We start from the raw sequence: 57,671 nt of genomic DNA on the forward strand, positions 1-57,671 counted from the left end.
CCATGCCCTGTAGCAGGTAGTAGCGCTGACCGGCGGTGCCGGCCACATAATCCGGGCTGGTGACCTGGGTGATATAGCCCCACTGCGGATGATAGTGGTTCCAGCTGCCCCGGGTGTAGCTGCCATCAACCGCCGCCATTTCATTGGCGGCATCGTAACTGAGCTTGATGCGACCGTAGCGGTCGTATTCCCGCTTTTCCCAATGGTCACCGTCCACACCGGCGTCACCGAGAATGGTGACGGTTTCCGCCAGGCGCGCATAGAAATCGTAATCGAACAATTTCGCGTAACTGTACTGGCCGAAATCCACGCTGCAGTCGCTGGCGATGGGGGCACTGCTTTCCGCCACGAACACCAGCTTGCCGGCGGCATAGGAAACTTTGCTGCAATCCGGGTCGCGATCATAATACCAGCGGGAGGCCTTCTCCAGGCTGCCGTCCGCTGTGCGGTCCTCGCGATAAACGATGCGGCCCAGTGCATCATGGTGCATTTCCTGGATATTGCCGATGGCATCGGTCTGCCGCCACAGTTCACCAAAACCGTTGTACTGGTACTGCCATTGCCCTTTGTCCGGGTCCACCATTGAATTTTTGCGGCCGAGTTTGTCGTACTCTACCTGGATTTTTATTGGGATACCCTGCTGCGTATCCACGGTGGTGGTGTGGGTCAGGTTACCCTGGGTGTCATACCCGTAGGCGACTGTGTTGCCATCGATGTCAGTGACTTTGACCAGTTCTCCCAGCACATTGTGGTCCTGGTGGCTGGTCTGATTACAGCCGCTGCCTCCCGAGGTGGCGCTACTGGTGCGTACCGTGCCGTCTCCCTGCAACTGATCAAAAGTCACGGTGATGTCGCACTGGTTGCCGGGCACATCGGTGTGGGTTGTGCGGCCGAGGATGTCGTAGTCAAACCCGCTCCAGACCGCCGTATCCCCGGAAAAGTAAGGCAGGCTCTGCCGCTCCACGCGGCCCAGCTCGTCGTACTCCTTATCTTCAAACACCCAGCTACCCTCAAAGCCCGTATGGCCACTGCGCAGCTGCCGGCCCAGCTTATCGTAATACTCGACACTGCCACTGCTGTCGAAGGTACTTGTGGTGATCTTGTAGGCCGCTGCCGCCGGGCCGTCACTGCAGCCACCTGCTGGGCAGGGTATGGAGAGTTTTTTAGTGAAAGCACCGGTCTCCGCCCAATTGAAATAGGGCTTGCCAAAGGCTGAATAGGCGGTGCCAGCGCGCACCCCATTGATATCGGTGACTACTTGCGCTTTGCCGTAGTGGTTGAAGTCGGAGGCGTAGGAGGTGATTTGGCCCAGAGCGTTTTCCTGGGCAACCAGGTATCGACCAGCGCTATCATAATGCCACTTGCTGATGCGCTCCTGCTCACCCGGTGCACTGCGGCTAGCTGATACTTTATTACCGAACTTGTCATACCCGTAGCGGGTCATCATCGAAAGGCCGGGGTCATCCGGCTCGACTGCCTCGCTCATGAGCAAACCGGTCTCGGGGTCATAGGTGAAGGCCGCTATGCGGGTTTGCGCGGGTATGCCGCTCAGGGGCCTGGCTGTGGTCACCTCGGTACGCATCAGGCGACCGAGATGCCAGGGGCCGGGATTGTTATTATAGGTATTATCCGTCGTCTGGCTGGATAAGAGCCGGTCCAGGGCATCGTACTTTTGCACCTGCAACAGGGAAACATTCCCGTACTTTCGGTCTGCACCACTATCATAGGTAGTGGTTGTGACTGTCTTTTGCATCTTCTCCAGGCCCAGGGTGTAACCGGTTTCGGTAACAGTGCGGACATAGGGTAAAACGGTTCCCGGTACCGGGGCAAAACTGTCCAACTGGTTTACCGCTGTAGAGATCAGCTTGGAGGAGGGATCATTGATCTCACAGCTCACCAGGTCCGTGGGCTCCAGGCATGTAGCGGTACTGACCGGCATACCCGTATAAGGGTAATCCTGCCGGTACACAGTGGTGGTGACCACCCCGGTTTGCACGTCAATCGTAGAAACCTTTTCAAATCCAAGCGCCCCGCGCCCACCTGCCTGGATACGCGCCGCCTCATATTTATAGTATACGGAGACCTGGTGCGAGGCGTCAGCGGTTGTGGGTGCGGAACTATCCACCCGGGAGACCAAAAAGCTTGGTGTCAGAAGATCCATAACCCCGGAGCCATTACCAAAACTCAACCCAGCTGCACCGGTGCCTGTTATGTAAGTGTGGTCAGTAGATTGCCCCGGCAGTGTCATTCTACGGTAGTGAATATCGGTAACCGAGCCCAGGCCATGGGTAATTTTGGTGATCTGATCCGTGGGCATTAAATTATTGCCTGAATCATGATAAACCACCACGTCACCATGCTCACCGGTATTACTGTAACTTAGCCGCATATGGCTGGCAAAACCGTCCCCCTCCAGATCCAGGAAGAAATGCGCATAGTTGCGGTCCGGGCTTTCAGAAAAATTGTAGCCGGGGGCCCCGAATAGCTCCTCGCGCTCGAAACTATTGCCGTCCCAATAGTGCCGCACCATTTTGGGGGCAGCCAGGGTAGTATCCACGGCCATCATGTCGAGTACGCCATTGCCGTCGTAATCCGTAAAAGCCACCGGCTGGCCGTCGGGAATGGTGAACCCGGCACTGACAAATTCAGAACCGGTATTAATTTTGGCGCGCCAGTCGCCTTGGGTAAGTTTTTTATAGAGATAATCGGTCAATCCGTCGCCATTCAGATCTGCAGGTATAAGCGCCGAGCTGTTAGGCGACCCCGCATAAACGATTTCATAATCGAAATAGCCCGTTTCTATAAAGCTGCTGCCTGAGGTTTCGAAAAGCATCCACAGATAAGTATCGTCGTCGGAATCACAGATCTGGTCCACTTTGCCCACTGGGGTGCACATCCAATGTACCCTGGCGTACAGGTCCACACGGCCATCGCCATTGAAGTCGGCCAGCCGCGTACTTCCAAGACGCATCTTGGGCCAAAAATCCCCTCCCACGATATCGCCAAGCTGCTGCGGCGCATCGGTAAATACCAGTGAAAAATCCTCTTCACTAGGGCTAAATTTGTAACCGCCGCTGCCATTGCGCTGCAAACGATGAATAGTTAATGAGGGCAACGTCTGCCCCGGCAGGCCTGGAGCCAGGCGAACCAGGTCCGGCAGGCCATCCCCGTCTATATCCTGTAATACGGAATTGGTTGTGCCCCGAGCCGGAATCCCCGTATCTAGCGCTGTGCTTGTGAATCCTCCGCCCGAGTAGCGATACACTTGCCAATTTCCATCGGTGGCTACCAGGAGATCCAGAACACCACTGCCGAAGTAGTCCAGCAAATGCCAGGACATGGGTTCCCCGAGACTATCTTTGGGAATTTCAATATCACCCAAATTCTGATAGTGCAGTCGATAACTGCCCTGGTGACTCAGGGATCTGGCCAGGCTGACAAAATAGTCCCCGTCATTGTCTTTACGCAGCCAGAGCAGATCTTCACGTCCATCGCCGTTTACGTCGGCAGGGCGGGGGGCGTAGAAGCTCGCGGTCAAATCCAGGTTGCCGTCTTGATATTCAGGCGACCTGGAGCCAAAACCTACCGGAGGCTGAGTCCAGTCGAAGGTAGTGGGGGCGAGGCAGCTTTCACCGACACACTCCTGCACGGACGCCAGTAGGGATCTTCCCGTACTTGCACTCAAGATATAGCCGAGCTTATAGGTCCTCAGCTCATTGCCTTCAGAATAGGATTTTATAGCGTCCAAACGTTTGGTCTGCGATTGGGGCACCCCAAGCCAATAGCCTGATGAGGTATCGTTCCTACCACTGCTATAATGGAATTCAATATGATTTGTGGCGGCCACGCCGTCATTGCTTGCATAGTCAATACGGTCAATAAGATGTTCGCCGACGACTGTATTTTTCGTATAGTGGTAAGTGATGGTATTTCCGACATTGTCGCTGAAACTCGACTGTGTCCACATCAACTTATGGCTGCTCTTCGAACCCTTGCCATTCAAGTAGCTGTCGCTGGAATTTCCGTAATAGGCAACAGAACCGTCCTTCCGGCGGACCTCAAAATAGTCGGGACCGTATTGATCGCCAAACTGCCTAACCTGTGTGAAGGTATCGATTGCGGTTCGATATTCAGTGCCGTCAGCTCCGTAGTCCCCGGAAGTAGCAATCAAACGCTGTCCGTCCAGGCAAAACCTGTCGTTGGGCCCAAGACCTACGGCGCTGTCCAGGCCGTCCTCCTCTCGCGTCATACGGCAACGGGTGATTATTGAGAGCCCTGAGATATTCCAGCCGACACCGGAGGGGCCATTACCTCCCTCTCCCAGATAACTTAGAGAGATACGGGGAGCTACGCTACCGGAAGCCGGTCCGGTTAGAATCGGAATCGAATAGGCGGCGCTGCCGCCTTCCGTTACCTTGAATTGGCCAGCCGTCTCCCCTACCAAATCGGAAGCCACAACATCTGCATTGGTTGCCGGCGGAATATTGATTTGTGCGGGGGCCTCCCCGGAAGGTAGCGGGCTGGGATCCTGGCCGTTCGCGACTCTTATCGGTAAAGATTCGATGGGTGCGTTGCAGGTTTCAAAGTCACTCTGCTTGTTACATGCCCATACACGAAACTGGTAGTAACCATCGCTCAAGCCGGACAAAGCGGTGGAGTTGTTCTGACCCAGGTAACTGAGAAGTGCCTCATCATCTGTATCCGGATCGACAATCTGGCCGGTGACTACATCGGTGTCAGTCCAGATGACTGTGCCGGAAGACGGATCGTAATTCCCCTTCTCCAGATGAAACTCCACGACCCGGTTGTCGGGATTACTCCAAATAAGATCCAGGCTACCATCATAACTGACCAAGGGTGCGGCGCTGATCGCTGCTATAGGCCCGGGTCTGTTGGCGACATCTAATACCTGAGCACTGGAGTAGCCAGAACATGCCCTGGGGTTGCAAGCTTCTACAATGTAGTTGTAGGTGCCATCGGGCTTTTTGTTAACCGCAAAAGAGGTGACTCCAATACTTTCATCTCCAGCCAGAACAATTTTGTTATTCTCTTTTAGCGTAAATCGACCGTATGGAGGCTCCAGGTACTGTTGCGGCTGATGGTCCCAGTGGATGGTGTAGATCCCGGAAGCGCTATCTGCTAAATCCCGGATTACAGGTGGAGCCGGTACAGGAACCTTCCATACCCGCACCGTCTGTGTATCACTCCAGGTACTAAGATCACAATCGAAAAAGGCATTACAGCCTCTTATCCTGTAATAGTAGGTGCCGTCCGGCTTGCCGGAAAATGCTGTCAGGGTATGGGTTGTGGCGGTCGAAAAATCACCGCTGGTGGATTCCTGGTATTCCCAGTGGTTCACGTAGTCGCCAAGATCGGGCACGACGTCGAAAGCATAGCTGCCGTCCCAGTCGTAACCGCTGAAATCGGTCTCGCCGTGGACGAGGGTTACATCGGGCTTTTGCGGCGAATATATAATCCGGGCGGAAACGGTATTCTCCCCCCAAAATTCCTCCCACCCATCAGGCGTCTGCACTTGCAGGAAAAAGGAGATGTGTCCATCCCGCAGGAATGGCCCCACATTGCAGCCGCCGACGGCACCCTGGCACATCACCGTTGAACCGTTCTTGGCCTGGCTTGAAACAATTCTGACCTGGGCGGCGCCGCCAAAATTCCAGCTTAATCGGAAGGTCCCATCGGTGGAAGTGGCCGGGGAAATGGAAAGTTCGGGGCCTGCCGGAAACGTCACACTTGTCTGCTTTTGACCACTTGTGGCACAGGACCAGCTGTAGGTATTACAGGCCTTTACCCGGTATAAGTAGCTTCCCTCAGGTTTGGCGGTGACTGAAAAACTGCGCGAGGTACCGGTATTATGGCTGGTCCAACTGGAGCCATTGTTGCTGCTCTCCTGTAACAGGTAGTAGGTAACTATACCGGAGGCAGCGGCCCAACTGATGGTATAACTGCCATTGGAGCTGCTTGTGGGATTATTTGGCGTGCCGGGTGCGCCGGGTTTATTTCTGACCGTGAGGCTGTTTCCGCCATAGCGCCAACCACCGCAACCGGAATCGTTGCACCCACGCACCCGGTATTTATAGGATGCATCCGCCCGGCCACTCAGAGACTTGCTGCGTGCGCTGGCATTATGGACTCTGACATAGGAATTTGAATTCTTTTGCTCCCAAAGCTCGTATCTGGAGACAACCCCGCTTGAGGCGCCCCAGCTGATCGAAAATGAACCATTATTGTCTGTCGAAGGAACCGCTATAGAAGAAGGTGTGCCTGGCTTGGGAAGGGTAACCGTGACTGTAACGCTGCCCAGATTAGTGGGCTGGTCAATATATTCCTGAATAATTGGATTCCAAACCGCCGAACCCCAGGCCGTGACTTGATATTTGTAAGTCCCATTTGCAGTCTCCGTGAAAGACCTAGACAGGCTCCCTGTTGTATATGTAGCCGACCTTTCCCCACTAACATAAACAGCATAATAGTCGGCATTGGAGACTGAGGACCAGCTAATGGTATGGGTACCCCTTGAGTTGGTTGTGCTAGCGGAAACAGCTGCCTCTGCGAGACCGGCCCAACAAAGAGAAAAAATCAGGAAAAATATCGAAATAGTTGTTCTTGTATTCATAACCGACAGTAGTGTGACAAAGTAAGATACACCCTCAGACTAACGCGGGAACTTTGCTTGAAAGCACCGTTGTTTAGATAAATCAATACACTTTAAGCTTTTCGATGCGCTGCACGACTTATTACTTATATACCCTATGGGAAGCCGTAGCCTACAGTCTGCCCAGCTGCGCCGAGCGGGTGTTACCAAAGCCGCAGGAAAGTTACTGTATGGCTATCGGATAACAAGGGTAAAACAGGCGTACCATCTGTGAACGGATTTTTACAACATGGGCAAGAAAGTCCTGGCATTTATTATTATGTCGGTCGCGCTTGATTTACCTTCTTTGCTTAGCATAGTCGAAAGTTCGGTTATTCGAAAAGCATTCTGACATTACAGCCCATTACACCGTCACCAAAAATTGATGACTTGCCATAGCCGTAATGCCTGTTGCAGCAATAACATAGAAAAACGTTGGCACAGTCAGCCAGACTATTTCGGAAGTCTTCACTGGAAACGGCAAAGGGTGCTCTTAATCACTTTTCACACTAAAGGCAGCTGTTTCAACCAGCTGTTGCCGAAGCGAATCATCCAGACAGTGGTTGATATCGCAGTCCTGCACGGTGAGATCCAAAATACCCAACTGCCGCAGCCTGGCGCGAACCTGGCCGAGTTCCGCAGCGCTAGTTATCCGCGGGTGGCGGGTAAGCCGCACTTCCATCGGCAGTCCGGCGGCAGCCAGTATACGGGCGCTTTCCCAGGCGCTGTCGCCACTGCCCCGCACGCCGGTGATGGCCACATAATTCTCCGGTAGCGCCTTGATATCCAGCCCGACCCAGTCCAGTTGCGACACTAGCCGGCGCAGGCGCCGGGGATAGATACCGGCAGTGTGCAAACCCACTTTAAAACCGAGATCCCGCACCTGCCCTATGGCGCTCTCCAGGGCCGGCTGGGCGGTGGGTTCACCACCGGAAAAGACCACCGCGTCCAACAGTCCGCGGCGCTGGCGCAGGAAACCGACAATCTCGCCCCATTCATAGCGCGCGGGCGCGCGGGCCGGCAGCAGGTCACCGTTGTGACAGTAACGGCAACGCCAGGGGCACCCCTGGCAAAACACCACTGCGGCCAGGGCGCCGGGATAGTCGGTGGCGGTGAAGGGTGTAAAACCGCCGACCCGCAGTGTTTCACTCATACCGGTATTATCCACTGGCGGTGACGGAAGTTAACCTTCCGTCTTAGCGGGAGCCGGCTTGTTGTCAACAACGAAAAAACGGCGCTCGCGATGCTCGGACTGTTTGCCGGGATTCCAAAAAGAGACCGGGCGATGGTAGCCCATGACACGACTCCAGACTTCACAGCGGGTGCGCTCCTGATCGTTCAACTGGATTGGGTTGGACATGATTTCTCTCCTCGATGATTTGCCGTGGAAGTGCCGCGCGGCTTTGTGTGGGTTTCGTGCAATTGGCGTGCGATCAATACCTCGTCGCAGCGCGGGCAGAATTGGTGCTCGCCGCTGAGGTAGCCGTGGGCGGGGCAGATGGAAAAACTGGGGGTTACGGTGATGTAGGGCAACTGGTAGTTGGTCAGTGCCCGGCGCACCAGGCGGCGACAGCTGTCGGCATCGGGCAGTCGCTCTCCCAGGTAAAGGTGCAGGACTGTGCCGCCGGTATAGCGCCGCTGAAGTGGCTCCTGTCGCGCCAACGCCTCGAAGGGATCAGCGGTAAAGCCGGCGGGCAGCTGGGAGGAGTTGGTGTAGTAGGGAGCTTCCGCGGTGCCCGCCTGGAGGATATCCGCATAGCGCTTGCGATCTTCCCGCGCGAAACGGTAGGTGGTGCCCTCTGCCGGCGTCGCCTCCAGGTTGTAGAGATGGCCGGTCTGCTGCTGGAAATCCGTCATGCGGGCACGAATATGGTCGAGCAGCCGCTCCGCCATCCGCTGTCCCGATGGGGTGACTATGCTGTCCCGGTCGCCGCTGAAATTGCGCAGCATTTCATTGATGCCGTTGACGCCGATGGTGGAGAAATGATTGCGCAGTGTGCCCAGATAGCGGCGCGTATAGGGAAAAAGGCCGGTGTCCATATGCCGCTGGATGACCTTGCGTTTGACTTCCAGCGAACTCCTGGCCAGTTCCAGCAGTTGGTCGAGGCGTGCCATAAGGGTCTGTTCATCGCCCCGGTACAGATAACCCAGGCGCGCGCAGTTGATGGTCACCACCCCCAGGGAACCGGTCTGCTCAGCGGAACCAAAAAGACCGTTGCCGCGCTTGAGCAATTCGCGCAGATCCAGCTGCAGGCGACAGCACATGGAACGCACCATGTGCGGACTGAGATCGGAATTAATGAAATTCTGAAAATAGGGCAGGCCGTAACGGGCGGTCATGGCGAACAGCCGCTCAGCATTTTCACTGTGCCAGGGAAAGTCCTCGGTGATGTTGTAGGTGGGAATGGGAAAAGTAAAAACCCGGCCACGGGCGTCGCCTTCGCTCATGACTTCGATATAGGCGCGGTTGATCAGGTCCATTTCCCCCTGCAGGTCGCCGTAGCAAAAGGGCATTTCCCTGCCGGCGATCACCGGTACCTGCTCCTGTAAATCCCGGGGACAAACCCAGTCGAAGGTGAGATTGGTAAAGGGGGTCTGGGTACCCCAGCGGGACGGCACATTGAGGTTGAAGATCAGCTCCTGCATACACTGGCGCACCTCCCGATAGCCGAGCTGGTCCTTGCGGATATAGGGTGCCAGGTAGGTGTCGAATGAACTGAACGCCTGGGCGCCGGCCCATTCGTTTTGCAGGGTGCCGAGAAAGTTGACGATCTGGGCCACGGCACTGGACAGGTGTGCGGGTGGGGCCGACTCCACCTTGCCGGGCACGCCGTTGAGGCCCTCCTGCAGCAGGGTGCGCAGGGACCAGCCGGCACAGTAGCCGGACAGCATATCCAGGTCGTGGAGATGCAGGTCGCCGTCGCGGTGGGCCGCGCCGATTTCCGCGGTGTAGACGTGATTGAGCCAGTAGTTGGCTATCATCTTGCCGGCGCTGTTTAGGATCAGGCCGCCGAGGGAAAACCCCTGGTTGGCATTGGCGGCCACGCGCCAGTCCTCGCGCCGTAGGTACTCGTCGATGGAGGCACCCACGTCCACCAGGGTGCGGTGATTTTCCCTCAGCTGCCGGTGCCGCTCCCGATAGGCAATATAGGCCCGCGCGGTATCCAGATGGTCGCTGCCCACCAGCACCTGTTCGACAATATTTTGTATTTCCTCGATATCCACGGCGGCGCCTTCCCGGTGGCGAAACTCGACCACATTGGTGACCTGGGCGGCGAGCCGCTGCGCCTCTTCCGTGTCGAATGCTCCGGTGGCGCGGCCGGCGCTTAACAGGGCGCGGTGGATTCGCGCCTGCTGGAAGGCCAGCGTGCGGCCATCGCGCTTACGCACCAGGATATCCACACTGACACCGGCGTTGCCCGGGGACAGGGAACAGGATGGTGACGCCGGTGGCGTACTGCCGGGGTTGGGTTGGGCGGCGATGTTCATGGGCTCTCCCGCTGGCGCCGGCACCGGCCGTGGCACCGGCAAAAATTGATCTAAATCACTATATGTTGTGCTCTATATTTTCTATACAACAACATATAGTTATTTTTCTAATTGAACAAGAAAGTAAAAAACTGTGCTCCCGCACCCCTGTACCACCGGCGGACAGGCCGGCTACTCCTTTTGGGTAATCGCGGGATGGCTGCTGCCTGACGGGAACCGGGGCGTAACCGCGTTGGGAGGGACATACCTCACAACAGGCGAGCCGACCGACGCGGCCGGGTGGGAACCTGCGGCTACCCCTTTTGCCTCAGGAAAAGAACGAAACCTTAGGGCCTGTTGACACTCAGGAGCCGGAGGAAAAGAGCGCAAATACCGCCAGCAGGGTTGCCGCCCACAGGGCGCACAGCAGTTTCCAGAACAGGGGCGCATTGGGGCTCTGCTGCTCGGCGGGATCGTCGCGCAGGTAGTCAGGATTTGGGGTGCCCAGGTCGCCGATAAAGGCCTCCAGACTGCGGTAGCGGTTCCGCAGGTCGATGCTGCAGCCCCGCTCCAGGGTGCGGTCGAACCAGGTGGGCACCACCGGGTTGAACAGGTGGGCGGGCCTGTAGCGCAGTCGCTCATAGTCGGCGGCCGAGCGACATTCGTTGATCTCTTCGCCGTAGGGCAGCTCCCCAGTGAACATCTCGTAGGCGATGGTAGAGAGCGCATAGATATCGCCCTGTATGCCGGTGTTGCGGCCGAGAATATAGTGGGGGTCTGAATAAGTAGCGGTACCCAGTGCCCCCGGGTGTTCCAGGGGGCGGAAAACCTCGGCACTGCCGGCAATATAGACAGAACCGAAGTCGACGATCTTGACCCTACCGCTGCCATCAATCATGACGTTTGCGGGTTTCAAGTCCTGGTGAATGGTCTCCTGGTCGTGGAAAGCCTGCAGACCGGCGGCGATTTCCCGCAGAATGCGATACGCCTGCGCGGGTTTGGGGAAGCGGTTGTCGGCGATCCAGGTCTCCAGCGTCACGCCATCCACATATTCCATCAGGTAGTAGAGCCCGGTGCGGGGGCGCTGCTGCCGGTACAACCGCACCACATGCTCACTCTGGATGCGCAGCCCTATCCACTCCTCCTGGATAAATCGGTCGATATAGTGCAGGTCGTCCTGGTAGTTGACCGAGGGGGTCTTCATCACCAGGGTGCGGCCGCTGTCACTGTCCCGCACCAGGTACAGCTGGCTGCGCTGGGAGGCAAAAATTTCCCGCTCCACCACATAGCCGTCCAGCACCATGCCGGGCTCCAGCGGGGGTGGAAACGGCAGCCGCGTCAACTGCCGGCTGTAGTCGTCCAGGGTTGTCCGCGGCAGGTCCACAACCCGCACCACCAGCGCGGTCAGGTTGTCATCACTGCCGCCCCCGGCGGCGGCATCTACCAGAGCCTCGGCTGTAGCCTGTTCGTCGAGAGCGGAGTTTTCGAGTATTCCCCGTATCACCTGGGGATCGAGAAAATCGTGCACACCGTCGCTGGTGATCAGCAACTGGTCCCCCCGCTGCAGGCCCACCTGGCCGTAGTCCACCTGCACCCCGGTATCCATTCCCAGGGCGCGGGAGAGCATCGTCTGGCGGGACGACAGCGCGACACTGTGATCCCGGGTCAGACAGCGGAAATCCCCATCCCGCAACTGGTAAATACGACTGTCCCCGATGTGGAAAAAATGCGCGTTGCGGGATTTAAACACCAGCGCCGAGAAGGTACACAGGAAGCCCTTCTCCTGTTGCAGAAAGTCGTGACTTTTACGGTAGAGCTTGCTGTTGATAGAGGCGAGGATTTTCTGCCCGGCATGGGCCGCGGACCAGGTGTCCGGCGCCCTGAAGTAGTCGCGCACAAACTGTTGGGTTGCCATGGTGCTGGCCTGGGCGCCGGCCTCCGCCGAGCTGACCCCATCCGCTACTGCCGCCACCGCCCCCAGGTACTGCCGCAGGTGCCGGCTGTCCGGCCAGTGATAGACAGCGGCATCCTCGTTGCGGGGTTTGATGCCGGCGCGACTGCATAGGCCGGCCCTGAGTATCGGTGACAGCGCTTCCTCATCGAGTTCGGTCGTCGCCGGACCGGTTGTGGTCATGTGGGTTTCCTCAGCGATATCGGCCACCTCTAGCAGGTTGTTGAAAAAGGCATCCTGCCTTTTTCAACACACGAAAAGCAAAAAATGTGATTTTCACTTTTCTCGCAAAATCAACGACTTAGGCGTCGCCGATTTTGCCTGAACATCCATATTTCGGTACCAGGCGTCGAAATTCTTCGAATTTCAACAGCCTGCTTGCCCCAGAGCGGGCGCTTACTCCACGCTGATCAATTGTACTGTGCCATCCGGGAGCACTTCGGCAATATTGCCCTTGGGCTCCTCCAGGAACAGGCAGGCGAAGAAGATCACCGCTGCGGCACCACAAATGATCAGGAAAAACTGGCTGTAGCTCACATAAGACAGGGCGGTGAGGAAGGTCACGGCACCCACATTGCCATAGGCGCCCGCCATGCCGGCAATCTGCCCGGTCATACGGCGCTTCACCAGGGGCACTATGGCGAACACAGCGCCTTCACCGGCCTGCACGAAGAAGGAGCAGCACATGGTGGCAATCACCGCGGCGGAAATCCACCAACTGCCGTCAATCTGGCTCAGCACAAAGTAACCCACCGCAAGACCGCCAATCAGGAACATCAGGCTGCGGCGGCGCCCCAGCTTGTCGGAGAAGTAGCCGCCGGTGGGGCGCGCCACCAGATTCATAAAGGCAAAGCCGGAGGCGAGCAGGCCCGCCTTCACCGGGCTGAGCCCCTCAAAGGTTTCCAGGAAGAACAGCGGCAACATGGACACTACCGCCAGCTCGGAGCCGAAGGTAACAAAGTAGGCGACATCGAGAATGGCCACCTGCCTGAAGCTGTACTTCTCGAACTCCGGCACCCCCTCCTCCAGGTGGTCCCGGTTCACCCGCCAGATCATTTTGGTTTGCGCGGCGAAGAGCACCGCCAGAAGTATCCACATGCCGTAGGTGGCGCCCTGGCTGAGCAGGGCCACGCCGCTGGGGGACAGCTTGTAGGCCAGCGCCGCCAGGGCCAGGTACATGGGTACATTCATCAGCAGGTAGAAGTAGAGATCGACCCTGCTGGTGACTTCCAGACCGCCGGTTTTCTTGGGTTTGAAATAGGTGGAACCCTTGGGGGTATTACGCGCTATGCGGTAGTACACCAGGCCGTAGATGCCGGCGATAACACCGATCAGGCCGAGGGCGTAGCGCCAGCCGTCCTCACCGCCAAACAGCAGGGCAATGGTGGGCAGGGTCATGGCGCCGGCGGCAGAACCGAAGTTGCCCCAGCCACCGTAGATACCCTCCGCCAGTCCCACCTGCCGGGCTGGAAACCATTCGCCCACCATGCGGATGCCGATCACGAAGCCGGCCCCCACAAAGCCCAACAGGAAGCGGAACAGGGCCAGCGCCTGGTAGCTGTCGGCAGTGGCGAAACCGAGACAGATCACCGCGGAAGTTACCAACAAACCACTGTAGACCAGCCGCGGACCCAGTTTGTCCACCAGCATACCGATAACGATACGGGCGGGGATGGTGAGTGCCACATTGAGAATCAGCAGTGCCTTGACCTGCTGGCTGGAGAGATCGAAGGCGTCCCGGATAAAAACCAGCAGAGGGGCGTGGGAGAACCACACAAAGAAGGTCAGAAAAAATGCGAACCAGGTACAGTGCAGGGTTTTTATTTTCGGGTCGCTCCAATCGAACAGATCGAAGCTGCTGGATTGACTCATGGTTTTTCTCCGGCTTAACAGAAATCTGGAGGAAAGTAGATTTAAGGAAATACTGAATTAATCAGGGTTTCCTTAACTCCGATGGTATGGATGCCACACCACAGGAAAAGCGCGCAAAGGGGGTAGTTGAGGCGGGGAAAAAACACTGTGTGGGGAAAATAACCCTTTGGGGCTAGGGAGCCCCTGGGACTAATCCCGATTCACCGGCGTATTTTGTGCACCGGCTACCCCAAAAAGGGTAGTTGCCGATAAACCACTGGAACACAAAAACTCTTTGGTGGTAAGCGGAGTCTACAGTATCGGTGGCACACCGCCGCAGGCATATCATTGCGTCCGGGCACAGGGCTGTAAATGTAGCGTTATGGGAAGGGCCAGCCCGACGATATCGCGGACACCCTGAACACGAAGGCGTTCCGGCAACACAAAATTCATGGGACACAGAGGGTCGACAATGCACTATGGTCAGCAAGTCGCGGGGCGGGTTCTCGCCCTGGCGACGGCAATGTTCACCGCGAATTTTTCCATTTGGACCCTCTATGCCGTGCTGGGGGTCCAGTTGCGGGAGCGCTACGCGCTCTCCGCGACCGAGTATGGCATCCTGCTGGCCGCACCGATTTTCAGCGGTGCCCTGTTGCGTTTTCCGGCCGGTCTGCTGGCGGAACACTATTCAACCAAGACACTCATCCTGGTGCAGATGGGTGTGCTGCTGCCCGCCCTGCTTCTGCTGCCCAGCATCGATTCCTACAGTGGGCACCTGCTGGCGGGCTTGTGGCTGGGAATTTCCGGTGTGTCCTTTGTGCTGGGTATTCGCTACATCAGCCCCTGGTTTGAAAAAAAGCACCAGGGCACAGCCATGGGCGTGTTTGGTGCCGGCAATGTCGGTGCCGCCATTACCCTGGCGCTGGCCCCGGCGATCGAAAACTGGTTTGGCCGCGACTGGATAGGGCCTGTGTACGGAGCCGGGCTGCTGTTGCTGATGTTGTCGTTTGCCATCTGGGCGCCGCGGGAAACCCGCTATATGCGCAGCCGGAGCGGGGGCAGTTTATTTGCGGACATGCAGCCCCTGCGCGAGATCAGGGTATGGCGCTACGGGCTCTATTACTATTTTGTCTTCGGCAGCTTTGTCGCGCTGCTGCTGTGGCTGCCGAACTATTACCTGAGTGTCTACGGTGTGAGCACATCCCAGGCCATGGCACTGACACTGGTATTTGTAGCCATATCGAGTTCGGTGCGCGCACTGGGAGGCTGGTTCGCCGACCGCTACGGCGCACGCACGGTGAACTGGAGTGTTTTCTGGACCTGTCTGGTGTGCCTTTTCTTTCTCAGTTACCCGCCCACCAGCATGACCATCCACGGCGTGGAACGGGATGTACATTTGAATATCGAGGTGGGGATAGAGCTGTTTACCCTGTTGTTGCTGGTTATCGGAATCGCCCAGGGGTTCGGCCGCGCCTCGGTTTACAAGGCGCTGCACGACAACTACCCGGCGCATATGGGCAGCGTTGGGGGCACGGTGGCCACCGTTGGTGCACTGGGCGGCTTCACCCTGCCGGTCATGTTTGGCATTGCCCAGGACTTAGTGGGTATTCACAGCGCCGCCTTTATGCTGCTCTACGGAGTGCTCGCCTTTTGCATGCTGGTCATGTATCTGGCGATTCAGCGGGAGCGCCGGCAGCAGCGCCTGGTATTTGCCAGGCAGCATAATTTTCTTCACCAGGGAAGCACGGATGCCGGGGCTTTAACAGATAGGTAGTACCCACTACCAATTTGGTGTTACGCCTGTGTAGAAGCTGAGGGGTAGAAATTTTTATGGGGCGAAAAAAATGGCGGTTTCAACGGCGCCGTAAAAACTGTAATTTGTTGCTGTCCACTCCGACGATGCAATAGGGAAAGCGTAATGACCATGCAAAGATTACCCAAACTTACCGGTGGCTTACTGTTGGGCGCCTGCAGTGTTATCGCATTGCAGGTGAGCGCACAGGACACTGAAACCGGCTCATTCACCGAAGCGCTCAAATCCGGTGAGGTGGGGCTTAACCTGCGCTACCGGGTGGAAACTGTAGACCAGGAGGGTATCGACGAAGATGCGACCGCGTCCACGTTGAGAACCAGGCTCAACTGGCGCAGCGGCAGCTACCGCGGTTTTACCGGTTTTCTGGAGTTGGACGATGTCACCGCCGTTGGCAATGACCACTACAATTCCACTGTAAACGGTGAGTTCGAATACCCGGTAGTCGCCGACCCGGAGGGAACCGAAGTCAACCAGACCTATCTCCGTTACAACGGCGGGAATTCTGTTATTACCGCCGGCCGCCAGAGGATCAACCTGGATTCCCAGCGCTTTGTGGGCGGCGTCGGCTGGCGACAGAACGAACAGACCTATGACGGCCTGCGCTACCAGTATGGCAGTAACGACAGCTTGCAGCTGGATTACAGTTATATCTACCGGGTCAACCGTATTTTTGGCGAAGACAGCTTCAATTCAGATTTCGACGGCGATATTCAGCTGTTGCACGCCACCTATCCGCTGGCAGAGGGGCACAAGCTCAGCGGTTTCGCCTATAACCTGGACCTGGACAACTCTGTCAATAATTCCAGCCGCACCTATGGCCTGGACTACAAGGGGAGTTTCGGGGCGGTCAAGGCGAACCTGAGTTACGCACTCCAGGCCGATACCGGGGACAGCTCCCTCGACTACAGCGCCGATTATTATCTGGCGGAGCTGGGTGCCGACCTGGGTCCGGTGAGTACGAAACTCGGCTATGAGGTGCTGGGTTCCGACAATGGCGTCGGCTTTAAAACCCCTCTGGCCACGCTGCATAAGTTCCAGGGTTTTGCCGACCGCTTCCTGGCGACGCCGGCCGACGGTGTCGAGGACCTGTATATCAGTGGTGCGACAAAAATTGCCGGCGGCAAACTGAGTATGGCCTACCATAACTTCGAGGCCAATGAAGGTTCCGCAACTTACGGCCGGGAGTGGAACCTGAGCTACGGCCGCAAGATCACCGAGGATATTTCCGCGCTGGTCAAGTACGCCAGCTACGACGCCGATGAGTACAGTGTGGACACCGATAAATTCTGGCTGATGGTGACTGCCAATTTCTGACTTGGCGTGATCACCCATGAAAAAACCCGGACAGGACCGGGTTTTTTCATTTGTCTAGCAGTAGCAATTATTGTCTGGGGGCGTGAGATAAGAAAGTCCAGGCTAGCAAAACAATAGCTTTAGGACGTGCTTTAATTCCCCTTCTGATAGAATATGCCTAGAAGCGAAAAATTAGAGTGCCGGACAAAAGGTCCACATCTTCCTCTATTAGTGTGTACTCTGTCTCAAAGGAAACATTTTCACTAAACTTAAAACCGCCACCAAGACCCACTGAACCACCACTATCAGAGGCACTGAAAGAAGCTATATCCACAGTTTCATTGAGATAACCAAGGCGCGCTTTGAAGTAGAGATCGCCTGAAGTCATATAGGTCAGATACAAAGCTTCAGTGGAAATAGAGTAATCAGCCGATGTCGGAGACACCCCAACTCCAAAGACGTCCAGACTTCCATCAGATGCAGAATCAGTATATTCAGCCTCCACTCCCCAGCCTGAGCTCCAGGTATAACCACCGCGAACCCCTACATTGAAAGGGCTGGTTCTTCCAACATCAGTATTCATAAGGCCAAAAACACCACCAATATAAACACCTTCCGCTTGTGATCCGGCCGAGCATAGCAAAGCGACAGCAGCCACCAAGACTTTAAGATTGGAACGCATTCTTCCTCCTTCATCGTTGATTAATATAAAAGCCGGCGGATTCTCACAAATAATGTCCGAAGCTTCAAGTGGCGCCACTGTAAAGAATGAGCAGATTTTTTTCACGTGGAGTAAAAACCCGGCACCGCCCCACATGAATAATTCGCATGTTGATTGACTTTTCCGCTTCCTACTCGGACGACTGTTATGCCTATACATTACAAACTGTCTTTAATCGTCACAAAATCATCAAGCTCGAATCTCTGGGAGGGACAGACTAACGAATAAAGCAGTCTGTATTTTAGTTGACAATACAATACTTCGATGATAAAAAATTTTAATTCAAATATCTGCACTCCTCTCACAACCAGGTTGCTGACAAAGTTTTCCATGGTTTCTCAGGCTCTCGTTTACAACTCATGTCCAGAACCATTCACGATAAATCAAGCAGTCATATGCTGAATTCGCGACCCAAACCTCCCGTTCTGGACAACAGACTGTTGACAAAGCTCTATTCAGAAACTTTCCAATGAGCTCTTGTATCGAAAAATTTCAGATCATTATCGAAGTCGCTAGCTTTTATTGGTCCGGCAATTAAATAAATTTCCAGGTTAATGCGATATAAGGATACACCACCGTCGAGAGAGACAGGCGCAAGTCCTGCCAGGTAATTGTGCGGCCATACTGGCGCGACCGCTTCCTGCGGACTTAAATCCGCTTTCAACAATATTTATTTTTGATGCCTTGCTTCTTCACTCAGCCGTTGGCGGGTCATCAGCATTGCATGCTCTGAACCAAAAAAAGCGCATTGTCAACTATTGCCCCCTATCCCTAGCCGATTGCAATTACTATCCAAATCAGGCCTGAGCATTTTGGCCACGAAGGCCGACACCACCGCAAAAGGGGTACCACCTTTGCCCCAAGCATAAACTGGTCACCCTGATACACTGGAGCCAGTTTAAACACCGAGTCCCACCGCCTACACAGCGCTGATTTTTGATATTGCTGCAGGGTGTCGGGACCGTGGCCGTAACGGCCACCAGGGTCGGGCGGGAAACTGCGCGGCCTCCCTGACTTGGAAAGGCGTTTAATGTTACAGGATAGCTTTGGCCGCAGGTTTTACTACCTGCGCCTGTCCGTCACGGACATCTGCAATTACCGCTGCAACTACTGCCTGCCCGAGGGCATCGGCTGCGGGCGCTCCCTCAAGGGTGAAAATCCCCTGTCGGTATCGGAAGTGGCCACCCTGGTGCGCGCTTTTGCCTCCCTGGGTACGGAAAAGGTGCGCCTCACCGGTGGTGAGCCCTCCCTGCGGAGGGACCTGGTACCTCTGCTGGAAGCGGTGCGGGTCAGTGACCGCATTCGCCGTCTCGCCCTCACCACTAACGGCTACCGGCTGCCCAGCCAGATCGATGCCTGGCACAGCGCCGGCCTGGACCAGATCAATATCAGCATCGACAGCCTCGATCCCGCGCAATTCCGCCAAATCACCGGCCGGGGCCGCCTGGAAACAACCCTGCAGGGCCTGGATCGGGCCCTGGCGCTGGGTATAGACACCAAGGTCAACGCAGTTCTGCTGCGCCAATACAACCTGGACGAACTGGAAAACTTCCTCACCTGGATACGCGTAACCCCGGTAACCCTGCGTTTTATCGAACTGATGCGCACCGGCGATAACCGCGAGTTCTTCGCCAGCAACCATGTCTCCGGTGGCGATATAGAAACCCTGTTGCTGCGGGAAGGATGGGAGCAGGTGATCCGCAGCCGCGATGCCGGTCCGGCGCGGGAGTATTTTCATCCGGATTACGCCGGCCGTATCGGCCTGATTACCCCTTACGGCAAAGACTTCTGTGCAAGCTGCAACCGATTGCGGGTATCTGCCCAGGGCAGGCTGCACCTGTGCCTGTTCGCCGACCAGGGTTTTGATATGCGCGAGATGATCGCCGCCGGCGACAGTGCAGCCCTGGCTGCGCATATCCGCGAGTTGATTGCCGGTAAAACTGCCGGTCACCAACTGCACGAGGGCTTCACCGGTGCCACCCGCAACCTGGCGATGCTGGGGGGCTAGGGGTAATGGCCAGGGCTGTTGTTGGCAAAACGACAATCGGCGTGGTGCTGGCCGGCGGTCGCTCCAGCCGCATGGGCCGCGACAAAGCTCTGCTGGCACACCCCCAATCCGGCAATTTTCTGCAACATGCCGAGACTTTATTGAATGAACTGCCGCTGGAAAAAGTAGTGACCAGCGGCGCGCTCCCTGGAAGTATCCAAGACCTGGTGCCAGAGCGGGGTCCACTGGGAGGCCTTTATTCGGTAGCTCTGGCAACCGTTGCTGACGCCGCTCTGGTAATCCCTGTAGATATGCCCCTGCTGAGGCGGGAGCACCTGGCAGAGTTATTGGCAGAAGGGCAGGCAAGTGGTCGGCCCTGTTATTTTGAAAACTGCTTTTTCCCCCTGTGGCTGCCTTTTACCAGCGAGTGCCTGGATTATTTGCGCCGCGCCGTTGAGGGCAGTGCGCGCAATTCTGTTGGCGCGCTACTGCGTCACCTGGGGGGCGAATCCATACCCATAAAAAGTGCTGGCGATTGGCACCGCAATATCAATACGCCGACGGATTATCTCGGCCTGAGCACGCCGAATAAAACTCCAGAAAACAGTTTTTTTAGAGAGCACTGATGATGTCCGCACACGCTAGCAAAGAATTCGTACCGCTCAATATCGCGGTATTCACTGTATCCGATACCCGCAACGAGCAGACCGATACCTCTGGCCAGTACCTGGTGGAAGCCCTCAAAACTGCCGGCCACCGGCTCGCCGACAAGCGCATTACACCGGACGATATTTACCAGATGCGCGCGGTGGTTTCCGCCTGGATTGCGGACCCCGAAATACAGGTGGTGCTGGTGACCGGTGGCACCGGTTTTACCGAGCGCGACTCCACCCCGGAGGCCTTGAGCCCGCTGTTCGATAAAACCGTCGACGGCTTCGGCGAGCTGTTCCGTCATATCTCCCTGGGGGAGATCGGCGGCTCCACCGTGCAGTCCCGCGCACTCGCCGGCCTCGCTAATCGCACACTGATATGCTGTATGCCCGGCTCCACCGGCGCCTGCCGCACGGCCTGGGAAGGGATATTGCTGGAACAGCTGGATGCCCGCCACAAGCCCTGCAATTTTATTCCGCATCTGCGCTTTGCCAGCGCACCCTGCGAGAGCCGGGGATAATTTATGAGCCAGTTAACCCACCTAAACCAGCGCGGTGAAGCCAGCATGGTGGATGTCACTGGGAAAGACATCACCGACCGCAGCGCCCTGGCCGAGAGCCGTATCTGCATGAGTGCAGAGGCTTTTGCACTGCTGAGCCAGGGGGCGCACAAGAAAGGCGATGTGTTATCGGTGGCCCGCATTGCCGGTATTCAGGCTGCCAAGAAAACCTCGGATTTAATTCCCCTGTGCCATCCACTGGCGCTGACCAAGGTAGCCGTGGATTTCGAATTGCAGCCGGAAAAACACAGTGTGCATATCACGGCTTTCTGCCGCCTGGCCGGGCGCACCGGTGTGGAAATGGAGGCATTAACTGCAGCCTCGGTGGCGGCGCTGACCATTTACGATATGTGCAAGGCGGTAGACCCGTCTATGGCAATCGGTCCGACCCGGTTGCTGCAAAAAACCGGCGGCAAACGCGGCCACCGGCGCGGCGCCGGGTTGGACAAAACGTAAAAATTTCAGAGGTAAAAAGCGATGGTGAAGGTTCTGTTTTTCGCGCGCCTGCGCCAGCAGTTGGGCAGGGACGAAACTATCCTGGCAGATTTTTCCGGCAGCCTCGGTGACCTGCGCGAAACCCTATGTGAGCAACACCCGGATTGGCGCGCACACCTGCAACGGGAGGATATCCGTATGGCGCTGAACCAGGCGCTGGCGGACACCGGGGACCGGGTGCAGGCCGGGGATGAAGTCGCATTTTTCCCGCCGGTCACTGGTGGCTAGTGGTGTCCGTATGAAATCCGTTGATCGTATCGCAGTGTGTGAAACACCGCTCGATGTGGCTGGCGAATATGCGGCCCTGCAGGGCAGCAGCGGCGATGGTGCCTGCGCCCTGTTTGTGGGCAGCGTACGCGATTTCAATGCCGGTAGTGATGTCTGCGGCCTGGCCCTGGAGCACTATCCGGGCATGACCGAAAAAAGCCTGCAAGGCATTATTAGCGATGCGCGCAGCCGCTGGCCTTTGGGTCGTGTGGCCATTGTTCACCGGGTTGGCCCCATGCAGATCAACGATGAGATTGTTTTTGTCGGCGTCACCAGCCCCCACCGCCAGGCCGCCTTTGCCGCCTGCCAGTACATCATGGACCGCCTCAAAACCGAGGCGCCTTTCTGGAAGCACGAAACCATTTCAGATCAGTCCGGTAACACCTCGCAGCGCTGGATCGAGGCCCGTGCCAGCGATGCGGCGGAGATGGGAAAGTGGTCCGCCGGCTGAACCTGCTGCTATCCGCTTTACTGGCGGCTATCGCGCTGCCAGTGAATGCGGATAACTGCACCTTGCGAGTAGCGGTAGCGACCAGCTTTCGCCCGGCGCTGGAGCAGGTGTTGCCGGAATTTGGGCGCCGCCATGCCTGTGTGGTGCAAATCAACAGCGGCAGTTCCGGGGTGCTCTACCAACAGATAGCACACGGCGCCCCCTTCGATTTATTTCTGTCCGCCGATCGCGAGCGTCCCGAACTGCTGGAAAAACAGGGCGGGGCACTGGGCAACAGTCGCCGGACTTACGCCCTGGGTTTACTCGCGCTTTGGCATCCAAAATCGGAATCGCATATCGAGCAGTTACTGCAAACATGGCCCGATAAAATCGTATTAGCTGACCCCAAAGTAGCGCCCTTCGGCAATGCCGCCCGGCAGGTATTGGAAAACCTTGGTTTATGGGAGAAAAAACAAACTCAATTGGCCCGAGCCCACAACGCCGGCCAGGCCTACTTAATGCTGGATTCCGGCAATGCGCAGTTGGGCTTTGTCGCCGCCAGCCAGATGCGCGCAGCCGGGCGCACTAACTTCTGGTTGCTGCCGCAGCATTGGTATCGCCCGATTGAACAGCAGCTGGTGATTCCCATTAAGAGCCGCCACCCCAAAAAAGCACAGGCCCTCACCGATTATTTGCGTTCGCCGGAAGTGCAGTTGCAACTGCGCCGCCTGGGTTACGGTGTTTTACCGGCACAATATTCACGGAATGATGGAGGTAGCGGGGTATGACCATCGCCGCTGCCGACTGGCAGGCCCTGTGGCTGACCTTAAAACTGGCCGGGCTGACGACCCTGCTGCTGTTTATGATTGGCGTGCCCCTGTCCTGGCAGTTGAGCCAGTGGCAGAGCCGCTGGCGTCACGCTATCGAAGTCTTGATTACCCTGCCACTGGTATTGCCGCCTACGGTGCTGGGTTTTTATTTGCTGTTGTTGTTTTCCCCCAATTTCGCCCCCGGTCAGTGGTTGTCACAGCTTTTTGGCGGCCCATTGGTATTTTCTTTCACCGGCCTGGTGTTTGCCTCGGTGATTTATTCCCTGCCGTTTATGGTGCAGCCGCTGCTGGCTGCTTTTCGCACCAACGGCCAGCGCCTGACCCAGGCCGCCGCTGCACTGGGTATTCCACCCTGGGTGGCGCTATGGAAAGTACTCCTGCCCGCAAGCCGTGCGGCAATTGTGAGCGCCTGTGCGCTGACTTTTGCCCACACATTGGGTGAGTTTGGCGTGGTGCTGATGATCGGGGGCGCAATTCCCGGTGAGACCCAAGTGGTTTCCATCGCGCTCTACCAGCATGTGGAAACGATGGAGTATGGTGCGGCGCACCGTCTGGCCCTGATGTTAATGGGGCTGACCACCGTACTCTTACTGGTGGCCCGTTGGCTGGGATATGTCCTGGCGCCGCGCAGCTCGAATACAGCGCCTCCCAGGCCGATGCTGGGGGTATTGGGCTAATGGAAATCTCCCTGCGCCTGTTGAGTACCGCCACCACTATTCCTGACTCTACCGGGCTCAGCGTCGAAGGGCTGGTGACCTCCTTCAATGCTGCTACTCCCTGGCAATTACGCCTACCGGCCAGTGGTGTTTTCGGCCTGACCGGCCCCTCCGGCGGCGGCAAGAGTACATTGCTGGCGGCCCTGGCCGGCCAGCGCCGCTGCCGCGGTAAAATCTCTTTTGCCAATACCGTCTGGCAGCGTGGGCGCCGCACGCTGTCTACCCACAAGCGCGCCCTCTCTCTGGGGTTTCAGGACAGTCGCCTGTTTGCCGGGCAGTCGGTGGCAGACAACCTGGCGCTGGCCCGCCGCTACAGCCGCAGGCCATTGCCCGGGGAGGAGTGTGATCAGCTGCTGACGGCTTTTGGTATGGCACCGCTGTTACATCAGCCGGTGGAGTTATTATCCGGTGGCGAGGCCCAGCGGGTGGCACTGTTGCGCCAGCTGTTCCACAATGCACCTCTGCAGTTGTTCGATGAGCCACTGTCGGCAGTGGACCGGAACCAGGTACTCCGTCACCTTCTGCCGACCCTGAGGGATTTCTGGGCCCGCCATCCGACACTGGTAATCTGGACCAGCCACGACTTCGACGAGATACAATTACTGGCTCAGCAGTGCCTGTGGATGGCGTCTGCGGATTTGTCCGCCCCGCTGTCCCTGGCGGAAGCGGCCCGGCTGCTGGACTTCGGTACACTGGGGGAGAGCTGCCACAGCCGTATCGAAGCGCGGGTGGAATCCCTGCACCATGGCCTGCTGAGTTTGGATTTGGGTGGGGTTCCTCTCTTTGGGGACAGGGTCGCCGGCCACTATCGCAAAGGCGAAACGGCGACTTTTCTGCTGCAGGCCGGGGATATCAGCCTCAGCCTGGAGGAACCGGGCCCGTCCAGTATTTTGAATTGCCTGCCGGTGACTCTGGCTGGAAAACAGAATCTGGCCGATGGCCGCATACGCCTGCAATTAACTGCCGCAGGGCAGATGTTGTACGCGGATATTTCCCGCCTCTCTTATGAGCGGCTGCAGCTGTGCCGGGGGAAAGGCTACTTTGCCCAATTTAAGGCGGGAAGCCTGCTCGGTCTTTAGCGGACTGTTGAAAAAATATTTTCGGCATTCTGCTTTGCCGAGCAGAGATGTACGAACCGCAACTCAAGAGTGCAACTGCTTGATTTGCCGTGGAGGGTTTGCGGACACGCGCCGAAAAGCCGGCTTGAGAAAAGCCAGGAAAGGCTTTCCAACAACCTGTTAAAAGTCGGTTATCCGGGTATCGAGGAATTACGTTGATCAGTCACAAACAGCGCGCCCGCTACGGCCGCCAGATTATGTTGCCGCAGATGGGCGAACAGGCGCAGGAAAAGCTCGCCGCCGCCCGCGTGATGGTGGTGGGGCTGGGGGGCCTGGGCTGCCCGGCGACCCTCTACCTGGCCGCTGCGGGGGTTGGCGAACTGCACCTGGTGGACGGGGACACTGTGGAACTCTCCAACCTGCAGCGTCAGGTGTTGTACAAAACCAACCACCTGCACAAGCCCAAAGCACAGGTGGCGGCGCAGCAATTGCAGGCCGCCAACCCGGACATCCGCATAGTGCCGCACCTGTGTATGGCCACCGAACCCTGGTTGCAGCAGCAGTTGGGGGGCATCGACCTGGTGCTCGACTGCACCGACAATATGGCTTCCCGCTTCAGTATCAACCGCGTCTGCCGCGCCCTGGGGATACCACTCATCCTGGCTTCGGCACAGGGCTTTTCCGCACAACTGGTCACCTTTGATTTCCGCCAGCCGGATTCGCCCTGCTACGCCTGCCTGTTCACCGAAACAGAAACGGAGCCGGGCGGCAATTGCGAAACCCTGGGCGTGCTGGGTCCAGTGCTGGGTGTGATCGGCAGCGCCCAGGCGCTGGAGGCGATCAAACTGATTGCGGGGCTCACCCCCGCCAGCCTTAACAGGTTGCAGCTGTTCGAGGCGGAAACCCTGGAGTGGCGCAGGCTGAACCTGGGCGAGGCGCGCTGTGACGCCTGTAGTGGGAAGGCCGGGACCCCGGGCTAGGGCCCATCGACCCTAGCAGGCTGTTGAAATTCGAAGAATTTCGACGCCTGGTGCCGGAATATGGATGTTCCGGCAAAATCAACGACGCCTAAGTCGTTGATTTTGGGAGAAAAGTGAAAATCACATTTTTCGCTTTTCGTGTTTTGAAACAGGCAGGATGCCTTTTTCAACAACCTGCTAGGGACCCTCTACTGAAGTTTTTCCGAGTGGTAGGCTTTGTACAGCTCCACCGGTCTGGCCTGTTTCTTGCGCAGACGCAAATTGAGTACTTCCACCGCGATGGAAAACGCCATAGCGAAGTAGATATAACCCTTGGGCACATGGACCTCGACCCCTTCGAGGATCAGGGTAAAGCCCACCAGGATCAAAAAGGAGAGAGCCAGCATTTTTACCGTTGGGTGCCGCTCGACAAATTCACCGATGGGCTTGGCCGCCACCAGCATTACCGCCACGGCGAGAATAATTGCAATGGCCATGATGGAGATCTGATCCACCAGCCCCACCGCTGTGATAACCGAATCCAGCGAGAAAACAATATCGAGGATGGCGATCTGCACCAGCACCATGCCGAAACTCGATACTGCCCCGGACCCGGAACCCCCGTCGGCGCCCTCCAGGCTGTGGTGGATCTCGTGGGTGGCCTTGAACAGCAGGAACAGGCCCCCACCAATCAGTATCACGTCGCGACCGGAAATTTCGTGCCCGAAGACGCTGAACCAGGGCTCCACCAGCCCCATGATCCAGACGATGGAAAACAACAGCCCCAGGCGGGTGAGCATGGCCAGGGTCAGACCGATAAAACGAGCCGGCTCGCGCTGCCGGGGCGGCAAACGGCCGACCAGAATCGAAATAAAGATGATGTTGTCGATGCCCAGAACGATTTCCAGGGCCGCCAGGGTGGCCAGTGCTACCCAGGCTTCCGGGCTTGCCATCCATTCGAACATTCGATCGCTCCTATTCGCGGCGTTGCTGTTAATGCGGCAATCAAACCGATGGTCTGCCATCGAGTTGATTCTTGCCCTGGAAATCCTGCACAGCTGGGCGCGACCGGTGGGATTTCAAAAATCTGCGCCGGCACAGTGGGGAAACCCTGCTCCAATTCCCTGCGCTGGCGGTTGGCAATGCTAGCAGGCTGTTGAAATTCGAAGAATTTCGACGCCTGGTACCGGAATATGGATGTTCCGGCAAAATCAACGACGCCTAAGTCGTTGATTTTGGGAGAAAAGTGAAAATCACATTTTTCGCTTTTCGTGTTTTGAAACAGGCAGGATGCCTTTTTCAACAACCTGCTAGGAGTCCTCCGCGAGCCAGGCCATGGCCTGCTCCCGATCCTCGAACAAGCGGGCCTCGCCACCGATGAACCAGGAGGCCGCTTTGGTGGCGACTTCCTGCCAGCGCTCATGTCCCACCACTGCAATTCGTTTGAACTGGCGCCCGTGCTTGAGGCCGAATTTCAGGTCGTCCCAGGCCGCCCGCGCCTCCCACCCTTCCAGTTCGGTGGCATCGACCAGCACGTTGATCTGGGGGTGTTTAACGCCAACCAGGGCCGACTCTACCATGGGCACCATGATCTCGTAATCCCCGTGGGTGAGTTTGCCGCGTGCACTCAGGGACAGGAAAAAGTGCTCGCCCCGGCCCTCGATACCCACGGAAAGTCCATGCCGCTTTACGTCCATATGCATTCTCCATCTGCGATTTAAAAAGGGATTTGCGTACCTGCGCCACCAACCCGGGCCGGGAAAAGCCAGGGCGGGCTTTATCGATCAGCTGTTATCCGTTGTCGGGGTCTTGCGACACTGTGGCCGGCTGCCCACAGTTCCAGCAGTAGTCAAACGCCGCACCGTTTTGCTCGCCGCAGCCGCGGCACACCCATTCCGCCCCGCTTGGGTCGTCATTGTCCCGCAGCAGCTGCTGGGCGCGCTCGTAGTCCCGCTCCCGTTCCAGCCACAGCTCCGGCCAGGCCTGGTGCGGTGCCAGCTCACCGGTGGCCCCCTGGGCGTATTCGTTGCGCAGGAATACGGGGATACCGGCAACTTCGAGCTTGCTCTTGGCAAGCTCGACCAGCAAACGATTTTCGTGGGTAAAAATCAGGCGCGAAGACATAGTGATTCCCCTATGGCTGCACAGTTTAATCAGTAGGTTGTCCCTATCCGAGTTTGGCCCTCTACTTTGGACAAATGTCGCAACAGCACAAGCTTAACAGCATGCGACAGGAAATACAGCTTAGACAGGCTGAAAAATATGACTACTAGTCCTTATATACAGGCTTGCTTGGAAATTTTCTATGAAAGATAATGACTGACCTACAAAAAATATAAACATAAAAGCTCCCTTATGAATAAGAAAATTATATTCGCCTTTCTCTTGCTGGCCGGACTGATCAGTGGTTGCGCTCACAATTTTGGTGGCTTGACCCATTACTCTGTCGCTAATGGAGAAATCGACAAGCAGGTGCTTAATAACGTTATTGTTATACCAGTCGACGCCAGTGCCTACGAATTAGGTATCGCAAACCTGGAAAAAGTCCCCGAGTGGTCCGAGCGGGCCCAAAAGGTATTGCAAACGCAGTTAGACGCGATGTTTGATGGTGAAGTCCAGATCAATTCCGCCGCCATGCCGGAACTCAACGCTGAAGAAAAGCTGACGCTTGACGAACATATTGCGGTGTATCGCGAGGTGGTCAAAGCGCTGCGGGGACAACAGGCTGTCTCCGGGTGGCAACATAAAAAGTCACGGGTTGATGGCACTGTGGGAAGCGGGCTCCAGTTTTTGCAGGAGAAAACCGGCTCCGAAACGGCGTTGGTGGTCTCAGGTCTGGATGTCAAATCCTCTGGCGGACGCATGGTAGCAGCCGGTGTCGCCGCCTTGATGGGGGTGGGAATTCCAATGGGCCACTCGGAAGTCATCGTCGGCTTCGTTAACTTGGGCAGTGGCGATGTGCTTTGGTCAAACCATTCCTTCAGCACTTCGCATGGGCTAACCACCAATCAAGATGCACGCAGTATGTTGCAGGCCGCTTTTTCAGGACACGATAAGTTTTTAGCCGACCTGGAAGAAGATCGGTGAGCACCGTGCACCGCAACTATACAAAACTCTGCAAAAATGGAATTTGTACTGCACTAATGGCAGCGAGCGTGGGATGCGCGAACATTGCGCCCCTGGAGGCGGGCAAGCCGATCAAGGCCGACACTGAGGGGGCGTCACGTTTGTGGCATGCCGCTGACGAGTTCGAACACGGTTTGGTGAAGATGGGACTTGTGTATCAAGACCCCGCGCTTACTCAGTATGTTCAATCAGTATACGATCGACTGTTTCCAGAATTCGCCGGGAACTCTCGGGTTAAAATCCTCAATGACACTGCCTTAAATGCATTTGCACTACCAAATGGTAACATTTATGTGAACAGCGGCCTGATAGCCACTTTGGAAAATGAAGCCCAGCTGGCATCGGTACTTTCACATGAAGGCATTCACTTCATCCACAGGCATTCGGAAAGGCAACGCCAATCCAATAGTGTCGCAGCTGGGGTAGGCCTTTCGGCAGCAATGCTGGGTATTCCGTTTGCGCATTTATTTGTATACGGAAGTATGTCCGGATATTCCCGCTCTCTGGAGCGCGAGGCGGATAAGGAGGGGCTAACCCGCTACCTCAACAGCGGTTATGCGGGCTCAGAGGCCGCCAAGGCATTTGAAGCACTGGATCGAGAGGCACAATTGCAGGAAGAAGAATCCGTCCCCTATTTCTTCTCTTCACACCCGAAACTCAAAGCGCGCATCACCAGCTACCGGGAAATGACCGCAACGCAGCAAGAGGGGGGGGACATTCTTCCTCAAATCTACGCCGATAATATCCGACCTATCTGGCTGTCTGTGCTTGATGGCAAGCTGTCTTCAGGCAATTACAGCTCGTTGATCGGGTTAGCGGAGCAAAATAAATTTGCGCGTGAATTCGGCGCACAGAATGTGTTTTATGCCGCCGAAGCATTTCGACTCCGCAATGAGGAAGGTGATATTGCAAAAGCCACGGAATATTATCAGACAAGTATTGAGAGAAACCCAAACTATGCTCCTCCGTATCGGGCACTCGGCATCATAGCGTACAAAAAGGAGGATTTTGTTGGTGCCGCCGAATATTTTGAGCGCTATCTAGTGTTGGCTCCGAGTGCACCTGAGAGCGCGTTTGTCAAACAATACCTGGAAACAATTAGAACAAAGGCCAAGTCATGAGAAGTTTATTTAAATTTATAACAATGACCATGATCCTCGTGGGACTAACCGCCTGCCAAGTCTGGCGACCTTTGGAGGCAGGATTTATCGAAGGTGAAAAGTCCTTCCGCCTTTCAGTACCAGAAGGCTGGACTCAGCATGTAGCAGACTCGAACCGTGTCATGATCAGTAAGGATTGGCCGACTCTCAATTGGGTTGAATTCGATCGCTACAGCTTCGCTGAAGTCAATAAGGAAATGGACGCCCGCATCGACGAAAACAGCGTAGTGACCGAGGTGGCGGCCTATTATCGGGCTGGTATGGAAAAACAATTGGAAATGCCCACCATCAATGAATTATCCCTTACTCCAGCCACAGTAGCTGGGGAGCCAGCGTTTCGCATGGAACTCAACTTCGCGAACCCCCAGGGAGTCACCTTTAATGTGCTCGCCTACGGCTTTATCAAAGACGGGAACTTTTACGAATTGATGTTTCAGGCACCAAGAGTACACTTTTACAACGAAAGTCTCGCTGAGTTCGAGGCGATGGTTGCATCCTTTGAGCTAATCTGACCTGGTGATACAAGAGCAACAGGGTGATGCTGTACGGCGGCGGTGACGACACATCCTTGTGCGCAACCAGTTTGCTCTAACGATCTTTCTAGCTGTGAGTTAACCGCCAATATCAATCCAAGTAGACTTCAGTTCGCAGTACTTGTCCAGCGCGTGCAGGGATTTGTCACGGCCATTGCCGGACTGTTTGAAGCCGCCAAAGGGAACTGTGATGTCACCGCCAAAGTAATTGTTCACCCACACGGAACCGGCGCGAATATCCCGCGCCAGGCGATGGGCGCGGCCCAGGTTCTGGGTCCAGATCCCGGCGGCCAGGCCGTAGATGGAGTCATTGGCGATCGCCAGGGCCTCCGCCTCGGTTTCGAATTCGATCACCGCCAGCACCGGGCCAAAAATCTCCTCCCGGGCGATGGTCATGGAGCCGTCGACACCGCGAAACACCGTCGGCTGGTAGTAGTGACCGCCCTCCACGGCTTCCGCCGCCGCACCGCCACAAACCAGTTGCGCACCCTCTTCGATACCCTTGGCCACATAGTGTTCGACAGTGTCAAACTGGCCCTTGTCGATCAGGGCCCCCATAACCGTGGCCGGGTCCTGTGGGTGACCCGGTGCGAAGCGCTCACTGGCCCGCTTCACTTTCTCGATAAATTCCCCGGCGATGGATTTTTCCACCAGCAGGCGGGAACCGGCGGTGCAGGTCTCGCCCTGGTTGTAGAAAATCGCCAGGGCCGCCGCTTCCGCCGCCTTGTCCAGGTCCGCATCGGCAAATACGATGTTGGGGCTCTTGCCCCCCAGCTCCAGGAAGGTGCGCTTGAGGTTGGACTGGCCGGAGTATTCGGTGAGGGTTTTACCCACCTCGGTGGAGCCGGTGAAAGTGAGGCAGTCGATGTCCATGTGCAGACCCAGGGCCTTGCCGAGGCTGCTGCCGGGTCCCGGAAGCACGTTCAACACGCCGTCCGGCAGACCGGCCTCCCGCGCGAGGCCCGCCAGTTTGATGGCGGTCAATGGCGTACTGGAGGCGGGCTTGAGAATCACGCTGTTGCCGCTGGCCAGTGCCGGGCCCAGTTTCCAGGCGGTTGTGGACAGGGGGAAGTTCCAGGGCACTATGGCGGCCACCACCCCCAGGGGCATGCGGGTGACCAGACCCAGTTCAGCGGGACCTGTGGGTGCGACTTCGTCGTAGATCTTGTCGATGGCCTCACCGCTCCAGCGGATGGTGGTCGCCGCGCCCGGCACATCGACACTCATGGTGTCGCTGATGGGCTTGCCCGCGTCCAGGCTCTCCAGCAGGGCTATCTCCACCCGGTTTTCTTCAATCAGTTCGGCAAAACGCACCAGAATCTTCTTGCGCGCCATGGGCGGCATATGGGACCAGACACCGGATTCGAAAGTCTCGCGCGCCACTTTCACCGCCACCTCGGCATCCTTGGGGCCACAGCTGGCCACCTGCGCCAGCTCGCGCCCATCGGCGGGGCTATAGGTTGCCCGGGTGCTGCCGGACAGGGCATCGACGTAGGCGCCGTTGATGAAAGCGCGCCCCTCTATCTCCAGGGTGTCCGCGAGGGCCAGCCACTCCTGCAGGGTTGTCGGGGTCTTGTGGTGTTCTGACATGGCTCACCTCGATAGAAACTGAAGATTTATTTGGTTTATACCTAAAATGTGATCACAAATCAAAAGGCGGCCTAGGATTCACTGCCCGGATCGAGGGCCTCGAAAGTGCCCTCGTCACGATTCTTGCGCGCGCCGGGAATGGGGAAGACGCGGTTGTGGAAGGCGATATAGAAGCCGGGCGCCATCAGTCGCGCCGCCAACAGCGCCTCTATCACATTCTGCCGGGCGTCGGAGTCGATAAACCCCATGGGTTTCATGGCCCCGGTAAAAACCACCGGCACCGGCAGGGTACCCAGCTTGCGATAGCAGTATTCAGCGGAGTTGGACATGGTATCGGTACCGTGCAGTACGACGATGGGGTCTCCGTGCCCGGCGGTGGCCTGAATCGCATCGGCGATCAGGGCCCGGTCACTGTCGTCCATCTCCAGGGAATCCTTGTTGAGGATGCTGTCCAGCTCCAGGCGGGTGTAGGGCAGGCGCAGGCCGGCAATCAGGCCCTCGCGAATAATGGAGGCGCGATTCTTGAGGGTACCCTCCTCCTCGCAGTAGCTCTTCTCGATGGTACCGCCGGTGGTGAGGACGCGGACTGTGGTGGTGGGGTTTGGATCGGTCATCGCTTGTCTCCACTGGGCCTGGGGCCTGTCGGCGCACTGTTGCCGCAGGCTGGCGGCATCATAGTGCCGAGCGCCAGTGGCGACAATACGATTGGCCCCGCGTCTTCGCCACCCTGCAGCAACAAGAGTCAGGCAACATGGGTCTGGATTCGCAGCCAGTCCTCCTCCAGTTGCATCGCCAGCCGGTCGCCGCTGTGCAGGGTGCCCACGCCGGCGGGTGTTCCGGTGAGCACAAGGTCCCCGGGCATCAGGGTGAAGTAGCCGCTGATATAGGCCACCAGATCCAGCATCGGCGTAAGCATATGCCCGGTCTTGCCCCGCTGGCGCAGCGCATCGTTCAGCCACAGGGAAAAACTGAGGTTGTCCCAGTCCGGCAGCCAGTCGAGCTTCAGGAAGGGCGACACTGGGCAGGCGCCGTCAAACCCTTTGGCCTTTTCCCAGGGGTGACCGGCCCGCTTCAGCTCTGTCTGCAGATCCCGCAGGGTCAGGTCCAGCGCCAGTCCCAGCCCGGCGATGGCCGCGGGCACGTCGGCGCTGTTGGCACCGCTCAGCTGCCGGCCGATCAGCAGCGCCAGCTCCCCCTCGAAGTGACAGTCCCCGCGACCTACCGGCAGGTGAATGGGCTCCTCTATATCCACCGCGGCGGTGGCGGGCTTGATAAACAGCAGCGGCTCCTCCGGTACCGGGTTGTCCAGCTCGGCGGCGTGGGCGGCGTAGTTGCGGCCGACGCAGACGATCTTGCCCGGTACCGCCGGCTCACAGGCGGTACCGCAGGTGAATCTGTGGCGATACATGGAAACCCCCTTAGGATAGACATTTCGCTTAAAGCTTTTTAGGCCGCATGTGGTATGATCGCGCCCTCGCCGGATTCCCGGTCTTCTCTATCGCATCCCATTACCCATGGTCAAGAGAGTTTATATGGCTGCGCAGATCTCATTGCAAAAAGACAAGATCCGTATTCTGTTGCTGGAGGGCGTACACCAGTCCGCCATCGACCTGTTGGGCTCGCGCGGCTACACCAATGTGACCCATCTGAAAACGTCACTGCCGGAAGACGAGCTGCTGGAGCAGGTGGCGGACGCACACTTTATCGGTATTCGGTCCCGCACGCAGCTGACCCGCAAAATTCTGGAGCGCGCCCCCAAACTGATCGGCGTCGGCTGCTTCTGTATCGGCACCAACCAGGTGGACCTGAAGGCAGCCACGGAGCTGGGAATCGCCGTTTTCAATGCGCCCTATTCCAATACCCGCAGCGTGGCGGAACTGATCATCGCCGAGACCATACTGCTGCTGCGCGGCATACCCTCAAAGAATGCCGTGTGCCATCGCGGCGGCTGGCTCAAGTCCGCCGCCGGCGCCTACGAGGCCCGCGGCAAAACCCTGGGTATCATCGGCTACGGCGCCATCGGCTCGCAGTTGTCAGTGATGGCCGAGGCCATAGGGATGCGGGTGGTGTTTTTCGATGTGATCACCAAGCTGCCTCTGGGCAACGCCCACCAGTTGGCTTCCCTGGACGAGCTGCTGGCACAGGCCGACGTGGTGAGCCTGCACGTGCCGGAACTGCCCTCCACAAAGATGATGATGGGCGAGGCCCAGCTGCAGCGTATGAAACCCGGTGCCATACTGCTGAACGCCTCCCGCGGCACAGTGGTGGATATAGACGCGCTGGCGGCTGCGCTGGAAAGCGGTCATCTCGCCGGCGCCGCCATCGATGTGTTCCCCCTGGAGCCGCGGGGCAACGACGAGGAATTCCGCTCGCCCCTGCGCGGTATCGACAATGCGCTGCTGACGCCGCACATCGGAGGCTCCACCGTGGAGGCACAGGAAAATATTGGTACCGAGGTGGCCGACAAGCTGGCACTGTATTCCGACAATGGCACCACCACCAGCTCGGTGAATTTTCCCGAAGTGGCGCTGCCGGGCCACGCCGGGGTGCACCGGTTGCTGCATATTCATAAAAATGTGCCCGGTGTGCTGGGCGCCATCAACCAGGTGTTCTCGGAGAACAACATCAACATCTCCGCCCAGTATCTGCAAACCAACGAAACCCTCGGCTATGTGGTCATCGACGTGGACGCTGAATATTCCGACCTGGCGCTGGAGAAACTGAAGAATATTCCCGGCACCCTGCGCTGCCGCGTATTGTTCTGACGGTGGGATCCGGCTGACATCACCGCGGTTATTGCGGTAAAATTGGCGACATCAGCACCGGGCTGTTTAACCGACGCCCGGTGCCACCTCCCCCCGCTCCGATCTGCGAGTTACCGTGAACAATAGAGACGATTACGCCACCGGCCTGCTTGCCGGCATTTCCGCCTTTCTTTTCTGGGGGCTGGCGCCGCTGTACTTCAAGCTGTTCGCCGACATCCCCGCTACCGAACTGCTCGCCCACCGCAGTATCTGGGCACTGGCGCTGGCACTGATCATCATGGCGCTGATGGGCAAGTTGCGGGGTTTGCGCAGTGTCCTGGGGGACAGGCACAAGATGCGCACAATGGCACTGTCCGCCCTGCTGATCGGCAGCAACTGGCTGGTATTTATCTGGGCCATCACCAACGACCATTTGCTCGATGCCAGCCTCGGTTATTACATCAACCCGCTGATCAATGTGCTGTTGGGAGTGCTGGTGCTGGGGGAGCGGCTGCGCCGCCTGCAGTGGATCGCCGTGGCGCTGGCGGCCACCGGTATCGGCTGGTATCTGCTGCAGTTCGGCCGACTGCCGGTGGTGGCGCTGTTCCTGGCACTGACGTTCGGCTTTTACGGCCTGGTACGCAAACGCGCACCGGTGGACAGTCTCACCGGCCTCGCGGTGGAGACCATCTATATACTGCCGCTGGCCCTGGCCTACCTGATCTGGAGCGGCAGTCCCAGCAGCAACCCCCTTAACAACAGCTGGCAGCTGAACAGCCTGCTGTTGTTGGCCGGCCCCGTCACCCTGACACCGCTACTGCTGTTTAATATTGCCGCGCGGCGACTGAACCTGTCGACGGTGGGATTTTTGCAATATATCGCCCCCACTCTGCAACTGCTGGTGGCGGTGACACTGTTTCACGAGCCGTTCGACCACAACCTGCTGCTGACCTTCACCTTCGTCTGGCTCGGCCTGGCGCTGTACACAGGGGATGCCCTGATCCTGCGCAGAAAGCAGCGGCAACAGCTTGCCTGAGGGGACCAGCTATTTATTGGGTTGCCTGGTGACTAAAAGGTAAATAGGGGCTAGGGCCCGCCCCGCTTTTCCTCAGCTGGCATCGGCAACGTCTGGTGTCGCCTGTCTCAGGGTTCGATAAACCAGGCGATAGCAAACCCAGGCGAGCGATGTCCCGAATGCACACAGCAGCATGACACCGCCATACCCCGATCCGCTCACCAGAATATAACCGGCAACGGCTGGCGCAACGGATTGCGTCAGCCCCTGTGCGGCCGGAACCAGCGCCGCATAGCGGCCACTGTGATCGATATTGCCAAGCGTGCCCAACTGGAAGATGTCGATAAACAGCCACATAAAATTAAACAGCGTGGCACCAATCACATAAGAAACGGGATTGATATCGAGGGCCAATCCCACCAGCAGTACGGTCATGATCGCCAGTGCCCACAGCAGGGGCTTCGACTGGCCGTAGCGATTGCTAAGCCAGGTGGCAATGGCACAACCACTCAGAGTGAACAAAGTGCCCAGTGCCAGGGTGTTGGCGATAAAATCGTCGCTGAGATTGGCGTCGACACCAGCCCGTTCGATAAATGCCCAAAATGCACCGACGTTGATATACACCGCCGAGACGGCCGCCAGGCACACCCAGGGAACCCAGCGCGGCAGGTACAGTAAGGCGCCGGAGTCGGTAGCCGCGACTTCCTCTCCCCCTGCCGCTGTTTCTATGCCGCGAGCGGGCAACCACTGAACAAAGGCGGCCACCAGAGCAAAGGCCGCACAGAAAAACAGAAAGATTCCATTTACACCCCAGCGGTCGGAAATGGATGGAAAGGTGTAAAGTTCAATAGCGTTCACCGCCACCAGCGCAAACAACAGAATACTGTAGTTGCGACCCGTGTGGTGGGACCCCGCCAGAGTTGCCACACCCAGGGCGTAACAGACTCCACCGCCGATGCCCGACAGAACCCGCACGACTATCAGCGACTCGAAATCCGTAATAGTGGTCGACAGATAATTGTTGGCGATGGCCAGTGCTATTCCAAACAGCGCCATCCACTGTCGATTGATACGGGTCAGCAGCAGCGATGTGGTAATCGAAGCGACAAAAATCCCGAACAGATCCGCCGATGCCAGCCAGCCCAGCTGCTGCTCATCAAACCCCAAAGATTCCGCCATGGCGCCCACCAGCATGGGCATACCGATAAACACGGCGTTCCCCACGATACTGATGACCACCGCCGCGGTGATGGTCCTGGGCCGATCAAAAATGGCCTGGGTGGATAGATCACCCGTGGTTGAGACAGACGCGACATCAGACATAGCGGGCTCTGGGGTTATTGATCTAATTCTTGCGGCGCAGTACCGGCAGTGGCAGCAGACGTTGCTGTTCCGGCCAATATTTTCACTACCAGGGGCTGACAGTGCCAGAAACCGGCAACGAAACCCATCCCCCCAACAGGGGAGTTGGAAGCCTAAGCCCTATGCCTGAAAGTAGTGTTCCAGCGGATCCGTGCCCCTGTGCCCCGCGTTGGTGCGGACAGAGTCGATAAAGAGATAGAACAGCTCCGACTGAGAGCTGATATCCAGTTTTTGGTAAATGTTTTTGCGGTGGTGTTTGATGGTCTCCTGACTGTTGTCGAGCTTTTGCGCAACGGACCTCATTGAATGTCCATGCAGCAGGAGGTAAACAATGTCGCACTCCTTTGGCGTCAGGATGGATTGGCCGAAATTCTGCAGAGCCTGGTCCAGATGTTCCTCAAAATTATTGTTGTCGTGACTCTGGGCCTGCGACCACCGCAACAAAATACTACGAACAACCGGCTCGATAGTTTTCAGGTTTCGCAAATCCGCAGCGGAGAAAACCCGGGTGCTCTGGCGACGGGCCAGTGAAACGCTGACCAGCGTGCCCTGACTGTCTTTAAACAGATAACAAATCTCGTCGATCAGGCCGGTTTGCTGGTAATAGAGACTGAAGTATTCCGATTGTTCAAATCCGGCTGGCGCCACATCGCTGAGACTGAATACCCCTTCAACCCCCCGATCAATGGCCGAACGGTAGTAGGGATCGAGGACATAGGCCGCGTTCTCATAAAGGGCAACATGGTGGGACCTGTTCTCATCCGCCTGTAATCGATCGTGAGTCACCTGGGCGCCCCGACCCTTGGGATAACGCAGCACCATACCGGGACTGCTGTCCAGCAGTTGTTCCAATTCCCTGAGCAGTTCGCCGATGGCTTCGTTATTGAAATCCTTATCGATGATGCCGGCCAGGGTTCGAGACCAGGCTGCGTCGAGGATGGGCAAAAGTCAGCTCCAGGATGTCCCCCCTTTGGGGGATCTACAGAAAGTGGGAAAGCTGTAATAGTCAGCAAAACGAAAAAACCATAGCAATGATTAACCTGGTGAGCAAGAAGCGCCTCCAAGTCTAATTGGATGTCACGGGAAAAAAACAACTTCGACCAGGTGCAATTGACTGATTCCCCAGACCCCTACCGGCTGATTTCCGGTGACAGCAGGGCCTGGGCTTTTCAATTCATCTGCTAGCGTTTTTCCAGCGGGAAAATCGGCCAATAAACAAAAATTCAGGTTTTAAGGAGAAGAATATGAACCCGCGTTACAACCTGGCAGCGGTCAGCACCGCTCTGGCCATCTGTTCCCCATCCGTCCTGGCCGCCCAAATTGAAGAGGTCATGGTCACCGCCCAAAAACGGGCTGAGTCTGTCAATGACATAGGGGTTTCCGCCAGTGCGTTTTCCGGCGATCAGTTGCAACAGGCGGGTATTGATTCTGCTGTGGACCTGGGTGGCCAGACACCGGGCCTGGTTGCAGTAAACTCCACCTCCGGGGGAACACCTATATTCGCAATACGCGGTATAGGGCTCGACGACTTCAGTGCAAACAATTCCAGCGGTGTAGGCGTCTATACGGATGAAGTCTTTGCCAGCAGCCCCGCTTACCTGGGTGGGCAACTGTTTGATATCCAGCGGGTTGAAGTTCTCAAAGGCCCGCAGGGTACCCTCTACGGTAAAAACACCACCGGCGGTGCCATCAACTTTATTACCAATAAACCCACAGATACATTGGAAGCCTACCTGGAAGCGGATTACAGCAGCTTCAATACGCTGGAAGTCACCTCCGCAGTGTCCAACGCTCTGAGCGACAGTGTTCGCGGCCGTCTCAGCATCAACTATGTCAAATCCCAGGACGGCTGGCAGCAGGACGAGGTGACCGGGGAGGAATTTGGCCTGCAGGATCGGTTTGCCATTCGCGGACAGCTGGGTTTCGACTTTGGTGATAACGGCGATGGAAATCTGCGCGTCTACTACAACCAGGACAAATCCAAACCCTTGTCTCCCGACAGCGAAGGTATTGGGGATGCCCTGCTGCTGCCGGATTTTAATGTGCTTAATTCCCCCGATGATCCGCGCAAAGTCAGTGTTGGCAACCTGGACGTGGATCGCGACGAGAGAGGCAGTGGCATAGCGCTGACCCTGAACTACAGTTTCGAGTATTTCGACTTTGTGTCTATCAGTTCCTGGGACAGCTACCGCCGGGACATCGTGGACAATTACGATGGCACAGCCGCCTCCACCACCACTCTGCTGCAGGATAACGACCTGGCTCAATGGGCACAGGAATTTCGCCTGGTGTCCAATAGCAGCGGGGGTTTTACCTGGGTGGCTGGCGTGAATATTTCCAACGAGCTGGTTGATGCCGTCGATATCTTCGATGACTCCTTCCTGGTCACCGACTCCGTAGCCAATGGTGTGCTCAATCCGGCAGATATCAGTGCCTTTGAGCTGGACCAGTTTATTTCCGACTATGAACAGGAAACCGATTCCTACGGCTTCTACCTGCACACTGAAACCAGTATTACCGATACCACAAGCCTGATTGTGGGCCTGCGCTACTCCTATGACCAGCGCGCTTTTAAAGGTGAGGACACCAACCTCAGCTTTGGGGAGATTTTTCCCATTGTTTCACTGGACGAAAGCCACGACGAAGACGCACTTACCGGAAAAATCGGCCTGGACTGGGACGCCACTGACAATCTGATGGTCTACGGCAGTGTTTCCACCAGCTATAAAAGCGGCGTCTACTATGGGGCCGCGGTAGTGGACAGCGATGCCTGGAGCTACATCGAGCCGGAAGATGTGCTGGCTTACGAGGCGGGCTTTAAGTGGAGCCTGTTCGACAGCAGCCTACAGCTCAACGGCGCTGTGTTTATGCTGGAATACGAAAATCGTCAGTCCCTGTTTACCTTCACCTCCGATGAATTCAGTGAGCTGCTGGGTGTACCGGTATTGGATACCACCCTGGCCAGCATTCCGGAATCCGAAACCCGCGGTTTTGAGCTGGACATCCACTGGTTGCCTACGGATTCCCTCACCATCCAGGCGGGCGTCGCCTACCTGGATGCCGAAGTGACCAAAGCACCGGGAATCGATGAGCTGCGCGGTATCAATCCCGACCCGAGTGTGAACGATATGGCGATTGTCAACAGCACAGGTTTTATCGATGCGCTGGGTGCCGGATTAACCGCCGGTACTCCGCTGTCGCAGGCTCCGGAGTGGAGCTACAATGGTTTAGTGGCTTACGAAACACCGGTGAGCAGCGATTGGAGCCTGCGTCTGCAAACCAGCTACAGTTGGGCCGACAGCCAGTTTGCTCAACTGGCTGACAGCAACGCCGAGTACGGACCAGTTGAAGACCTGGGTGTGCGTGTTTCCCTGATTCATGTGGATGAAGACCTGAGCTTTAGTCTCTGGGGGCGTAACCTCCAGGACAATGATTCTGTGACTTATGCCTTCACCGGTTTTGCGGGTCGCACGGTCTATCGCCAGCAGCCAACCACCTATGGGGCAAGTGTTAAATACAGCTTCTTTTAATTGGACCCACAAGCCATTAACCCGGCAGGCAGGCAAATAAACAGCGGGGTTAATTACAGTGGAGATTGTGGGGCGGCCCGGGTCGCCCTTTTCTGGAATCCAACCACCCTGATGCTCCCCTTTAAGTGGGATACCTCCACAACCGAAAGACCTCCATACTGGTTGCCATGATTTAAAAGCTCAGAGAGATATTATGAGTGATTACAACACCAAAGAATTAGTGGAGAAAGACAAGGCGCACTTCACTCATCCCTGGACGGTGTTTGATGTGTATAACCACCAGGGCGCCCTCCCCATAGGGCGCGCGGAAGGCTGTTATATTTACGATACTGACAACAACCGTTATCTGGATGCGGTCGGGGGCCTCTGGTGCAACAACATCGGCACGGGTCGCGAAGAAATGGCAGAGGCCATTGCGGAACAGGTTCGCCGGATGTCCTATTCCAGCCCGTTTGTGGATCTGACCAATGTGCCGGCGACCCTGCTGGCAGAAAAGCTTGCCTCACTGGCCCCGGGTGATCTGGACCATGTTTTTTACAGCTGCGGCGGTTCCACCGCCGTGGACACAGCTTTCCGCCTGATTCACTACTACCAGAACTGCCGCGGCAAGCACCACAAAAAGCACATTATTTCCCGCAAGTCGGCCTACCATGGTTCCACCTTCGCGGCTATGTCCATCGGTGGCAAAGCAGGGGACCATCCACCGGAATTCGACTACATAACCGATACTATTCATCACGTTTCGGCACCGAAGTTTTACGGTGATACCAGTGGTAAAACCGAAGCGGAGTTTCTCGACGGTCTGATTCAGGAGCTGGAAGACAAAATCACTGAATTGGGTGGTGCAGACAAAGTCGCCGCTTTTTTCGCCGAACCCATACTAGGTGCCGGTGGCGTGATTGTGCCACCACAGGGGTATCACCAACGCACCTGGGAGCTTTGCAAAAAATACGACATCCTCTATGTCTCCGATGAAGTGGTGACCGCCTTTGGCCGCCTGGGCCACTGGTTTGCCTCGCAAGACGCATTCGGTATTCAGCCGGACATCATTATCTGCGCCAAGGGCCTCACTTCCGGTTATCAACCGCTGGGTGCAACCATCTATTCCGACAGGATTCACCAGGTTATCAGTGAAGAGGGGCACGGGCGTTGCTTCGCCCATGGCTTCACCTATTCAGGTCACCCGGTTGCCTGTGCTGCGGCCCTGAAAAATATTGAAATCCTGGAGCGTGAAAATCTGGCCGGCAATGTGTCTCAGCTGGCACCCTACTTCGAGAAACGCCTGAAATCCCTACTGGATCTTCCCATAGTGGGCGATGTGCGCGGTCGCGGTTTTATGTGGTGTGTGGAATTTGTGGCCAACAAGGAAACCTGCGAACTTTTCCCGGAAGAGCTGGACATCGGCAAATGTATTTCCAACATCGCCGACACCAAGGGTCTGATTGTCCGGCCGATTGTCCACCTGAATGTCATGTCGCCGCCGTTGGATCTGACCCGCGACGAGATCGATTTTATTGTCGACACCCTGCGTTCCAGTATTGAGGCAACCGTGGCGGAGCTTGGGCGGGAAGGTTATCAGTTGTAGGGATCTGGCAGTGAATCATCTCGACAAGCTTTTTATTGACGGCCAATGGGTAGCCTCCGACGGCGACGAATGGCTGGAAGTCATCAATCCCGCCAGGGAAACGCTGGTGGCTCGAGTGCCTTCGGCGACAAACGGTGATGTGGATAGAGCCGTGGCCGCCGCTAAAGCGGCATTCCCGGCCTGGTCGATTACCAGCGTGGCCTATCGACAACAGCTGTTGGTTACCATCGCGGAGGCCATGCAAGCCCGCGCCGACCAATTGGCGCAGGTGGTGTCCGACAGTATGGGCTGTCCCCTGAAGGTGGCTAAATGGTTGCAGATCGAAGGTAGCATCCAGGCCATGGGTGCGTTCGCCCGGCATATGGACGCGGTGGCCTGGGAAGAGCCCATGCACAACGCCATTGTGGTTCGGGAAGCCGCCGGGGTCTGCGGTTTTATCAATCCCTGGAATTATCCTCTACACCAGTTTGTGGGCAAGGTGGGGGCCGCGCTCGCGGCCGGGTGCACTATGGTGGTTAAGCCGTCTGAGCAGACCCCCTTGCAGGATTATATGATGGCGGAAATTCTGCTGGAGGCCGGACTGCCCGCTGGCGTATTCAATCTGGTACCGGGTAAGGGTCAGAATGTGGGTGCCCATTTGAGTCAACACCCGGACCTCGACGTTATATCCTTCACCGGTTCCACCCGTGCGGGTGTAGAGGTTGCCAAAGCCGCTGCACCTACGGTCAAACGCGTCACCCAGGAGCTGGGCGGCAAGTCACCGTTTATTATCACCGCCAGCGCGGATCTTAAAACAGCAGTGCGCTACGGGGTGGAGGATGTGATGCTCAACAGCGGCCAGACCTGCACTGCGTTAACCCGCATGCTGGTGCCCTCCGGGTCCTACCAGGAAGCCGTGGCCACAGCGAAACAGATTGCCGAGTCGCTGTTGTTGGGGTATGGCGACCAGGCGTTCATGGGGCCATTGAGCTCCCGGCAGCAACAGCAGCGCGTGCTCGAGTATATCCAGCTTGGTCGCCAGGAGGGCGCGAGACTGGTTTGCGGGGGCGAGGCCGCACAGGTGGATGGAGCGGGATACTATATTCAACCCACGATCTTCGCCGACGTTCACAATGGAATGGCCATTGCCCAGGAGGAAATCTTCGGCCCGGTATTGTGTATGATCCCCTATACCGATATCGATGAGGCCGTGGCGATTGCCAACGATACGCCATATGGGCTATCTTCCGGGGTATTCGCCGGCAGTGACAGCGAGGCGCTGTCTATCGCCAAACAGATCAGGGCCGGCCAGTGTTATCTAAATGGCGCGGTTTTCGATTGCCAGGTGCCTTTCGGGGGCTACAAGCAATCCGGCAATGGTCGTGAGTTTTCCCCACTGGGCATCGAAGAGTTTCTTGAAATCAAGGCCATTCAGCATCCTGTCGAGCAACCCGTCTAATATCAGTCTGTTAGAGTTAGTGAGCAAACGGAAGCATTATGAACCAACCGTTTAATCAGCCCCTGGGCGGCAACCAGATGCCGCGCTTTGGCGGCCCGGGCACCATGTTTCGACTGCCGTCAGCCTCCCTGTCTGACAACCTGGATATCGCCATCATCGGTGTCCCCCTGGATATTGGTACCAGCAACCGCAGTGGAACCCGCTTTGGTCCGCGCAGTGTGCGCAACGAATCCGTATTGGTGCGCCCCTATGGAATGGCCACCCGTGCAGCACCCTTTGACAGCTTTCAGATTGCCGATCTGGGTGATGTGCCGTTAAATACTTTCAACCTGAAAGAGTCGATTCGCATTATCGAAGACTACTATGACCAGGTGGTGGCTCACGATATCAAGCCGGTCACTGTCGGCGGCGATCACACCATAGCGCTGCCGATATTGCGCGCACTGCATAAAAAGCACGGCACCATGGCGCTGATTCACGTGGACGCCCATGCGGACATCAACGATCACATGTTCGGGGAGAAGGAATGTCATGGCACCATCTTCCGCCGTGCGCTGGAGGAGGGCCTGGTGGACGGCAACAAAATGGTTCAAATCGGTTTGCGTGCCACCGGCTATAGCGCCGAAGATTTCGACTGGTCACGCAACCAGGGTGTGCGGGTGGTCCAGGCTGAAGAGTGCTGGTACAAATCCCTGGAGCCATTGATGGCCGAAGTCCGCCAGCGCATTGGCAAAGACACCCCTGTCTATTTGTCGTTTGATATCGATGGTCTGGATCCCTCAGTGGCACCGGGAACAGGAACACCGGAACCGGCAGGTCTGACAGCCTCCCAGGGGCTGGAAATTATTCGCGGCTGCTGGGGCACCAATCTGGTGGGCGCGGACCTGGTGGAGGTATCCCCTCCCTACGATACCAGCGGCAACACCTCCCTGCTGGCCGCCAACCTGATGTTTGAAATGTTGTGCAGTTTTCCCGGCTGTATCAGGCGTGACTGATATTAACCCTGCGGCACAAGGATTTGCCGCAGGCCGGCGACAGAAACCGGCCCAAAAAGAGGAAATTAAAGAGAGGGTTATCGGCCGGAGCGTCTGGCACTGCTGTAAAGGCAGAGCATATCCAGGGCCAGACTCGCCGCTGCCAGTGCGGTAATTTCCGCATGGTCGTAAGCGGGCGCCACTTCCACCTGATCCATACCCACCAGATTAATACCTTCCAGTCCCCGTAAAATACGCTGCGCCTGATAACTGCTCAGTCCGCCGACAACCGGTGTACCGGTACCCGGCGCGTAACAGGGGTCGAGACAGTCAATATCAAAGGTAAGGTAGCTGGGGTGATCACCGATACGCGCGCGAATGGCCTCCACTACTGCATCCACGCCATTGCTGTGAACCCAGTGCGCGTCCAGCACCTGGAAGCCGATAGTGTCATCGATACTGGTGCGCATACCAATTTGGATAGAACGCGATGGGTCCACCAGCCCCTCCTGTACCGCGTGATAGAACATGGTGCCATGATCGATGGTGCCTTTACTGTCATTCCAGGTGTCGTAGTGGGCATCGAAGTGAATCAGCGACAGTGGACCAAACTTCTTCGCATAGGCTTTGATGATCGGGTAGCTGATAAAATGATCGCCGCCCAGTGCCAGTGTCGCTGTGTCCTGCTGCAGAATTTGCGCGATATGGTTTTCGATAATCCCCGGAATTTCCTGTGGGCAACTACTGTCGAAACCGCAATCGCCGTAGTCCACCACGGCGAGATTATCAAAGGGATCAAAGCCCCAGTGATTGACCGAACCCCAGGCCAGATTGCTCGATGCCGCGCGAATTGCTCTCGGCCCCAGGCGCGCGCCGGAGCGATTGGAAACCGCCAGATCGTAGGGGATACCTGTAACGGCCACATCCACACCGTCGAGATTGCGACTGTAGTTACGGCGTAAAAAGCTCAAAACCCCGGCATAGGTGGGTTCGACATCACTACCCTTCAGAGAATTACGGGTGATCGCAAAATCGGTGGGGAGGGGCATGACTACCTCTGATTACAAGGACGAAAAACCTCAGTTTAATCAAAGGTGCTGTCTTCCCCTATCCCCCTTTCGGAGGAGGGCCGGCAGGGGCCAGATACTGACTCAGGGGGTCCGGCGCGTCCGCCGAGAGATGGGGCAATGAGTCCAGGAACAAATAAAACAGTTCCGATTGATTGGTGATATCCAGTTTCTGGTAGATACTCTTGCGATGACTCTTTACGGTAGAGTGGGCCACATGCAAACGCTCGGCGGCCGATTGATTGGAATGCCCCTGTAACATCAATCGAACCAGCTCCTGTTCTTTCGGTGTGAGCAGGCTGCTGCCAAAGTTGTTCAATGCCTGCTGCACACTCTGGGCTACGAATTGTTGGGATCCAAGTGCCTGAAGTTGCAGTTGTCCGTGCTGGAACAGCAGTGCCGTCAAAATATCCAACCTGGCAGCCAATACATTGTGACAAGCGTCCTCGGACCCTTCGTTCGCATCCAGCGACAAATGCAAAAAATTCTGTTCGCACAAAGGCACCTGAATAGTGATTTCATGGTGCAGCTTCAGCGGTAAATAGTAGCGGGTGAAAAACTCGGTTTGCTCGAATTCGTCGGGGGCCACATCGCTCAGCATTGCGATCCCCTGCCTTTGCTGTTCGACACTGGCCCGATAAAAGGGATCCAGTACGTAGATGCCGGTATCTATATAATCGCGCACATGATGTTGATAGGAGGCTTCACCGTAATTGTGATACAACACAAGTGGCCGCTGATCAGGCTGGTAAAGCAACGCTAGCGGATCACTCGCCAGGGTGTCGATCCCCAGCCACGCCAGCAGCCTGGGGAAAAAATCATTGCTACCTATGGCGCGGATTATCTCACTCAATCGACGTTCTGAAGAGGGGCTGTTCATCCGTCCAAGCATAGCGCCAGGCAACGCAGAACACCATATGCAGTTTTCAGGCGCTACAAGTGGGAGCTGCCTCCTAGCACCACCACTTATGGGGAGACTATTTGCAGAAGAATCTGGAAAAAATTGAATCTGGCTTTACAGATATAAAGGTACTACTCCCATACCTTAAGTTGCGATGAGTGCCAGTGGATTACCAAGAGATCATTCTTTTTCTAGTCAAGTGATTTATTAACCTGGAAATCCAATAGTGAACCCCTGACCCATAGGTTTGCCGCCCCTGAAAACCTGCGCAAATATGCGAAGTACCTGACTTCAGGGATTCGCATCGAACTCCGGCCCGGGGGCGCCAGATCCGTGTGCCACATTAATCCCTGGGTATTTGGCAAAACTGAGTGATTTCGTCCATCAAAAATAAAAGCGGCGAGCCTGTCCCAACACAGACTAAAATTAGGGCGTTATTCATTCCGGTCAAAATCGATTCAACAGCAGACTGACTTCCAAAACATCTACAGCCTCCTCATCCCCATCAATCGCTTCCACTCTGCAACCGCTATGGGCAGCCACGCTGTCTGACCAGGAGAAGCGGCTTGCCTATGTCGGGCACTATGCTCTGGGGATGCATTGCTATTACGGTGGAAGAAGCGACAAGTGGGAGCGCCCGCTTCGGGGGTTTCACTGACCACAAATCGCAGGGACCGGCGGAATATGTGAGAATACCGGCAAAACAAAACCTGCTGCGCCCATGAGCAACAGCCAAGTCCTCTCATTCCCCTCCTTATTGCTGCCCAGCTGGCGCCGGCTGCGCACCGTGCTGATCGCGTCGCTGATCTGGAGCCTGCCACTGGGCCTGACCTGGCAGAGTTCATACCCGAGCCTGCTGCTGCGTATCCTGTCGGCCGGGCTGGTGGCCCTGCTAGTATTCAGCGTGCTGGAGAGATGGCCGCGGGAACCCCGCCGGATGCCCCGCTGGGTGCTGCAAGTACTGGGGGTCAGCGCCTCAATCCCGATATCCCTGTGGGCTATTTACGTGGGCTCCACTGAGCCGGGCGCCCCGCCCTTCTGGCAGGATCACCACCGGGCGGGCGGCTTTGCGATGCTGACTATCGGTGGGCTGCTGACCGCGCCCTGGATCGCTATGGCGGCCCTGTTGCGCCAACGGGATGCGGCGGTGCGCAACCAGGCCCGCGCCTTTGAGCGCGAGCGCGGCGAACTGGAGCGCCAGGCACTGGATGCCCGGCTGCGCCTGTTGCAGGCACAGGTGACACCGCATTTCCTGTTCAACACCCTGGCCAATGTCCGCGAACTGGTGGAATCCGCATCGCCGCGGGCACCGGCACTGCTGGACAGTCTGATCGCCTACCTGCGCGCGGCGGTGCCGGGCCGCGAACAGGTGGAGAGCAGTTTCGACCGGGAATTGTCCCTGGTGCGGGCCTACCTGGAGCTGATGCAGATGCGCATTCCGGACCGGCTGCAGTATGCCGTCGCCGCCGATACACCGGTGAAGAACATGCACTGCCCACCCATGGCGCTGCTGACACTGGTGGAAAATGCGGTGCGCCACGGCATAGACCCGAGCGAGGCGGGCGGCCGTATCGACGTGCGCCTGCGACTGGTCGATGGGCGCTGCCTGGTGCAGGTCGCCGATACCGGCGCGGGCATAGAGTCGGGAGCCGAAGGACTCGGCACTGGGCTGGCGACCCTGCGCGAGCGCTTGCGATTGACCTTCGGCGACCAGGCGTCATTGCGGCTCATCGCATTGGAACCTCAGGGACTGCTGGCGGAAATGGAATTTCCCGCACAGGAGGCCCAGTGACCAACGCAAAAGCCCTGATCGCCGAAGACGAGCCACTGCTGCGCCAGTCCCTCCGCCGCCAGCTGGCCACTCTGTGGCCCGAGCTTGAGGTGGTGGCCGAAGCGCGCAACGGCCGCGAGGCCCTGGCGCAATTTCAAAGCCTGCAGCCGGATATCTGCTTTCTGGACGTACATATGCCGGGGCTCTCCGGCGTGGAGACAGCGCGCCGTATCGGTCGGCGCTCCCACTTGGTGTTTATCACCGCCTTCAACAGCTACGCGGTGGAGGCTTTCGCCCAGGGCGCGCTGGACTATCTGATCAAACCGGTGGAGATGGACCGCCTGGCAGATACTGTCGCGCGATTGCAGGAGCGCCTGCGTACAGCGCAGCCGGCACCTGACACCGGAACGCTGCTGGAGCAGCTGGCCGCGCAGATGGAACGCAAAAAACCCGAAACACTGCGCTGGATTCGCGCATCCGTCGGCTCGGTACTGCGACTAATCCCGGTAGATGATGTGCACTACCTCCGTGCGGACGACAAATATACGTTGGTGGCCTGGTGCGAAGACGGCGGTGAGGCCGGCGAAGCCCTTATCCGCACGCCACTGGCGGAATTACTCGGCCAGTTGGACCCGCAGCGGTTTGCACAGGTGCACCGCTCCGTTGTAGTCAACCTACACGCGGTCAGCCACCTGGTGCGCAAGGGTGACACCGCCCGAATCCATCTGCGGCACCGGTCAGAAACGCTGCCGGTCAGCCGGCGTTATCTGCATTTGTTCCGCCAGATGTAGTATCTGCCCCCATCCAAGACACCGTTCAGCCACCCATATCGCCATTGGCGGCACTCTATCCGCAGCCCATCACCTCCCCTCTAGCCGTAGCGGCAAGCCGCACTTAAGTTGTGTGGATCAAGGAAAAACACCAGGGGGAATGATGAGCACTGCAGTCACAGGGGCCGCCCGGCCCGCGACCAGACATGCCGGTGACGGCGGCCTCAAGTTACTACACAGCGCCGGAGCCACCTGGCTGACCCTGGCGTTCATCGGCCAGTTAATGTTGGCGGCCTATGTGGTGGGGTTTTATCTGCGAACGGCAGTGACCGGTGACTGGCAGCGCTGGAATCAGGTGCTGCCGGTGGGCTATGTGGAGGGGGATCTGATCGGCAACCTGGTGTTGGGTCTGCACCTGCTGTTCACCGTCTTTATTATCGCCGGCGCCGCGCTGCAGCTTGCGCCCCAGGTGCGCCGCCGCTGGCCCCGTTTCCACCGCTGGAACGGCCGTTTCTATCTGCTCTCCGCGGTCATCATGAGCCTCGGTGGGCTCTACCTGGTCTGGAGCAGGGAATCACCCAAAGGCAGCCCAATTCAGGATGTTGCCATCTCCATCAACGCCCTGCTGATCCTCGCCTGTGCCGCAGCCGCCTTGCATTTCGCGCGCGGCAAACGCTTTGAGCAGCACAAACGCTGGGCTCTGCGCCTGTTTCTGGTGGTGAGTGGCGTGTGGTTTTTTCGCGTGGGCCTGACCTTCTGGCTACTGGTCAACCAGGGCCCGGTGGGTTTCGACCCCAAGACGCTGACCGGCCCCTTTGTGGTCTTCCTGGGTTTCGCGCAATACCTGCTGCCGCTGGCGCTGCTGGAAGCTTACTTTCGCGCAGGCGACAGTCACAGCAGCTATGCCCGCCTATCCATGAGCGCCTGCCTGGGCCTGTTTACGCTGATCACCGCCACAGGTATTTTCGCCGCGGCAATGATGCTGTGGCTGCCGCGCTTGACCGCCTGAGCTGATTGCGAACTTGTCAATCGCAGGCGTTCAACCACTGGTCCAGGGCCACCAGTATCCGGTGCCGGTAGGGCTGGGTTTCGTTGATCATCTGGTGGCGGGCACCGCGTATGATCACCCGCCGGCTGTTGGGGAAGCGCGAGCGAATCGCACGCATATTGTATCGCCAGGAAACTGTCTCGTCCCCGGTGCCCTGTACCACCAGAATCGGTTTCCTGTTCACCGCCGTCTGCGGGAAGGTTTCCAGCCAGTCCACCAGGGCCCCCAGCCAGCGCATGGAAATCACCGGCGACTGCAGCGGGTCCCGATGCGCCTGGCGGCGGGCGAATTCCGCATCGTGCGTGTTGATATTGAAACCGCGATTGGGGGCCAGTAGAAACAACCGACCCAGGTAGTAGATCCACTTGCGCAGGTGCCAGCGCGCCGGGCGCACCAGCGGAGCCAGCAAAAACACCTTGTCAAACGGCTGCCAGCGGCTGTACTGGAGATAGGCGAGCAGCGCCGCACCGCCGGTACTCTGGCCAAGCGCGTGCCAGGGACCGGGCAGCTTGTCTGCGGCAATACGCAGCAGTGTGTGGAGTACCTGGCGGTACTGCAGGAAGGTATCTATAGCCACTCGCTCGCCACTGGATAACCCGTGTCCGGGAAAATCGAAAACCACCACATTCAGGTTGCGCTCCAGCCCAAAACGGATGGCCGGGCCATAAATACCGGTGTGATCGAAATAGCCGTGGCAGATAAACAGGGTACCCCGAGGCTTTTCCACCAGCCAGTATTGGGACACCAGCTGGAAACCGGACGCGACAAAGGTCCCCACCCCGGTCTTATGGGCCAGGGGAAACTGCAGGTGGTAAAAATTGCGGTAATCCTCCAGCGCCGGCGGCAGGGGCTCGTCGCCGCAAAAGTCCAGGTCCGGCAGCTGTTCACGCAGGGCCGAATAGTCCGGCCGCCGGATCACCGGGCTGTGCGGCAGACTGGAAAACTCTTGCATTAGATCCATAGTTCCATGTTACTGCATTTTTTTGCGCAGCTGGACCTATGCCCGCGGCGGCCGGCGGCGCCAAAAGTTCTGGCCGCGTCACCGCCGGGGTTGTTGTGGCTACTTGACCTGTGGCTCCAGTTCCCCGGCCTCATACCGCCGCGACATTGCCTCCAGGCTCAGGGGGCGAATCCGGCTGGCATTACCGGCGGTGCCGAAGGCCTCATAGCGGGCCACACAGATGTCCCGCATAGCGTTGAGCGCTACCTGGTAGAATTTGCGCGGATCGAACTCGGATGGATTCTGGGCCAGGAAGCGCCGGGTAGCGCCGGTGGAAGCCAGGCGCAGATCCGTGTCGATATTCACCTTGCGCACACCGTGCTTGATTCCCTCGCAAATCTGCTCCACCGGCACACCGTAAGTCTCCGCTATCTCACCGCCGAACTCATTGATCACCGCCAGCCACTCCTGCGGCACCGACGATGAGCCGTGCATCACCAGGTGGGTGCTGGGAATGCGTGCGTGAATGGCCTTGATGCGGTCTATGGCGAGGATGTCACCGGTGGGTGGACGGGTGAACTTGTAGGCGCCGTGGCTGGTGCCGCAGGCGATGGCCAGTGCATCTACCCTGGTCTTGCGCACAAAGTCGGCGGCCTCCTCCGGGTCGGTGAGCAATTGCTCCTTGGACAGTTTGCCCTCCGCACCGACACCATCCTCCTCCCCCGCCATACCGGTTTCCAGGGAGCCCAGGCAACCCAGTTCGCCCTCCACCGATACACCACAGGCGTGGGACATGGCCACTGCGCGCTGGGTCACATCGACGTTGTACTCGTAGGAGGCCGGCGTCTTGCCGTCCTCTTGCAGTGACCCGTCCATCATCACCGAGCTAAAACCCAGTTGAATGGAGCGCTGGCAAACAGCGGGGCTGGTGCCGTGGTCCTGATGCATCACCACTGGAATCTCCGGGAACTCCTCAATCGCGGCCAGGATCAGGTGGCGCAGGAAAGGCGCACCGGCATATTTCCGTGCCCCGGCGGAGGCCTGTACGATCACCGGCGAGTCGGTCTGCCTGGCGGCCTCCATGATCGCGCGCATCTGCTCCAGGTTGTTGACGTTGAACGCGGGCACGCCGTAATCGTGCTCGGCAGCGTGATCCAGCAGTTGACGCAAGCTGATAAGGGCCATGAACAATACCTTCGTTATTTAACTGGTCGATTTGACTGGCGCTCCCCGCCGGGGGCGAAGCACCTTCTCTGCTAGAGGCCAGGGGCCCCCAGTACTGAAAAAACCTTGCCTGACTTCTCTCTATCCGGCTTTGCGGCCCACTAGCTGTCAGCGCGGGATTCCAGCATCGCCACCGCGGGCAGGGGCTTGCCCTCCACATACTCGAGGAAGGCGCCACCCCCGGTGGAGATATAGGAAACCTTGCCGGCGATACCGTATTTGTCTACCGCGGCGAGGGTATCACCGCCTCCGGCAATGGAAAAAGCCGCGCTGTCGGCTATGGCCCGGGACAGCCGCTCAGTGCCGCCACCAAATTGATCGAACTCGAACACCCCCACAGGGCCATTCCAGATAATGGTCCCCGCCTCGCGCAGGATTTCTGCCAGCTGCTCAGAGGACTGGGGGCCGATATCGAAGATCATGTCGTCCGCCTGCACATCCTCGGCAGACTTGGTTTCCGCGGCGGCGGACTCGCTGAACACCCGGCCGGTGACCACGTCCACCGGCAGCGGAATAGCACATTTTTCCATCAGTGCCCTGGCCGTATCCACCAGCTCGTGTTCGCACAGGGATTTACCCACCGCCCTGCCGCTGGCCGCCAGGAACGTATTGGCGATGCCGCCGCCGACGATCAGACGGTCCACCTTGGCGGACAGACTTTCCAGCACCGTGAGTTTGGTGGACACCTTGGAACCGCCGACTATGGCCACCAGGGGCCGCGCCGGCTCCGCCAGCGCCCGCTGCAGAGCCTCCAGCTCAGCCGCCAGGAGCGGACCTGCACAGGCAACCGGCGCATAGCGGGCCACACCGTGAGTGGATGCCTGGGCCCGGTGTGCAGTGCCAAACGCATCCATCACGAAAATATCGCACAGGGCGGCATAGGCCTTGGCCAGTTCCGGATCATCTTTCTGCTCGCCCGGGTTGAAACGCACATTTTCCAGCAGTGCCACCTGGCTGTTGGCCAGCTCGACACCATTGCGCCAATCGCCGACCAGCTGTACATCCAGGCCGAGCAGACCGCTAAGGTGCGCCGCCACCGGCGCCAGGGAAAACTCGTCGGCGTATTTTCCCTCGCTGGGCCGACCCAGGTGGGACATCAGCAGCACTTTGGCGCCGGCATCGATAGCGGCCTGGATGCTGGGCAGTGCGGCGCGAATACGGGCGTCGGAAGTAACCTCGCCATTTTTCACCGGCACATTCAGATCCTCGCGAATCAGTACCCGCTTGCCCGCCAGGTCCAAATCCGTCATCAGTTTAACCGCCATAGCCAACCCTCTCTGCCAGTCACTGCTCTGTGTGAAATACGGGCGCCAGGCACCCATGGGAACAGGCGCGGATTATAAGCCGCAAGCCCGCCAGCGCCCACCAAGCGGCGCGGAGTATACCAAGCCTTTGTGTAGTTGAATTACGACAGCCACCCTGTGGCGCGGGGCAGCGGGGTGGCCTGCCATGCAGGGAGTCTCCGCCTGTGGTTGCCGGCCCTCCGGACGCCGCCTACCATAGAGCCCCCCCCAACAGCCTCCGGAGTGAATAGACGAAGATGGAAAGCAGTAACCGCCGGCGGCGGGAAAAAGTCAATTTCAGCGGCAGCCGCGGCCAGACTCTGGCCGGCATTGTCGAGGCACCGGCGGGCGAGATCCGCGGCCAGGTCCTCTTTGCACACTGTTTCACCTGTGGGAAGGATGTGGTGGCCGCCGCCCGCATCGCCCGCCACCTTGCGGACCAGGGTTACGCGGTGCTGCGTTTCGACTTCACCGGCCTGGGGGACAGCGAGGGGGATTTCAGCCAGACCAACTTCTCCACCAATGTGGAGGATCTTATCAGCGCGGCGCACTACTTGGCGGAGAGCGGTCATGCCCCGGACCTGCTGATCGGCCACAGCCTCGGGGGTGCAGCTGTGCTGGCAGCGGCGGCGGAGATCCCCGAGGCCAGGGCAGTCGCCACCATCGCCGCACCCGCCTACCCCAACCATGTGATCAAACAGTTTGCCTGCGCCCTGGATACCATCCAGACCCAGGGCCAGGCGGAGGTCGAGCTGGCGGGGCGCCCCTTTACGATCAAAAAACAGTTCTTGGACGACCTGGACGCGCTCAAGAAAAATTACATCCACGAGCTGCGGCGACCGCTGCTGATTTATCACTCACCGGTCGACCAAACCGTGTCCATTGACGAAGCGGCCGAGATCTACAACCTCGCCCTGCACCCAAAAAGCTTCATCAGCCTCGATCACGCCGACCACCTGCTGACCCGCAAGGAGGATGCGGACTATGTGGCGGACACACTGGTCGCCTGGGCCAGCCGCTATATTCCCCGGCTACCGGATGGGCGCTGACGGCAAAATTGCAGGCCAATATGGAGCTGCACCGCGACGCAACTTCCCCCGGTCATGGTTGCAGTGTCAGGGCCGGTAACCCCCTTCGCTAGCCGCAACGCTGTGCAGGCTTCTGCATTGCTGCTCTGGCTTGTCCTCATGGGACTCAAAGTACCGTTGCGTACCTGTGCAATAGCCGGTTACTGGCAACCGAAAGGACTTGCGGCAACAGGCTGCGCCGCTACAATCCACCGCCGGCGGAAATCAGAACAGAGGATACAGGCATGGAGAGGGAAACAGCCGATAGCGATATCGTATTTCAAAGCTACGGTCGCTGCTGTAACAAGGAATTGTTTTTTGTGGACTTTTACGACTGCTTTATGGGCAGCTCAGCGGAAATCCGCGCTCAGTTTGTCGATACCAACATGGCCAACCAACGCCACCTGCTGCGCAATGGCATCATGCAACTGGTGCTGCATGCACGCGGCATGCCCGACACCAAACTGCGCGCACTGGGCGAGAGTCACTCCCGCAGCGGCTACAATATCCACCCCCAGTGGTATGGGCTCTGGCTGGAGGCCCTGATCCAGACACTGCGCAAGCACGACCCGGAATTTACCGAAGCCACAGAAGTCTCCTGGCGTCGCGCTATTCAACCGGGCATCGACCTGATCCGCGATGCCTACTGAGACCGCCCGGCCCCTGCCCCCGCAGTTAGGGCGCCTATTGAGTGAGCCTTGCAGGGCTCGCCGCTGCTGTTGCGGAGGCGTGCCGTACCCTGGTATTCACCCGGCGGGCCGGTTGAACCCGCCAGCCCGGCCCCACAACTGGACCAACGCACACTGCCGGGCAGGCGCCTCCATTTGCCAGCACCCCGGGCAAAAGGTATAAAGTTCCGGCACAACTGGCCACAGCCCCGCTTTGCAACTGACAAAAAAGCCAGCCCCGGCATCACAGTTTCCGGTAACTGCCGGCAATAAAGACCCTACATAAGAGTGGAACCTGGGTTCGCCGGTAGTTTCTGCAAGGGCTGGGGAAGGCCCCTAGAAAAATAAATCTACCGCGTAAGGAAACCTCGATGAAAATCGTAAAACCCCACTGGATTCCCCTCGCTTTGTCCCTGGCGCTGGCCGCCTGTGACAAACCTCCACAAACACAAACCAGCCCCAGTGCCACAGCGGAAACCGGTCCGGTCGCGGAGAGCCAGATGCCCACCGCTACAGAGGCACTGCATATTCCCTACGAGAAATTCACCCTGCCCAACGGCCTGCGGGTGATAGTACACGAGGATCACAAGGCGCCGATCGTGTCCGTGGGTGTCTGGTACCACGTGGGTTCGAAGGACGAAAAGCCTGGGCGTACCGGCTTCGCCCACCTGTTCGAACACCTGATGTTCAACGGCTCTGAAAACTACAACGATGAATTCTTCAAACCGTTCGAGCGCGCCGGCGCCACGGGCATGAACGGCACTACCTGGCTGGACCGCACCAACTACTTCGAGACGGTGCCCAGCAACGCCCTGGACATGGCGCTGTGGATGGAATCCGACCGCATGGGTCACCTGCTCGGCGTGATCACCCAGGAAAAACTCGACGAGCAGCGCGGCGTGGTACAAAACGAAAAGCGCCAGGGTATGAACCAGCCCTATGGCAAAGTCTGGGAGCAGATGCAGGCCGCCATTTTCCCCGAGGGGCACCCCTATTCCTGGACCACCATTGGCTCCATGGAGGACCTGGATGCGGCCTCTCTGGAGGACGTCCACGAGTGGTTTAAAACCTACTACGGCGCCGCCAACACAGTACTGGTGCTGGCGGGCGATATCGATGTGGCCACCGCCAAAGAGAAGGTCGCCAAGTACTTTGGCGATATCCAGGCCGGTCCGCCGCTGGTGAAAAAAGATGTCTGGATCGCCAAGCGCGATCAGTCCAAGCGGGACACCATGTACGATCGCGTCGCACAGTCGCGTGTCTACAAGGTTTGGAATACGCCCTATCTGGGCCACAGCGATGCCGATGCCGTTTCACTGGCCGCTGCGGTACTGGGCGATGGCAAGAACTCGCGCCTGTATAAACGCCTGGTATACACAGACCAGATCGCCACCAATGTCAGCATCAGCCTGTACGAATTTGAACTGGCCGCTATTTTCTCGATTATTGCCGATGCAAAGCCGGGCGTCGATCTGGCCGATGTGGAGGTCGCCATCGAGGAAGAGCTGCAGCGTTTTCTCGCCGAAGGTCCCACAGAGGAGGAATTGGCGCGGGTCAATATGTCGGAGTACGCCAGCGCCGCCCGCAATCTGGAGCAGGTGGGCGGTTGGAGCGGCAAGGGCGTGACCCTGGCGCGCGGCGAACTCTATCTGGGCAACCCCAACGGCCTGCTGGACAGTATCGCCAACAAGCGCCAGCTCACACCGGAGCAGGTGCGCGCAGCCGCTGACCGATGGCTCAGCAGCGGTGACTACAACCTGGAAGTGCACCCCTTCCCCGAGTACCAGGTGGCGGAGGCGGGCGCTGATCGCTCCAGCCTGCCGGACTTGGGACAGTTCCCGTCGGTACCTTTCCCACAGATCCAGACTGCGGAAATGGCCAACGGCATGAAAGTGGTGCTGGCCGAGCGCCACTCAGTGCCGGTGGTGGATATGCGCATGGTGTTCGACGCCGGCTATGCGGCCGACCAGGGCAAGACACTGGGAACCTCCAGCTATGCCATGTCCATGATGAAAGAAGGCACCAAGAAACTGAGCGCTCTGGAAATCAGCGCCAGGGAGGAAATGCTGGGCGCGCGTATCTCGGCAGGTGCCGATATCGATGTTTCCAATGTTAGCCTCAATGCGCTCAGCAGTAATCTGGACGATTCCATGGCCCTGTTTGCCGATATTCTTCTC

At 57.6% G+C, this 57,671-nt stretch carries 48 protein-coding genes and 1 riboswitch (1 of these 49 running past the window's edge); of the genes, 27 read left to right on the forward strand and 21 right to left on the reverse strand.

All coding sequences use genetic code 11. The features are described 5' to 3' along the window. The 6 genes from ABVT36_RS15335 to ABVT36_RS15360 all read right to left on the reverse strand — a co-directional run. Positions 1-6,082, reverse strand: a 6,082-nt coding sequence (locus ABVT36_RS15335; protein WP_368457321.1) for an FG-GAP-like repeat-containing protein, incomplete at its 3' end; no start/stop codon positions are given. Positions 6,083-7,142: 1,060 nt separating this feature from the next. After that, positions 7,143-7,802: an anaerobic ribonucleoside-triphosphate reductase activating protein gene (locus ABVT36_RS15340; protein WP_368457322.1), complete on the reverse strand. Its 660-nt coding sequence runs from the start codon at positions 7,800-7,802 to the stop codon at positions 7,143-7,145. A 30-nt stretch (positions 7,803-7,832) separates the two neighbouring features. Next, complete coding sequence (gene nrdD / locus ABVT36_RS15345; RefSeq protein WP_367151273.1) at positions 7,833-8,009, reverse strand: anaerobic ribonucleoside-triphosphate reductase; 177 nt, start codon at positions 8,007-8,009, stop codon at positions 7,833-7,835. Then, on the reverse strand, positions 7,988-10,138 hold the full coding sequence (locus tag ABVT36_RS15350) for a ribonucleoside triphosphate reductase (protein ID WP_368457323.1): 2,151 nt from the start codon (positions 10,136-10,138) through the stop codon (positions 7,988-7,990). The genes nrdD and ABVT36_RS15350 overlap by 22 nt, the downstream gene beginning before the upstream one ends. 343 nt (positions 10,139-10,481) lie before the next feature. Continuing rightward, positions 10,482-12,251 (reverse strand): protein kinase, encoded by a 1,770-nt coding sequence (locus ABVT36_RS15355; protein ID WP_368457324.1) that lies wholly within the window; start codon positions 12,249-12,251, stop codon positions 10,482-10,484. A 213-nt stretch (positions 12,252-12,464) separates the two neighbouring features. After that, on the reverse strand, positions 12,465-13,940 hold the full coding sequence (locus ABVT36_RS15360) for a NarK family nitrate/nitrite MFS transporter (protein WP_368457325.1): 1,476 nt from the start codon (positions 13,938-13,940) through the stop codon (positions 12,465-12,467). 451 nt (positions 13,941-14,391) lie between these two features. Here ABVT36_RS15360 and ABVT36_RS15365 point away from each other — a divergent pair, with 451 nt between their 5' ends. Next, positions 14,392-15,693 (forward strand): nitrate/nitrite transporter, encoded by a 1,302-nt coding sequence (locus ABVT36_RS15365; RefSeq protein ID WP_368457326.1) that lies wholly within the window; start codon positions 14,392-14,394, stop codon positions 15,691-15,693. 144 nt (positions 15,694-15,837) lie between these two features. Next, on the forward strand, positions 15,838-17,046 hold the full coding sequence (locus tag ABVT36_RS15370; RefSeq protein ID WP_368457327.1) for an alginate export family protein: 1,209 nt from the start codon (positions 15,838-15,840) through the stop codon (positions 17,044-17,046). Positions 17,047-17,203: 157 nt separating this feature from the next. Here the strand turns inward: ABVT36_RS15370 and ABVT36_RS15375 are convergent, their stop codons facing one another. Next, positions 17,204-17,812 (reverse strand): outer membrane beta-barrel protein, encoded by a 609-nt coding sequence (locus ABVT36_RS15375; protein WP_368457328.1) that lies wholly within the window; start codon positions 17,810-17,812, stop codon positions 17,204-17,206. An 825-nt stretch (positions 17,813-18,637) separates the two neighbouring features. Beyond that, positions 18,638-18,788: riboswitch (molybdenum cofactor riboswitch) on the forward strand. Here ABVT36_RS15375 and moaA point away from each other — a divergent pair. From moaA to ABVT36_RS15425, 10 genes are all read left to right on the forward strand, one after another. After that, positions 18,777-19,754 (forward strand): GTP 3',8-cyclase MoaA, encoded by a 978-nt coding sequence (gene moaA, locus ABVT36_RS15380; protein ID WP_368457329.1) that lies wholly within the window; start codon positions 18,777-18,779, stop codon positions 19,752-19,754. It overlaps the preceding riboswitch by 12 nt. A gap of 5 nt (positions 19,755-19,759) precedes the next feature. Further along, positions 19,760-20,359 (forward strand): molybdenum cofactor guanylyltransferase, encoded by a 600-nt coding sequence (locus tag ABVT36_RS15385; RefSeq protein ID WP_368457330.1) that lies wholly within the window; start codon positions 19,760-19,762, stop codon positions 20,357-20,359. 2 nt (positions 20,360-20,361) lie between these two features. Next, entirely contained in the window at positions 20,362-20,904 is a 543-nt protein-coding gene (moaB, locus tag ABVT36_RS15390) for a molybdenum cofactor biosynthesis protein B (protein WP_368457367.1), read from the forward strand. A 3-nt stretch (positions 20,905-20,907) separates the two neighbouring features. Continuing rightward, entirely contained in the window at positions 20,908-21,399 is a 492-nt protein-coding gene (gene moaC, locus ABVT36_RS15395) for a cyclic pyranopterin monophosphate synthase MoaC (protein WP_368457331.1), read from the forward strand. 21 nt (positions 21,400-21,420) lie between these two features. Beyond that, positions 21,421-21,666 (forward strand): molybdopterin converting factor subunit 1, encoded by a 246-nt coding sequence (moaD, locus tag ABVT36_RS15400; protein WP_368457332.1) that lies wholly within the window; start codon positions 21,421-21,423, stop codon positions 21,664-21,666. A 10-nt stretch (positions 21,667-21,676) separates the two neighbouring features. Further along, positions 21,677-22,156 carry a molybdopterin synthase catalytic subunit MoaE gene (gene moaE / locus ABVT36_RS15405; RefSeq protein WP_368457333.1) on the forward strand — a complete coding sequence of 160 codons (480 nt, stop codon included), beginning with the start codon at positions 21,677-21,679 and terminating at the stop codon, positions 22,154-22,156. Then, positions 22,141-22,923 carry a molybdate ABC transporter substrate-binding protein gene (gene modA / locus ABVT36_RS15410; RefSeq protein ID WP_368457334.1) on the forward strand — a complete coding sequence of 261 codons (783 nt, stop codon included), beginning with the start codon at positions 22,141-22,143 and terminating at the stop codon, positions 22,921-22,923. The genes moaE and modA overlap by 16 nt, the downstream gene beginning before the upstream one ends. Then, entirely contained in the window at positions 22,920-23,642 is a 723-nt protein-coding gene (gene modB / locus ABVT36_RS15415; protein ID WP_368457335.1) for a molybdate ABC transporter permease subunit, read from the forward strand. Before modA ends, modB begins: the two co-directional genes overlap by 4 nt. Beyond that, entirely contained in the window at positions 23,642-24,760 is a 1,119-nt protein-coding gene (locus ABVT36_RS15420; RefSeq protein ID WP_368457336.1) for an ATP-binding cassette domain-containing protein, read from the forward strand. The genes modB and ABVT36_RS15420 overlap by 1 nt, the downstream gene beginning before the upstream one ends. A gap of 194 nt (positions 24,761-24,954) precedes the next feature. Beyond that, a complete protein-coding gene (locus ABVT36_RS15425; RefSeq protein WP_367151294.1) occupies positions 24,955-25,719 on the forward strand; it encodes a ThiF family adenylyltransferase in 765 nt (254 codons plus the stop codon). 188 nt (positions 25,720-25,907) lie between these two features. Here the strand turns inward: ABVT36_RS15425 and ABVT36_RS15430 are convergent, their stop codons facing one another. From ABVT36_RS15430 to ABVT36_RS15445, 4 genes are all read right to left on the reverse strand, one after another. Further along, positions 25,908-26,663: a TerC family protein gene (locus tag ABVT36_RS15430; protein ID WP_368457337.1), complete on the reverse strand. Its 756-nt coding sequence runs from the start codon at positions 26,661-26,663 to the stop codon at positions 25,908-25,910. Further along, entirely contained in the window at positions 26,627-27,001 is a 375-nt protein-coding gene (locus ABVT36_RS15435; protein ID WP_368457338.1) for a hypothetical protein, read from the reverse strand. Before ABVT36_RS15435 ends, ABVT36_RS15430 begins: the two co-directional genes overlap by 37 nt. Before the next feature lie 7 nt (positions 27,002-27,008). Next, a complete protein-coding gene (locus ABVT36_RS15440) occupies positions 27,009-27,395 on the reverse strand; it encodes an STAS/SEC14 domain-containing protein (RefSeq protein ID WP_367151296.1) in 387 nt (128 codons plus the stop codon). Positions 27,396-27,489: 94 nt separating this feature from the next. Continuing rightward, positions 27,490-27,822 carry a DUF2007 domain-containing protein gene (locus tag ABVT36_RS15445; RefSeq protein WP_368457339.1) on the reverse strand — a complete coding sequence of 111 codons (333 nt, stop codon included), beginning with the start codon at positions 27,820-27,822 and terminating at the stop codon, positions 27,490-27,492. A gap of 231 nt (positions 27,823-28,053) precedes the next feature. On the opposite strand from ABVT36_RS15445, the gene ABVT36_RS15450 reads away from it, so the two are divergent. The 3 genes from ABVT36_RS15450 (at position 28,054) to ABVT36_RS15460 (ending at position 30,496) form a co-directional block, all read left to right on the forward strand. Beyond that, a complete protein-coding gene (locus ABVT36_RS15450) occupies positions 28,054-28,785 on the forward strand; it encodes a hypothetical protein (RefSeq protein ID WP_368457340.1) in 732 nt (243 codons plus the stop codon). Between the two features lie 5 nt (positions 28,786-28,790). Next, the gene (locus ABVT36_RS15455; RefSeq protein WP_368457341.1) at positions 28,791-29,945 is read left to right on the forward strand and encodes a M48 family metalloprotease; all 1,155 of its coding nucleotides are present in this window, start codon (positions 28,791-28,793) and stop codon (positions 29,943-29,945) included. 161 nt (positions 29,946-30,106) lie between these two features. Continuing rightward, complete coding sequence (locus tag ABVT36_RS15460; RefSeq protein ID WP_368457342.1) at positions 30,107-30,496, forward strand: hypothetical protein; 390 nt, start codon at positions 30,107-30,109, stop codon at positions 30,494-30,496. Between the two features lie 99 nt (positions 30,497-30,595). Here the strand turns inward: ABVT36_RS15460 and ABVT36_RS15465 are convergent, their stop codons facing one another. The 3 genes from ABVT36_RS15465 to ABVT36_RS15475 all read right to left on the reverse strand — a co-directional run bounded on the left by ABVT36_RS15465 (position 30,596) and on the right by ABVT36_RS15475 (position 33,515). Further along, on the reverse strand, positions 30,596-32,107 hold the full coding sequence (locus tag ABVT36_RS15465) for an aldehyde dehydrogenase (RefSeq protein ID WP_368457343.1): 1,512 nt from the start codon (positions 32,105-32,107) through the stop codon (positions 30,596-30,598). Positions 32,108-32,178: 71 nt separating this feature from the next. Then, a complete protein-coding gene (locus ABVT36_RS15470; RefSeq protein ID WP_368457344.1) occupies positions 32,179-32,721 on the reverse strand; it encodes an asparaginase in 543 nt (180 codons plus the stop codon). Between the two features lie 128 nt (positions 32,722-32,849). Beyond that, positions 32,850-33,515: a fumarylacetoacetate hydrolase family protein gene (locus ABVT36_RS15475; protein ID WP_368457345.1), complete on the reverse strand. Its 666-nt coding sequence runs from the start codon at positions 33,513-33,515 to the stop codon at positions 32,850-32,852. A gap of 124 nt (positions 33,516-33,639) precedes the next feature. On the opposite strand from ABVT36_RS15475, the gene serA reads away from it, so the two are divergent. Together serA and rarD are read left to right on the forward strand one after the other, a co-directional pair. Then, on the forward strand, positions 33,640-34,872 hold the full coding sequence (serA, locus tag ABVT36_RS15480) for a phosphoglycerate dehydrogenase (protein ID WP_368457346.1): 1,233 nt from the start codon (positions 33,640-33,642) through the stop codon (positions 34,870-34,872). 115 nt (positions 34,873-34,987) lie between these two features. Then, complete coding sequence (gene rarD / locus ABVT36_RS15485) at positions 34,988-35,887, forward strand: EamA family transporter RarD (protein ID WP_368457347.1); 900 nt, start codon at positions 34,988-34,990, stop codon at positions 35,885-35,887. Between the two features lie 72 nt (positions 35,888-35,959). Here the strand turns inward: rarD and ABVT36_RS15490 are convergent, their stop codons facing one another. Continuing rightward, positions 35,960-37,189, reverse strand: coding sequence for an MFS transporter (locus ABVT36_RS15490; RefSeq protein WP_368457348.1), 1,230 nt, complete (start codon positions 37,187-37,189; stop codon positions 35,960-35,962). Between the two features lie 159 nt (positions 37,190-37,348). Next, positions 37,349-38,173: a helix-turn-helix transcriptional regulator gene (locus ABVT36_RS15495; RefSeq protein ID WP_368457349.1), complete on the reverse strand. Its 825-nt coding sequence runs from the start codon at positions 38,171-38,173 to the stop codon at positions 37,349-37,351. Positions 38,174-38,472: 299 nt separating this feature from the next. Between ABVT36_RS15495 and ABVT36_RS15500 the strand changes: the two genes are divergently transcribed. From ABVT36_RS15500 to speB (ABVT36_RS15515), 4 genes are all read left to right on the forward strand, one after another. Further along, a complete protein-coding gene (locus ABVT36_RS15500) occupies positions 38,473-40,758 on the forward strand; it encodes a TonB-dependent receptor (RefSeq protein WP_368457350.1) in 2,286 nt (761 codons plus the stop codon). Positions 40,759-40,951: 193 nt separating this feature from the next. After that, positions 40,952-42,343 carry an aminotransferase gene (locus ABVT36_RS15505; protein WP_368457351.1) on the forward strand — a complete coding sequence of 464 codons (1,392 nt, stop codon included), beginning with the start codon at positions 40,952-40,954 and terminating at the stop codon, positions 42,341-42,343. 10 nt (positions 42,344-42,353) lie between these two features. After that, a complete protein-coding gene (locus ABVT36_RS15510; RefSeq protein WP_368457352.1) occupies positions 42,354-43,781 on the forward strand; it encodes an aldehyde dehydrogenase family protein in 1,428 nt (475 codons plus the stop codon). 38 nt (positions 43,782-43,819) lie between these two features. Continuing rightward, positions 43,820-44,776, forward strand: coding sequence for an agmatinase (speB, locus tag ABVT36_RS15515; RefSeq protein WP_368457353.1), 957 nt, complete (start codon positions 43,820-43,822; stop codon positions 44,774-44,776). Positions 44,777-44,853: 77 nt separating this feature from the next. On the opposite strand, the gene speB (ABVT36_RS15520) is transcribed toward speB (ABVT36_RS15515), so the two are convergent. Together speB (ABVT36_RS15520) and ABVT36_RS15525 are read right to left on the reverse strand one after the other, a co-directional pair. Further along, complete coding sequence (gene speB, locus ABVT36_RS15520) at positions 44,854-45,804, reverse strand: agmatinase (protein ID WP_368457354.1); 951 nt, start codon at positions 45,802-45,804, stop codon at positions 44,854-44,856. Positions 45,805-45,862: 58 nt separating this feature from the next. Further along, entirely contained in the window at positions 45,863-46,675 is an 813-nt protein-coding gene (locus tag ABVT36_RS15525; protein ID WP_368457355.1) for a response regulator transcription factor, read from the reverse strand. 769 nt (positions 46,676-47,444) lie between these two features. Here ABVT36_RS15525 and ABVT36_RS15530 point away from each other — a divergent pair. From ABVT36_RS15530 to ABVT36_RS15540, 3 genes are all read left to right on the forward strand, one after another. Beyond that, a complete protein-coding gene (locus tag ABVT36_RS15530) occupies positions 47,445-48,515 on the forward strand; it encodes a sensor histidine kinase (protein WP_368457356.1) in 1,071 nt (356 codons plus the stop codon). Next, positions 48,512-49,285 carry a LytR/AlgR family response regulator transcription factor gene (locus ABVT36_RS15535; protein ID WP_368457357.1) on the forward strand — a complete coding sequence of 258 codons (774 nt, stop codon included), beginning with the start codon at positions 48,512-48,514 and terminating at the stop codon, positions 49,283-49,285. Before ABVT36_RS15530 ends, ABVT36_RS15535 begins: the two co-directional genes overlap by 4 nt. A 139-nt stretch (positions 49,286-49,424) precedes the next feature. Beyond that, positions 49,425-50,273, forward strand: coding sequence for a DUF2306 domain-containing protein (locus ABVT36_RS15540; protein WP_368457358.1), 849 nt, complete (start codon positions 49,425-49,427; stop codon positions 50,271-50,273). A 16-nt stretch (positions 50,274-50,289) separates the two neighbouring features. Here the strand turns inward: ABVT36_RS15540 and ABVT36_RS15545 are convergent, their stop codons facing one another. From ABVT36_RS15545 to ABVT36_RS15555, 3 genes are all read right to left on the reverse strand, one after another. Next, entirely contained in the window at positions 50,290-51,264 is a 975-nt protein-coding gene (locus tag ABVT36_RS15545) for an alpha/beta hydrolase (RefSeq protein WP_368457359.1), read from the reverse strand. A 108-nt stretch (positions 51,265-51,372) separates the two neighbouring features. Continuing rightward, positions 51,373-52,437, reverse strand: coding sequence for a class II fructose-bisphosphate aldolase (fba, locus tag ABVT36_RS15550; RefSeq protein WP_367152128.1), 1,065 nt, complete (start codon positions 52,435-52,437; stop codon positions 51,373-51,375). Positions 52,438-52,577: 140 nt separating this feature from the next. Next, positions 52,578-53,741: a phosphoglycerate kinase gene (locus ABVT36_RS15555; RefSeq protein ID WP_368457360.1), complete on the reverse strand. Its 1,164-nt coding sequence runs from the start codon at positions 53,739-53,741 to the stop codon at positions 52,578-52,580. A 275-nt stretch (positions 53,742-54,016) separates the two neighbouring features. Between ABVT36_RS15555 and ABVT36_RS15560 the strand changes: the two genes are divergently transcribed. From ABVT36_RS15560 to ABVT36_RS15570, 3 genes are all read left to right on the forward strand, one after another. Further along, entirely contained in the window at positions 54,017-54,808 is a 792-nt protein-coding gene (locus ABVT36_RS15560) for an alpha/beta hydrolase family protein (RefSeq protein WP_368457361.1), read from the forward strand. 263 nt (positions 54,809-55,071) lie between these two features. Continuing rightward, a complete protein-coding gene (locus ABVT36_RS15565) occupies positions 55,072-55,476 on the forward strand; it encodes a globin (RefSeq protein ID WP_367152131.1) in 405 nt (134 codons plus the stop codon). Between the two features lie 389 nt (positions 55,477-55,865). Further along, a protein-coding gene (locus ABVT36_RS15570; RefSeq protein WP_368457362.1) for a M16 family metallopeptidase crosses the window boundary here: on the forward strand, positions 55,866-57,671 show its 5' portion. Its footprint extends 1,032 nt past the window's final position; the window shows 1,806 of its 2,838 coding nt (coding positions 1-1,806); the start codon lies at positions 55,866-55,868; its stop codon lies off the right edge, out of view.

This window comes from Microbulbifer sp. TYP-18 (genome assembly GCF_040932045.1).
In the GTDB taxonomy this organism is placed as follows: Bacteria; Pseudomonadota; Gammaproteobacteria; order Pseudomonadales; family Cellvibrionaceae; genus Microbulbifer.

Excerpts from the sequence above, each read along its gene's own strand:
- moaD (WP_368457332.1), top strand. The coding sequence starts at position 21,421 with ATGGTGAAGGTTCTGTTTTTCGCGCGCCTGCGCCAGCAGTTGGGCAGG.
- ABVT36_RS15490 (WP_368457348.1), bottom strand. The coding sequence starts at position 37,189 with ATGTCTGATGTCGCGTCTGTCTCAACCACGGGTGATCTATCCACCCAG.
- modB (WP_368457335.1), top strand. The coding sequence starts at position 22,920 with ATGACCATCGCCGCTGCCGACTGGCAGGCCCTGTGGCTGACCTTAAAA.
- ABVT36_RS15545 (WP_368457359.1), bottom strand. The coding sequence starts at position 51,264 with ATGCAAGAGTTTTCCAGTCTGCCGCACAGCCCGGTGATCCGGCGGCCG.
- ABVT36_RS15355 (WP_368457324.1), bottom strand. The coding sequence starts at position 12,251 with ATGACCACAACCGGTCCGGCGACGACCGAACTCGATGAGGAAGCGCTG.
- ABVT36_RS15360 (WP_368457325.1), bottom strand. The coding sequence starts at position 13,940 with ATGAGTCAATCCAGCAGCTTCGATCTGTTCGATTGGAGCGACCCGAAA.
- ABVT36_RS15465 (WP_368457343.1), bottom strand. The coding sequence starts at position 32,107 with ATGTCAGAACACCACAAGACCCCGACAACCCTGCAGGAGTGGCTGGCC.
- ABVT36_RS15450 (WP_368457340.1), top strand. The coding sequence starts at position 28,054 with ATGAATAAGAAAATTATATTCGCCTTTCTCTTGCTGGCCGGACTGATC.
- ABVT36_RS15370 (WP_368457327.1), top strand. The coding sequence starts at position 15,838 with ATGACCATGCAAAGATTACCCAAACTTACCGGTGGCTTACTGTTGGGC.
- ABVT36_RS15430 (WP_368457337.1), bottom strand. The coding sequence starts at position 26,663 with ATGTTCGAATGGATGGCAAGCCCGGAAGCCTGGGTAGCACTGGCCACC.
- ABVT36_RS15505 (WP_368457351.1), top strand. The coding sequence starts at position 40,952 with ATGAGTGATTACAACACCAAAGAATTAGTGGAGAAAGACAAGGCGCAC.
- ABVT36_RS15445 (WP_368457339.1), bottom strand. The coding sequence starts at position 27,822 with ATGTCTTCGCGCCTGATTTTTACCCACGAAAATCGTTTGCTGGTCGAG.
- ABVT36_RS15420 (WP_368457336.1), top strand. The coding sequence starts at position 23,642 with ATGGAAATCTCCCTGCGCCTGTTGAGTACCGCCACCACTATTCCTGAC.
- ABVT36_RS15500 (WP_368457350.1), top strand. The coding sequence starts at position 38,473 with ATGAACCCGCGTTACAACCTGGCAGCGGTCAGCACCGCTCTGGCCATC.
- speB (WP_368457353.1), top strand. The coding sequence starts at position 43,820 with ATGAACCAACCGTTTAATCAGCCCCTGGGCGGCAACCAGATGCCGCGC.
- ABVT36_RS15530 (WP_368457356.1), top strand. The coding sequence starts at position 47,445 with ATGAGCAACAGCCAAGTCCTCTCATTCCCCTCCTTATTGCTGCCCAGC.
- ABVT36_RS15385 (WP_368457330.1), top strand. The coding sequence starts at position 19,760 with ATGGCCAGGGCTGTTGTTGGCAAAACGACAATCGGCGTGGTGCTGGCC.
- ABVT36_RS15440 (WP_367151296.1), bottom strand. The coding sequence starts at position 27,395 with ATGGACGTAAAGCGGCATGGACTTTCCGTGGGTATCGAGGGCCGGGGC.
- ABVT36_RS15460 (WP_368457342.1), top strand. The coding sequence starts at position 30,107 with ATGATCAGTAAGGATTGGCCGACTCTCAATTGGGTTGAATTCGATCGC.
- serA (WP_368457346.1), top strand. The coding sequence starts at position 33,640 with ATGGCTGCGCAGATCTCATTGCAAAAAGACAAGATCCGTATTCTGTTG.
- ABVT36_RS15475 (WP_368457345.1), bottom strand. The coding sequence starts at position 33,515 with ATGTATCGCCACAGATTCACCTGCGGTACCGCCTGTGAGCCGGCGGTA.
- ABVT36_RS15540 (WP_368457358.1), top strand. The coding sequence starts at position 49,425 with ATGATGAGCACTGCAGTCACAGGGGCCGCCCGGCCCGCGACCAGACAT.
- ABVT36_RS15340 (WP_368457322.1), bottom strand. The coding sequence starts at position 7,802 with ATGAGTGAAACACTGCGGGTCGGCGGTTTTACACCCTTCACCGCCACC.
- fba (WP_367152128.1), bottom strand. The coding sequence starts at position 52,437 with ATGGCCCTTATCAGCTTGCGTCAACTGCTGGATCACGCTGCCGAGCAC.
- moaC (WP_368457331.1), top strand. The coding sequence starts at position 20,908 with ATGAGCCAGTTAACCCACCTAAACCAGCGCGGTGAAGCCAGCATGGTG.
- speB (WP_368457354.1), bottom strand. The coding sequence starts at position 45,804 with ATGCCCCTCCCCACCGATTTTGCGATCACCCGTAATTCTCTGAAGGGT.
- ABVT36_RS15565 (WP_367152131.1), top strand. The coding sequence starts at position 55,072 with ATGGAGAGGGAAACAGCCGATAGCGATATCGTATTTCAAAGCTACGGT.
- ABVT36_RS15555 (WP_368457360.1), bottom strand. The coding sequence starts at position 53,741 with ATGGCGGTTAAACTGATGACGGATTTGGACCTGGCGGGCAAGCGGGTA.
- moaB (WP_368457367.1), top strand. The coding sequence starts at position 20,362 with ATGTCCGCACACGCTAGCAAAGAATTCGTACCGCTCAATATCGCGGTA.
- ABVT36_RS15560 (WP_368457361.1), top strand. The coding sequence starts at position 54,017 with ATGGAAAGCAGTAACCGCCGGCGGCGGGAAAAAGTCAATTTCAGCGGC.
- ABVT36_RS15365 (WP_368457326.1), top strand. The coding sequence starts at position 14,392 with ATGCACTATGGTCAGCAAGTCGCGGGGCGGGTTCTCGCCCTGGCGACG.
- moaE (WP_368457333.1), top strand. The coding sequence starts at position 21,677 with ATGAAATCCGTTGATCGTATCGCAGTGTGTGAAACACCGCTCGATGTG.
- ABVT36_RS15350 (WP_368457323.1), bottom strand. The coding sequence starts at position 10,138 with ATGAACATCGCCGCCCAACCCAACCCCGGCAGTACGCCACCGGCGTCA.
- ABVT36_RS15470 (WP_368457344.1), bottom strand. The coding sequence starts at position 32,721 with ATGACCGATCCAAACCCCACCACCACAGTCCGCGTCCTCACCACCGGC.
- moaA (WP_368457329.1), top strand. The coding sequence starts at position 18,777 with ATGTTACAGGATAGCTTTGGCCGCAGGTTTTACTACCTGCGCCTGTCC.
- nrdD (WP_367151273.1), bottom strand. The coding sequence starts at position 8,009 with ATGTCCAACCCAATCCAGTTGAACGATCAGGAGCGCACCCGCTGTGAA.